This is a genomic window from Peribacillus sp. YIM B13477, assembly GCF_042787955.1.
Classification (GTDB): Bacteria; Bacillota; Bacilli; order Bacillales; family DSM-1321; genus Peribacillus; species Peribacillus frigoritolerans.
Genome location: NZ_JBHZPD010000003.1, coordinates 1 through 56,067 on the forward strand (window position 1 = coordinate 1; position 56,067 = coordinate 56,067).

At 41.8% G+C, this 56,067-nt stretch carries 64 protein-coding genes, 1 pseudogene and 4 riboswitches (1 of these 69 only partly in view); of the genes and pseudogenes, 27 read left to right on the top strand and 38 right to left on the bottom strand.

Features of this window, described 5'->3' with window-relative positions; genetic code table 11:
• Positions 1–308: 308 nt before the first annotated feature.
• The 4 genes from ACFX4H_RS11655 to ACFX4H_RS11670 all read right to left on the bottom strand — a co-directional run bounded on the left by ACFX4H_RS11655 (position 309) and on the right by ACFX4H_RS11670 (position 2,954).
• The gene (locus tag ACFX4H_RS11655) at positions 309–785 is read right to left on the bottom strand and encodes a methylated-DNA--[protein]-cysteine S-methyltransferase (RefSeq protein WP_377435323.1); all 477 of its coding nucleotides are present in this window, start codon (positions 783–785) and stop codon (positions 309–311) included.
• A gap of 29 nt (positions 786–814) precedes the next feature.
• Positions 815–1,387: a bifunctional transcriptional activator/DNA repair enzyme AdaA gene (locus ACFX4H_RS11660; RefSeq protein ID WP_063575436.1), complete on the bottom strand. Its 573-nt coding sequence runs from the start codon at positions 1,385–1,387 to the stop codon at positions 815–817.
• Entirely contained in the window at positions 1,387–2,181 is a 795-nt protein-coding gene (locus tag ACFX4H_RS11665; RefSeq protein WP_377435325.1) for an isocitrate lyase/PEP mutase family protein, read from the bottom strand. Before ACFX4H_RS11665 ends, ACFX4H_RS11660 begins: the two co-directional genes overlap by 1 nt.
• A gap of 422 nt (positions 2,182–2,603) precedes the next feature.
• A complete protein-coding gene (locus ACFX4H_RS11670; protein ID WP_034309343.1) occupies positions 2,604–2,954 on the bottom strand; it encodes a hypothetical protein in 351 nt (116 codons plus the stop codon).
• 524 nt (positions 2,955–3,478) lie between these two features.
• Here ACFX4H_RS11670 and ACFX4H_RS11675 point away from each other — a divergent pair.
• Positions 3,479–3,700 (top strand): DeoR family transcriptional regulator, encoded by a 222-nt coding sequence (locus ACFX4H_RS11675; protein WP_034309346.1) that lies wholly within the window; start codon positions 3,479–3,481, stop codon positions 3,698–3,700.
• Between the two features lie 84 nt (positions 3,701–3,784).
• On the opposite strand, the gene ACFX4H_RS11680 is transcribed toward ACFX4H_RS11675, so the two are convergent.
• Together ACFX4H_RS11680 and ACFX4H_RS11685 are read right to left on the bottom strand one after the other, a co-directional pair.
• Positions 3,785–4,507 (bottom strand): pseudouridine synthase, encoded by a 723-nt coding sequence (locus ACFX4H_RS11680; protein WP_034309348.1) that lies wholly within the window; start codon positions 4,505–4,507, stop codon positions 3,785–3,787.
• A gap of 123 nt (positions 4,508–4,630) precedes the next feature.
• The gene (locus ACFX4H_RS11685) at positions 4,631–6,232 is read right to left on the bottom strand and encodes a putative polysaccharide biosynthesis protein (RefSeq protein WP_241634956.1); all 1,602 of its coding nucleotides are present in this window, start codon (positions 6,230–6,232) and stop codon (positions 4,631–4,633) included.
• Between the two features lie 205 nt (positions 6,233–6,437).
• On the opposite strand from ACFX4H_RS11685, the gene ACFX4H_RS11690 reads away from it, so the two are divergent.
• On the top strand, positions 6,438–7,703 hold the full coding sequence (locus tag ACFX4H_RS11690) for a BaiN/RdsA family NAD(P)/FAD-dependent oxidoreductase (RefSeq protein ID WP_377435328.1): 1,266 nt from the start codon (positions 6,438–6,440) through the stop codon (positions 7,701–7,703).
• Between the two features lie 167 nt (positions 7,704–7,870).
• On the opposite strand, the gene ACFX4H_RS11695 is transcribed toward ACFX4H_RS11690, so the two are convergent.
• From ACFX4H_RS11695 to ACFX4H_RS11705, 3 genes are all read right to left on the bottom strand, one after another.
• The gene (locus ACFX4H_RS11695; RefSeq protein ID WP_053537337.1) at positions 7,871–8,125 is read right to left on the bottom strand and encodes an MGMT family protein; all 255 of its coding nucleotides are present in this window, start codon (positions 8,123–8,125) and stop codon (positions 7,871–7,873) included.
• 81 nt (positions 8,126–8,206) lie between these two features.
• Positions 8,207–8,767: an MEDS domain-containing protein gene (locus ACFX4H_RS11700; RefSeq protein WP_377435330.1), complete on the bottom strand. Its 561-nt coding sequence runs from the start codon at positions 8,765–8,767 to the stop codon at positions 8,207–8,209.
• A 229-nt stretch (positions 8,768–8,996) separates the two neighbouring features.
• Positions 8,997–9,167 (bottom strand): hypothetical protein, encoded by a 171-nt coding sequence (locus ACFX4H_RS11705; RefSeq protein ID WP_241634961.1) that lies wholly within the window; start codon positions 9,165–9,167, stop codon positions 8,997–8,999.
• Positions 9,168–9,314: 147 nt separating this feature from the next.
• On the opposite strand from ACFX4H_RS11705, the gene ACFX4H_RS11710 reads away from it, so the two are divergent.
• Complete coding sequence (locus ACFX4H_RS11710) at positions 9,315–10,244, top strand: SDR family oxidoreductase (protein ID WP_249597351.1); 930 nt, start codon at positions 9,315–9,317, stop codon at positions 10,242–10,244.
• 115 nt (positions 10,245–10,359) lie between these two features.
• On the opposite strand, the gene ACFX4H_RS11715 is transcribed toward ACFX4H_RS11710, so the two are convergent.
• The 6 genes from ACFX4H_RS11715 to ACFX4H_RS11740 all read right to left on the bottom strand — a co-directional run bounded on the left by ACFX4H_RS11715 (position 10,360) and on the right by ACFX4H_RS11740 (position 16,091).
• The gene (locus ACFX4H_RS11715) at positions 10,360–10,545 is read right to left on the bottom strand and encodes a sporulation protein Cse60 (RefSeq protein ID WP_048682016.1); all 186 of its coding nucleotides are present in this window, start codon (positions 10,543–10,545) and stop codon (positions 10,360–10,362) included.
• Positions 10,546–10,609: 64 nt separating this feature from the next.
• Positions 10,610–11,692, bottom strand: coding sequence for a tartrate dehydrogenase (locus tag ACFX4H_RS11720; RefSeq protein WP_241634965.1), 1,083 nt, complete (start codon positions 11,690–11,692; stop codon positions 10,610–10,612).
• 267 nt (positions 11,693–11,959) lie between these two features.
• Positions 11,960–12,271, bottom strand: a complete 312-nt coding sequence (locus ACFX4H_RS11725) for a rhodanese-like domain-containing protein (RefSeq protein WP_034309364.1) — start codon at positions 12,269–12,271, stop codon at positions 11,960–11,962.
• 157 nt (positions 12,272–12,428) lie between these two features.
• A complete protein-coding gene (locus tag ACFX4H_RS11730) occupies positions 12,429–13,457 on the bottom strand; it encodes an NADH:flavin oxidoreductase/NADH oxidase (protein ID WP_063592488.1) in 1,029 nt (342 codons plus the stop codon).
• Positions 13,458–13,869: 412 nt separating this feature from the next.
• Positions 13,870–14,712 carry an aldo/keto reductase gene (locus tag ACFX4H_RS11735; RefSeq protein ID WP_328138116.1) on the bottom strand — a complete coding sequence of 281 codons (843 nt, stop codon included), beginning with the start codon at positions 14,710–14,712 and terminating at the stop codon, positions 13,870–13,872.
• A 173-nt stretch (positions 14,713–14,885) separates the two neighbouring features.
• Positions 14,886–16,091 carry an MFS transporter gene (locus ACFX4H_RS11740; RefSeq protein ID WP_034309369.1) on the bottom strand — a complete coding sequence of 402 codons (1,206 nt, stop codon included), beginning with the start codon at positions 16,089–16,091 and terminating at the stop codon, positions 14,886–14,888.
• Positions 16,092–16,279: 188 nt separating this feature from the next.
• On the opposite strand from ACFX4H_RS11740, the gene ACFX4H_RS11745 reads away from it, so the two are divergent.
• The 3 genes from ACFX4H_RS11745 to ACFX4H_RS11755 all read left to right on the top strand — a co-directional run bounded on the left by ACFX4H_RS11745 (position 16,280) and on the right by ACFX4H_RS11755 (position 18,562).
• Positions 16,280–16,651, top strand: coding sequence for a winged helix-turn-helix transcriptional regulator (locus tag ACFX4H_RS11745; protein ID WP_034309370.1), 372 nt, complete (start codon positions 16,280–16,282; stop codon positions 16,649–16,651).
• Between the two features lie 423 nt (positions 16,652–17,074).
• Positions 17,075–17,380 (top strand): hypothetical protein, encoded by a 306-nt coding sequence (locus ACFX4H_RS11750; RefSeq protein WP_241634968.1) that lies wholly within the window; start codon positions 17,075–17,077, stop codon positions 17,378–17,380.
• A gap of 30 nt (positions 17,381–17,410) precedes the next feature.
• Positions 17,411–18,562, top strand: coding sequence for a CAP domain-containing protein (locus ACFX4H_RS11755; RefSeq protein WP_377435333.1), 1,152 nt, complete (start codon positions 17,411–17,413; stop codon positions 18,560–18,562).
• A 55-nt stretch (positions 18,563–18,617) separates the two neighbouring features.
• Here the strand turns inward: ACFX4H_RS11755 and ACFX4H_RS11760 are convergent, their stop codons facing one another.
• On the bottom strand, positions 18,618–19,811 hold the full coding sequence (locus tag ACFX4H_RS11760) for a nucleoside transporter C-terminal domain-containing protein (protein ID WP_053537338.1): 1,194 nt from the start codon (positions 19,809–19,811) through the stop codon (positions 18,618–18,620).
• Positions 19,812–19,987: 176 nt separating this feature from the next.
• A riboswitch (purine riboswitch) is annotated at positions 19,988–20,088 on the bottom strand.
• A gap of 214 nt (positions 20,089–20,302) precedes the next feature.
• On the opposite strand from ACFX4H_RS11760, the gene ACFX4H_RS11765 reads away from it, so the two are divergent.
• Complete coding sequence (locus ACFX4H_RS11765) at positions 20,303–21,007, top strand: DUF421 domain-containing protein (protein WP_377435335.1); 705 nt, start codon at positions 20,303–20,305, stop codon at positions 21,005–21,007.
• A 100-nt stretch (positions 21,008–21,107) separates the two neighbouring features.
• Here ACFX4H_RS11765 and ACFX4H_RS11770 read toward each other — a convergent pair whose 3' ends face one another.
• A complete protein-coding gene (locus ACFX4H_RS11770) occupies positions 21,108–21,854 on the bottom strand; it encodes an alpha/beta hydrolase (protein WP_034309382.1) in 747 nt (248 codons plus the stop codon).
• 309 nt (positions 21,855–22,163) lie between these two features.
• On the opposite strand from ACFX4H_RS11770, the gene ACFX4H_RS11775 reads away from it, so the two are divergent.
• Positions 22,164–22,484 (top strand): PadR family transcriptional regulator, encoded by a 321-nt coding sequence (locus tag ACFX4H_RS11775; protein WP_328129429.1) that lies wholly within the window; start codon positions 22,164–22,166, stop codon positions 22,482–22,484.
• Positions 22,485–22,684: 200 nt separating this feature from the next.
• Here the strand turns inward: ACFX4H_RS11775 and ACFX4H_RS11780 are convergent, their stop codons facing one another.
• Entirely contained in the window at positions 22,685–22,831 is a 147-nt protein-coding gene (locus tag ACFX4H_RS11780) for a hypothetical protein (protein WP_377435337.1), read from the bottom strand.
• A gap of 21 nt (positions 22,832–22,852) precedes the next feature.
• Positions 22,853–23,395, bottom strand: a complete 543-nt coding sequence (locus tag ACFX4H_RS11785; RefSeq protein WP_377435339.1) for a VUT family protein — start codon at positions 23,393–23,395, stop codon at positions 22,853–22,855.
• 50 nt (positions 23,396–23,445) lie between these two features.
• Positions 23,446–23,488, bottom strand: a riboswitch (PreQ1 riboswitch).
• A gap of 238 nt (positions 23,489–23,726) precedes the next feature.
• On the opposite strand from ACFX4H_RS11785, the gene ACFX4H_RS11790 reads away from it, so the two are divergent.
• From ACFX4H_RS11790 to ACFX4H_RS11805, 4 genes are all read left to right on the top strand, one after another.
• Positions 23,727–24,212 carry an SRPBCC domain-containing protein gene (locus ACFX4H_RS11790; protein ID WP_377435341.1) on the top strand — a complete coding sequence of 162 codons (486 nt, stop codon included), beginning with the start codon at positions 23,727–23,729 and terminating at the stop codon, positions 24,210–24,212.
• 29 nt (positions 24,213–24,241) lie between these two features.
• Positions 24,242–24,682, top strand: a complete 441-nt coding sequence (locus ACFX4H_RS11795; protein ID WP_328138108.1) for an SRPBCC family protein — start codon at positions 24,242–24,244, stop codon at positions 24,680–24,682.
• Between the two features lie 175 nt (positions 24,683–24,857).
• Positions 24,858–25,427, top strand: a complete 570-nt coding sequence (locus tag ACFX4H_RS11800; RefSeq protein ID WP_034309392.1) for a TetR/AcrR family transcriptional regulator — start codon at positions 24,858–24,860, stop codon at positions 25,425–25,427.
• A gap of 51 nt (positions 25,428–25,478) precedes the next feature.
• A complete protein-coding gene (locus tag ACFX4H_RS11805) occupies positions 25,479–25,826 on the top strand; it encodes a DUF4260 domain-containing protein (protein ID WP_034309394.1) in 348 nt (115 codons plus the stop codon).
• A 44-nt stretch (positions 25,827–25,870) separates the two neighbouring features.
• On the opposite strand, the gene queE is transcribed toward ACFX4H_RS11805, so the two are convergent.
• The 3 genes from queE to queC are packed head-to-tail and all read right to left on the bottom strand — an operon-like array spanning position 25,871 to position 27,727.
• Positions 25,871–26,599 (bottom strand): 7-carboxy-7-deazaguanine synthase QueE, encoded by a 729-nt coding sequence (gene queE / locus ACFX4H_RS11810; protein ID WP_063575422.1) that lies wholly within the window; start codon positions 26,597–26,599, stop codon positions 25,871–25,873.
• Positions 26,592–27,062, bottom strand: a complete 471-nt coding sequence (queD, locus tag ACFX4H_RS11815) for a 6-carboxytetrahydropterin synthase QueD (protein ID WP_063590378.1) — start codon at positions 27,060–27,062, stop codon at positions 26,592–26,594. The genes queE and queD overlap by 8 nt, the downstream gene beginning before the upstream one ends.
• The gene (queC, locus tag ACFX4H_RS11820; protein ID WP_034309401.1) at positions 27,062–27,727 is read right to left on the bottom strand and encodes a 7-cyano-7-deazaguanine synthase QueC; all 666 of its coding nucleotides are present in this window, start codon (positions 27,725–27,727) and stop codon (positions 27,062–27,064) included. Before queC ends, queD begins: the two co-directional genes overlap by 1 nt.
• 54 nt (positions 27,728–27,781) lie before the next feature.
• Positions 27,782–27,824: riboswitch (PreQ1 riboswitch) on the bottom strand.
• A 627-nt stretch (positions 27,825–28,451) separates the two neighbouring features.
• Between queC and ACFX4H_RS11825 the strand changes: the two genes are divergently transcribed.
• From ACFX4H_RS11825 to ACFX4H_RS11855, 7 genes are all read left to right on the top strand, one after another.
• Positions 28,452–28,667 (top strand): hypothetical protein, encoded by a 216-nt coding sequence (locus ACFX4H_RS11825; protein ID WP_241634984.1) that lies wholly within the window; start codon positions 28,452–28,454, stop codon positions 28,665–28,667.
• Positions 28,668–29,450: 783 nt separating this feature from the next.
• Positions 29,451–30,632 carry a poly-gamma-glutamate synthase PgsB gene (gene pgsB / locus ACFX4H_RS11830; protein ID WP_034309408.1) on the top strand — a complete coding sequence of 394 codons (1,182 nt, stop codon included), beginning with the start codon at positions 29,451–29,453 and terminating at the stop codon, positions 30,630–30,632.
• A 15-nt stretch (positions 30,633–30,647) separates the two neighbouring features.
• Positions 30,648–31,097 (top strand): poly-gamma-glutamate biosynthesis protein PgsC, encoded by a 450-nt coding sequence (gene pgsC / locus ACFX4H_RS11835; protein WP_034309410.1) that lies wholly within the window; start codon positions 30,648–30,650, stop codon positions 31,095–31,097.
• Between the two features lie 10 nt (positions 31,098–31,107).
• Positions 31,108–32,391 carry a CapA family protein gene (locus ACFX4H_RS11840; RefSeq protein ID WP_052137322.1) on the top strand — a complete coding sequence of 428 codons (1,284 nt, stop codon included), beginning with the start codon at positions 31,108–31,110 and terminating at the stop codon, positions 32,389–32,391.
• Positions 32,392–32,465: 74 nt separating this feature from the next.
• Positions 32,466–34,049: a gamma-glutamyltransferase family protein gene (locus tag ACFX4H_RS11845; protein ID WP_241634986.1), complete on the top strand. Its 1,584-nt coding sequence runs from the start codon at positions 32,466–32,468 to the stop codon at positions 34,047–34,049.
• 69 nt (positions 34,050–34,118) lie between these two features.
• The gene (locus ACFX4H_RS11850; RefSeq protein ID WP_156319646.1) at positions 34,119–34,268 is read left to right on the top strand and encodes a CapE family protein; all 150 of its coding nucleotides are present in this window, start codon (positions 34,119–34,121) and stop codon (positions 34,266–34,268) included.
• Positions 34,269–34,352: 84 nt separating this feature from the next.
• Positions 34,353–34,982 (top strand): poly-gamma-glutamate hydrolase family protein, encoded by a 630-nt coding sequence (locus ACFX4H_RS11855; protein ID WP_241634988.1) that lies wholly within the window; start codon positions 34,353–34,355, stop codon positions 34,980–34,982.
• 5 nt (positions 34,983–34,987) lie between these two features.
• Here ACFX4H_RS11855 and ACFX4H_RS11860 read toward each other — a convergent pair whose 3' ends face one another.
• Positions 34,988–36,190: a C40 family peptidase gene (locus ACFX4H_RS11860; RefSeq protein ID WP_377435345.1), complete on the bottom strand. Its 1,203-nt coding sequence runs from the start codon at positions 36,188–36,190 to the stop codon at positions 34,988–34,990.
• A 1,030-nt stretch (positions 36,191–37,220) separates the two neighbouring features.
• Here ACFX4H_RS11860 and ACFX4H_RS11865 point away from each other — a divergent pair.
• On the top strand, positions 37,221–37,343 hold the full coding sequence (locus tag ACFX4H_RS11865; RefSeq protein WP_377435347.1) for a hypothetical protein: 123 nt from the start codon (positions 37,221–37,223) through the stop codon (positions 37,341–37,343).
• 97 nt (positions 37,344–37,440) lie between these two features.
• On the opposite strand, the gene ACFX4H_RS11870 is transcribed toward ACFX4H_RS11865, so the two are convergent.
• The 5 genes from ACFX4H_RS11870 to ACFX4H_RS11890 form a co-directional block, all read right to left on the bottom strand.
• On the bottom strand, positions 37,441–37,638 hold the full coding sequence (locus ACFX4H_RS11870) for a hypothetical protein (protein ID WP_249597339.1): 198 nt from the start codon (positions 37,636–37,638) through the stop codon (positions 37,441–37,443).
• Positions 37,639–37,737: 99 nt separating this feature from the next.
• Positions 37,738–38,988, bottom strand: coding sequence for an MFS transporter (locus tag ACFX4H_RS11875; protein ID WP_377435349.1), 1,251 nt, complete (start codon positions 38,986–38,988; stop codon positions 37,738–37,740).
• Between the two features lie 630 nt (positions 38,989–39,618).
• The gene (locus ACFX4H_RS11880) at positions 39,619–40,104 is read right to left on the bottom strand and encodes an SRPBCC family protein (RefSeq protein WP_377435351.1); all 486 of its coding nucleotides are present in this window, start codon (positions 40,102–40,104) and stop codon (positions 39,619–39,621) included.
• Between the two features lie 23 nt (positions 40,105–40,127).
• Complete coding sequence (locus ACFX4H_RS11885; protein WP_249597337.1) at positions 40,128–40,640, bottom strand: GNAT family N-acetyltransferase; 513 nt, start codon at positions 40,638–40,640, stop codon at positions 40,128–40,130.
• A gap of 33 nt (positions 40,641–40,673) precedes the next feature.
• Positions 40,674–41,192, bottom strand: a complete 519-nt coding sequence (locus ACFX4H_RS11890) for a YfiT family bacillithiol transferase (protein ID WP_098937248.1) — start codon at positions 41,190–41,192, stop codon at positions 40,674–40,676.
• Between the two features lie 233 nt (positions 41,193–41,425).
• Here ACFX4H_RS11890 and ACFX4H_RS11895 point away from each other — a divergent pair, with 233 nt between their 5' ends.
• Genes ACFX4H_RS11895 through ACFX4H_RS11905 form a run of 3 tightly spaced genes read left to right on the top strand, consistent with a single transcriptional unit; the run spans position 41,426 to position 45,135 of the window.
• Positions 41,426–42,526: an endospore germination permease gene (locus ACFX4H_RS11895; protein ID WP_377435354.1), complete on the top strand. Its 1,101-nt coding sequence runs from the start codon at positions 41,426–41,428 to the stop codon at positions 42,524–42,526.
• On the top strand, positions 42,501–43,985 hold the full coding sequence (locus tag ACFX4H_RS11900; protein ID WP_377435356.1) for a spore germination protein: 1,485 nt from the start codon (positions 42,501–42,503) through the stop codon (positions 43,983–43,985). Before ACFX4H_RS11895 ends, ACFX4H_RS11900 begins: the two co-directional genes overlap by 26 nt.
• A 4-nt stretch (positions 43,986–43,989) precedes the next feature.
• Complete coding sequence (locus ACFX4H_RS11905; protein ID WP_241635003.1) at positions 43,990–45,135, top strand: Ger(x)C family spore germination protein; 1,146 nt, start codon at positions 43,990–43,992, stop codon at positions 45,133–45,135.
• Between the two features lie 77 nt (positions 45,136–45,212).
• On the opposite strand, the gene ACFX4H_RS11910 is transcribed toward ACFX4H_RS11905, so the two are convergent.
• Entirely contained in the window at positions 45,213–45,428 is a 216-nt protein-coding gene (locus ACFX4H_RS11910; RefSeq protein WP_377435358.1) for a hypothetical protein, read from the bottom strand.
• 160 nt (positions 45,429–45,588) lie between these two features.
• Between ACFX4H_RS11910 and ACFX4H_RS11915 the strand changes: the two genes are divergently transcribed.
• The gene (locus ACFX4H_RS11915) at positions 45,589–46,026 is read left to right on the top strand and encodes a GNAT family N-acetyltransferase (protein WP_377435359.1); all 438 of its coding nucleotides are present in this window, start codon (positions 45,589–45,591) and stop codon (positions 46,024–46,026) included.
• A gap of 60 nt (positions 46,027–46,086) precedes the next feature.
• Here the strand turns inward: ACFX4H_RS11915 and ACFX4H_RS11920 are convergent, their stop codons facing one another.
• The gene (locus ACFX4H_RS11920) at positions 46,087–46,371 is read right to left on the bottom strand and encodes a transition state genes transcriptional regulator AbrB (protein WP_053536026.1); all 285 of its coding nucleotides are present in this window, start codon (positions 46,369–46,371) and stop codon (positions 46,087–46,089) included.
• A gap of 501 nt (positions 46,372–46,872) precedes the next feature.
• On the opposite strand from ACFX4H_RS11920, the gene ACFX4H_RS11925 reads away from it, so the two are divergent.
• A complete protein-coding gene (locus tag ACFX4H_RS11925) occupies positions 46,873–47,844 on the top strand; it encodes a DMT family transporter (RefSeq protein WP_034309442.1) in 972 nt (323 codons plus the stop codon).
• A gap of 62 nt (positions 47,845–47,906) precedes the next feature.
• On the opposite strand, the gene ACFX4H_RS11930 is transcribed toward ACFX4H_RS11925, so the two are convergent.
• Both ACFX4H_RS11930 and ACFX4H_RS11935 read right to left on the bottom strand, forming a co-directional pair.
• Positions 47,907–48,092 (bottom strand): sensor histidine kinase, encoded by a 186-nt coding sequence (locus ACFX4H_RS11930; RefSeq protein WP_241635547.1) that lies wholly within the window; start codon positions 48,090–48,092, stop codon positions 47,907–47,909.
• Positions 48,093–48,308, bottom strand: a pseudogene (locus ACFX4H_RS11935) (response regulator transcription factor); the annotation flags it as partial.
• Between the two features lie 451 nt (positions 48,309–48,759).
• Positions 48,760–48,860, top strand: a riboswitch (guanidine-I (ykkC/yxkD leader).
• Between the two features lie 73 nt (positions 48,861–48,933).
• On the opposite strand from ACFX4H_RS11935, the gene ACFX4H_RS11940 reads away from it, so the two are divergent.
• Both ACFX4H_RS11940 and ACFX4H_RS11945 read left to right on the top strand, forming a co-directional pair.
• Positions 48,934–49,275, top strand: a complete 342-nt coding sequence (locus ACFX4H_RS11940) for a DMT family transporter (protein ID WP_377435361.1) — start codon at positions 48,934–48,936, stop codon at positions 49,273–49,275.
• Positions 49,275–49,589 (top strand): DMT family transporter, encoded by a 315-nt coding sequence (locus ACFX4H_RS11945; RefSeq protein WP_377435362.1) that lies wholly within the window; start codon positions 49,275–49,277, stop codon positions 49,587–49,589. Before ACFX4H_RS11940 ends, ACFX4H_RS11945 begins: the two co-directional genes overlap by 1 nt.
• 83 nt (positions 49,590–49,672) lie before the next feature.
• Here the strand turns inward: ACFX4H_RS11945 and ACFX4H_RS11950 are convergent, their stop codons facing one another.
• From ACFX4H_RS11950 to ACFX4H_RS11975, 6 genes are all read right to left on the bottom strand, one after another.
• Positions 49,673–50,464 (bottom strand): DUF817 domain-containing protein, encoded by a 792-nt coding sequence (locus tag ACFX4H_RS11950; protein ID WP_377435638.1) that lies wholly within the window; start codon positions 50,462–50,464, stop codon positions 49,673–49,675.
• Between the two features lie 55 nt (positions 50,465–50,519).
• Positions 50,520–50,741, bottom strand: a complete 222-nt coding sequence (locus ACFX4H_RS11955) for a helix-turn-helix domain-containing protein (protein WP_034309451.1) — start codon at positions 50,739–50,741, stop codon at positions 50,520–50,522.
• Positions 50,742–50,751: 10 nt separating this feature from the next.
• Entirely contained in the window at positions 50,752–51,234 is a 483-nt protein-coding gene (locus ACFX4H_RS11960; protein ID WP_241635011.1) for a DUF2975 domain-containing protein, read from the bottom strand.
• Positions 51,235–51,655: 421 nt separating this feature from the next.
• Positions 51,656–54,865: a DEAD/DEAH box helicase gene (locus tag ACFX4H_RS11965; RefSeq protein WP_377435364.1), complete on the bottom strand. Its 3,210-nt coding sequence runs from the start codon at positions 54,863–54,865 to the stop codon at positions 51,656–51,658.
• A 178-nt stretch (positions 54,866–55,043) separates the two neighbouring features.
• Positions 55,044–55,268, bottom strand: a complete 225-nt coding sequence (locus ACFX4H_RS11970; protein WP_048686789.1) for a YczF family membrane protein — start codon at positions 55,266–55,268, stop codon at positions 55,044–55,046.
• Positions 55,265–56,067, bottom strand: partial view of a GerAB/ArcD/ProY family transporter gene (locus tag ACFX4H_RS11975; RefSeq protein ID WP_241635017.1) — the 3' portion only. 337 nt of this gene lie beyond the right edge of the window; only the last 803 of its 1,140 coding nucleotides appear in the window; its start codon lies beyond the right edge, outside the window; the stop codon is at positions 55,265–55,267. Before ACFX4H_RS11975 ends, ACFX4H_RS11970 begins: the two co-directional genes overlap by 4 nt.

A 56,067-nucleotide genomic window follows, 5' to 3' on the forward strand; every position in this document is an offset into this window, starting at 1 on the left:
TGCCAAGCCTCCTCGACGCAAGCGTCTGTGGGGTCTCGGCTAGCCAGTTTTTCGGCAGGAGTGTCGCAAATTTCTTCAATCCAGAGAGTTTTCATCCTATAAAACAGTAAAAATACGTGAAAGATAACCAAGTTTCGTTTGAAAAATGTGGTAAAAAAACCCTTACTAAAATCATGAGAGGGATCGGGATGAGACCATTCCTAAATAAAAAACTGTGTCCTCCAACAATGGAGAGTGAAACTCAGGCTAATTTCTGGTTTTGACTCTGACCGGGCCCGGGCGATTCCCATAAAGTTGAGCCTAGTACCTCAATTAAAATTCCTTTCATGCTGAAGGAGCCATTCCTTTCTCCACAAGCCACCCGCATAACCAGTTAATTTCCCATTTGAACCTATTATTCGATGACAAGGAATCACGATGCTTAACTTATTTCTGCCGTTAGCGCTCCCTACTGCCCTAATGGCTTTTTCATTACCGATTGAAACGGCGATGTCTTTATAGGAACCCGTGTTAGCGTACAGGATTCCCGTTAATACGTTCCAAACGTTTTTTTGGAAGATGGTCCCTTCAAGTGTATAAGGAAATGTAAATTCCCTGCGTTCACCTTTGAAATACTCATCAAGCTGACTAAAGCACTCCGCCAAAACCTGAGGCGTGTGCTCTTGCATAATATTTATCTTTATATCCCTTTCAGCGAACATTATGGAACTGATGGCATCATTCGTTCCTGATATCTCGATAACTCCAATCGGTGATTCATAATCTAGTTTATATAATTCACTCATATAAGGACCTCCATTTCTGTATATGTGGCTTACACTCGATTCTTAAGATTCATGTTGCGATATTCACTTGGAGTACAATTTTTCAAACGGCGAAATACTTTATAAAAGTTTGAAGGGCTTTGGAAACCGACTTCAAGGCAAATCTCAAGATTCGTTCGACTTGTGCTTGTTAGAAGGTATGAAGCTTTATCCACTCTGATTTTTTCCAAATAGGAACGGGGAGTTTCTAATGTTTCCTTTTTGAATAGCCGCTCCAGATAATAGGAACTTACACCGACATGATTGGCAATATCCTTTAATTCCACTTTTTGATTATACTGATTGACCAAGAAAGCGATGATATCTCTTACAAGTCCCATCTTCGGGGAATCATCAACTTCCGGTTGGCATCTTTTGCAAGCACGGAAACCGGCCTTTTCGACTTCATCGATGTCATGATAGAATTTCACATTTATTTTTTTCGGCTTCCTTGACCTACATGAAGGGCGGCAGTATATTTTAGTTGTCTTTACTGCGGTAAAGAATAATCCGTCATATTTAGGGTCGCAAGCAATGATTTTCTCCCACATTTCTTCAAAAGAAAGATTTATAGCAACAGCCATTATACTCCGCATCCTTTCAGGTTTTTTTTCCCATATAAATGTGAGGTGTCACTTAGCTCTACTATTCGTGCTGTATCTCGTTCTAGCAATTCAATGGCTTTATCGAACAGGGCATTCCCGAAACTGAGGCGTTTTACGCCTAATTCTTCAAGCTCCTTACCATTCGTCAATCCAGGCAAAGATAATACATTAAGGGGAGCACCTATATTCAAAGTGATTTCTTTTATTTCATCATGGTTCGTTAATCCAGGGATGAATATTCCGCTGGCACCACTTTCCACATACGCCTTTGCCCGCTCTGCCGTTTCCGGGAAAGGATTTTCTTTTTGAAAATAAGTATCTGTTCTGGCATTGATGTAAAAACCTTCATACCCATTATAATCCAACGCTTCCCTTATTTTTAATAGCAGGCTGCAGTGTTGATATATATCTCTAAGACCTTTTTGTTTTTTTAATGAATCCTCAATATTGATCCCGGCTACACCGGCGTCTGCCGTCCTTAACACATTATCGACAATCTTGTCTGCGGTTTCACCATAGCCTGCTTCAATGTCCGCGGTGACGGGAATTTTCACATTATCCGCAATTAGTTTAATGATACCTAAATGTCTTTCAAAATCAATCAATTCGCCATCAGAATACCCCAGGGAGTTGGCAATTCCCCAGCTTGTCGTTCCAATCGCCTTGAATCCTGATTTCTCGAGAATCAAGGCCGATAATAGATCCCAGGCATTCCCCAATATTAACAGGTCCTTCGAAAAGTGTAATTCATTGAATTCCTTAATATTAGTCATTATAGATGCTCCTAAAATTCATTTGTCCCTATTCTAACAATCACCCAGCTCCAAATCGTCCTCATTCTTGCTCTTATGGTCCATTTCAAATAATGATTGTCCTGGATTCCCGTGACAAATAAAAAAAATGCCCTTTCATACCAGGGCATTTCAGTTTGTATACAAAAGGGTTCTATCTAAAGTTATTACAAAGTTGTTTGGAGCGGGTGTGCGAGACTCCTGCGGGAATAGCGAGTCCAAGGGAGACCCCACAGGCGCAAGTGCGCCGAGGGCGGACCGCCCGCGGAAAGCGAGTGCCCTACGTTCCAATCAACGTCTAAATTTGTACAAGCAAAAAAACTGAAGACAAATTCGATTTTCTTCGAGTTTGTCTTCAGTCTGAACTGCCCTTTCATTCCGGGGCATTTTCATGATCCAATTGATTAATTTACGAAAAGATATAACTTCCTATGATATTCCTCAAATGCCTGCTGGTCCTTTTCCGTGTAGTCCATCCACTTCACTTTCTTGCATCTTTCCTCTAATCTCTCATTCAGTTCATCTTCTATTTCATTCATGAAACGGATGATTTCCCCATAGGGCATATTGAAATGACGGGCTGCAAGCCTGGGCGGGGAATGCTTTACCAGCAATCTCATGAATTGATCGACCGTGTCCGCCTTCGATGCAAGATAATCTTCTTCGTTCACGATGAATTCATACACTTGTTTTTTGACGCCAGAAAGTCTGGTTACTTCGTCGCGCAATAAAAACTCCATTAATCTATCGTTCATATGGCTCTACCTCGAATTGGTTTATATTTAAATCCTCTTGGATATGTATGAAAAGTCTATACTGCCCGATACCTCATTATGACATCGTAACGGCAAGCCATCAAGCAATTCCTCCATCAACACATAAAGCGTAATAATTACGATTTATGGGCCGTTTTAAGTAAAATAACATGCATATGCTTTAAAAGTCAACGTTTGTATCGTGTGCATAGTAAGCATTCTTTATTGGCAAAATATGAGCATGAACAAATGGAACAACTCTTTATTAATTTTGTATAGGCAATGAGAATAATTTTGTTAAAATTTGATATAATAAATGTAATATTTAGTCAATTAGTATCTTTTCCTAGAATTTGCTTTTGCAAAGGGGTAGAATGAAGCTAATGACATCTTATTTTTTCTAATGTTTCCGAGGAGTTATAGGGTGGGTATAGCAAGTACATAGTGACAGCTGGAATGCTGTCCGACATATCGGTTGTTTTCATTTGTTCAAAATAACAATGAAAAGAATAAGGAGTGATTTTTTGAAACCTTCAACAAATCGCATGTTAACCCGTATTAAATCCGTTTATATGTTCATTAGCAATAACGGTACGGTTTCTACTCAAGAGCTTGTAGAAGAATTTGGCATCACTCCTCGAACTGTGCAGCGCGATTTAAATGTCTTAGCATACAATGACCTTGTTCAAAGCCCAAGCCGAGGCCTTTGGACGACAACAAGTAAAAAGGTGAAGATGTCATCGTAAAAAGAACGACCACCCGAACAAGATCGATATGTAAAATACTTTGAGGCGGACAATATTATCCGCCTCATTTTTTGTGTCCAGCTATCATTCAGCCGGTTGGCCCGCCTTTAACTGTTCAAGCTCCTCCGCCGTCAACTCACGGTATTCACCAAGTTCGAGTTCCTCATCAAGCTGTAAACTCCCCATGGAAAGACGCTTTAGGTAGACGACACGTTTGCCAACGGCCTCAAACATCCGCTTCACCTGATGGAACTTCCCTTCCATGATCGTTAGCTCGATATCCGATGTCAGGCCTGATTTTAAAATGTTCAATTCTCCTGGTTTTGTTTCGTATCCATCATCCAAGGTCACTCCGTTGCGGAATGCCTCGATATCCCGTTCCGTTACTTCGCCATCAATGACCGCAAAATATGTTTTAGGGACATGTTTCTTTGGGGAAAGCAGTTGGTGGGCAAGCTTTCCGTCATTCGTGATCAGCAATAAACCTTCTGTGTCCTTATCAAGACGGCCTACAGGAAATGGCTCGAATACCGAATCTTCCGGCTCCAAGATGTCGATGACCGTTTCTTGGTAGTTATCTTCCGTTGCCGACAATACGCCCGGCGGTTTATTCATCATTAAATAAATGAATTCCCTGTATTCAACCCGTTCACCATGAACCGTCACGTTTTCCGTATCAGGGTCCACTTGTTCCTTCGGATCCTTAATCAGCCTTTCATTAACCTTGACGGCGCCGGATTTCAGGAGCTTTTTCACTTCTTTCCTGCTGCCATAACCAATATTGGATAAAATCTTATCTATTCTCATCGTTTCCTCCTAAAGCCTTTTTCAGTAAAAAGCCTTGCCCACTTTAATGACAGGCAAGGCCAATATATTTTAATCGGGGATTCACCATTCAATACCCTTTTTTTTACACATCAAACTTCCAGCTTACAATCCTAATTTAGCTTTTAACCGATCGATCCGGGCACCGAACAAACGATGGGCAAGTTTGCTTTTCAAGGAAAGAGCCGCATAAATGAGCGCTCCAAAAATTGCACAAACGGCCACGATCAAAATCGCCTGGAAGCGCCCTTCCGATGTAAGCCATAGCGATAGTAAACTGTTCATGCCCCAGGCAGCCAGTCCCATTATTATTGAAAAAACTGTGATTAAAACAGATCTCCTGATGGTAAGGCTGTAACGATATCCAGTAAAGTAGGTAATGACATACAAATTCAGCAGCACGGCAGCCAAGTAGCCGAATGCCGTAGCGTAAACGGATCCTTCCGTTTCAAACAACTTGATCAATGGGATATTCAAGCTCAATTTGATTAAAAAGCCCACAAGCAGGCTGAGCACTGTATATTTTTGCTGATTGATCCCTTGTAATACAGCTGCCGAAACGGAGAAAAGTGCAAACAAGATGGAAACGGGCGCATATGCCTTCAGGACACTGATTCCAAGTGGATCATGGCTGTAAAAGGCACTATAGATTGGATCGGCCAGCACAGACATGCCAACGACTGCTGGAATCGTAATGAACAACAAAATTTGAAAGGCTTGGTTCAGCTGGCGGTTGAACTCATTTGAATCCTCGCTTACATATGCCTTCGTCACCGAAGGAAGAAGCGCCATCGAAAACCCGGTTGCAAGCGTCATCGGAATCAAGACAAGCTTCTGGGCATACACATTCAACACCCCTAGTGCATCCTCAGCAACATGCTGCAGCCCGATCGACGACATCGCCTTATTGAAAGACAATAAGTCAGCCAACTGAAACATTGGCATCGCGATTCCGACGAATATGAAAGGAATCGACGAAAGGAATATTTCTTTATAAATCTCCTTCAGGGAAATTTCCATCGTTCCCCTGTCTTTCTTCATCAAGCTGTCCAAATATGGTTTTTGTTTTTTCCAATACCAAAATAACACCACTAAACCGCCGACAGCCCCGACCGTCGCCGCGAAGGTAGCTATTTGGATGGCTCTCACTAACTCTCCGTCAAGGACATTCAAAACAACATACACACCTGCCAGAAGGAACACGATGCGGACAATTTGTTCGACAACCTGGGAAATGGCCGTTGGTTCCATCGCTTCATGCCCTTGAAAGAAGCCGCGGATGATGCTCATGAAAGGTACAAAAATCAAGGCGAAGCTGACTGCCCTAATGATCTCCGTGACATCCGCGGCATCTTCCGGCTTGACCCCAAAGACTCCAGTAAACAGCGGGGCCATCGTATAGAGAATCAAAAAAGCGAGAAAACCGGTGATTACCATTAATTTCAGGCTCGATTTAAATAACTTCTCACCGACTGCGTATTCCTCGAGCGCATTATACTTCGAGATGAATTTAGATACTGCAAGCGGCATGCCTGCCGTTGCAAAGCTAATGAAAATGGTATATGGAACGTACCCATATTGATAGAGGGTAGCCCCTTTATTCCCAACCATATGTTCAAATGGGATGACATAAAATAAACCAAGAACCTTGGAAATGATCGCTCCCAGCGTTAATATAAAAGCCCCTTTTAAAAACTTAGATGACATCTAATCCCTTCCTGCCTCTGTCAGTTACGTTTCACACGCTCTTTATCTTATCATATTAAAGTATTTTTTCTATAGAAAACTACATTCAAGTTTATCGTTTTCGAAGATAATACACAAACAAATAATTCCTTTTTTTCTACATTCGCAATCTGACGGGCTCTTGCTATATAATGAAGGGACTGAAAATGATAAAGTGGTGATCAATTTGAAATATGATGTAGTGGTAATTGGCGGCGGTCCTTCCGGATTGATGGCAGCAATAGCAGCCGGGGAAAAAGGTGCCCATGTATTGTTAGTGGATAAAGGCGAGAAGCTTGGAAGGAAACTTGCAATCTCGGGCGGCGGACGCTGCAACGTGACGAACAGGCTCTCAATCGATGAAATCATTCAGCATATCCCTGGAAACGGGCGATTTCTATACAGTGCTTTCTCAGAGTTCAATAATGAGGACATTATTCAATTCTTTGAAAAATTGGGCGTCGCTCTAAAAGAAGAGGACCATGGCCGGATGTTTCCTGTCAATGATAAAGCGCAAAGCGTCGTGGATGCCCTTCTGACGCGCCTGTCGAATTTAAAAGTAACGGTCTACAAGAACTCTCCAGTTGCGGAAGTTCTCTATGAACATGGAAAAACCAGCGGTGTCCGGTTAAAAGATGGCCAGACCATTGACACGGATGCAGTCGTGATTGCAGTCGGCGGGAAATCAGTTCCCCACACCGGTTCAACCGGAGACGGCTACGCATGGGCTAAAAAGGCAGGGCATACGATTACCGAATTGTTCCCGACTGAAGTTCCCGTACTTAGCCATGAAACATTCATTAAAGATCGAACACTTCAAGGGCTCGCACTTCGCGATGTTTCATTGAGTGTCCTTAACCCAAAGGGCAAGGCCCTGATTACACATAGAATGGATATGCTCTTCACCCATTTTGGCGTCTCCGGTCCAGCTGTTCTAAGATGCAGCCAATTCGTCGTGAAAGCGATGAAGAAATGGAACCTGTCGGAAGTGACCATGAAACTCGATGCCCTGCCGGACCGAAACAAGGAAGAGGTTTTTCAAGACATCATGAAGGAAATAAAAGCCGAACCGAAAAAAGCCATTAAAAACACCTTAAAAGGTTTAGTTCCTGAACGATACCTTCACTTCCTGCTTGAGCGAAGCGGCATCGACCTTCAAGAGCAAGGGGCGACGATATCAAATGAAAAAATCCGCCGCTTTGCAGAATTATGCAAGGACTTCCAATTCGGGGTGCACGGCACCCAGCCGCTAGAAAAAGCCTTCGTAACGGGCGGCGGCGTATCCGTCAAAGAAATACATCCAAAAGAAATGGCATCCAAACTAATGGACGGACTGTATTTCTGCGGTGAAATTCTGGATATACACGGATACACAGGCGGTTACAATATCACATCGGCATTAGTAACCGGCAGGCTCGCCGGCATGAATGCTGCCATGTCTGCCCGTTCATAATCCGTAAAAGAGGCTGATCCGCTTGGATCAGCCTCTTTTACTGCGATTTCGCAAGCCTATACATCGTGTTCGTTAGGCTTTGATTCTGGTGTAGGTGCTCTTGTTTTGGCCTTCACTGTACTTTTTCGACCAAACCCGCGCCCGCCACTACTAGTCCGGCTATGCGTTTAAAATATTTCTGGATGATAGCGATATGCTTCGAGGTCAATGGTATTCCGGCCCGTGAACGTGATGCCTTCACTCTCGAGCATCGCCTTCTGGTGTTCTGCAGCGCCCTCCGCTTTTATGCCGATTTCACCTTTGGCATTGATCACCCGGTGCCATGGAAGGTCATGTTTTTTACTGCTAGAATGAAGGATCCTTACGACCTGCCTTGCACCGCGCGGACTTCCGGCGAGCTGTCCAATTTGACCATATGTCATCACTTTACCGGAGGGGATTCGTTGTATGATTTGAATGACCCGTTCAGTAAAACTTTCCAAATACCTCCCCCCCCCTTTATTCTATCCGTTTGCTAAAATCGTGATTTTTTCATCGGTAATCAGGATTCCATGATGTTTGATCAAGTTTGTTTTAAGCTCGGCAGGCACTCTGCAGTCATCGTATGCACATACAGAAATCAATCCTCTTTCCTTGATCAATTTGTCGATCCCTTTTTCATATTCGCCTATCGCAAAGATGACTTGATCGTCATGGCCCCATTCAACATGGCCCCAAGTCCGGACGTGCTGATTGCGTTTAGTGTATGCATCGATATTTTCCAAGAAATAATCAACCATCGTCGAAGGATGGAAGTCTCCATGAAAACAATAAAAATCAAAATTATTCATAAGATGCACTTGCTCCAATTGCTCCTCATTTAAATGAAGCTGCAATTTCTTGTACACGAAAGGAAAGATGCGGTCGTTTTCGACGACCAGGATATGGTCTCCTTGTTGAACACCGGTAATGATGAAAGTTGCCTCATTTTCAATGTATGACTCCAATTCATTAAAACAGTATAAAATATGGCCACCATCCGACTGCTGTATATTTTCTATTAATTGTTTCATTTTATTGTCCAAAATGAATCTCTCCTTTAATACACCAGTCCGTACTATGTATTATGTATAACTTTACCCATTATCTCCGTGTTTGTAAAATTCATAGAAGAATATAATCAGTTTTTCCCAATGACATGTTAAGATCTGGAATTTAGTTGAGTCGAATTATGGCTGCCTTCAGTCCACTCTTAAAAAGACCCAGGCAGCCCAATCCGGCAGACTCCGTACTTCATGCATTTTCCCTTCACTCTTAAATCACGGGATAGTACGGCACATAGCGCGGGTTATAATAATATGGCGGTCTTGGTCCAATAATCGGCAATTCAAAGGTATTTGGGTTGGAGTCATATAACAACTCCACCTTTTCATCCGATTGTTCGACCAATAACCACTTCACTTCTTCGCTATAATAATATGGCATATAGAGGCCTCCAAAAACTTTTTTCTACCCTTCAGCATATTCGAGCCGCACGGCAACGAGCCCGTCCCGATATATGTTCTTCATGCACGGCATATGCCTGATCATCATAAAGTAATCCGACTAAATTCTTTATTAGGAGGACCCCTCATGGCAGAAGATAATAAAAAGAAATCATCCGGTAAAAGCTATCCCATGCATCCGAATTATGGGAAGATCACCCGTTATCAAGACGTACCCATAACGGTTCCGGAGCAACGTCAATTTCGCCAACCCGGTGTAGAAAAATTAATGGTGCCCAGGCCCATCATCGAAAATCCCAATTATAGGGGCTGCGGGAAATTAACAGGTAAAGTCGCATTGATAACTGGCGGAGACAGTGGGATTGGCGCTGCGGCTGCCATCGCTTTTGCTAAAGAAGGGGCAGATGTTTCCATCGCTTATTTGGATGAACATGAGGATGCCAATCGGACTAAAACGAGAATTGAAGAGCTTGGGCAACGTTGCTTACTGCTGCCTGGGGACTTAAGGGATAAGCAGCAATGCATCGATATCGTGGAAGACACCATCGAAACATTTGGAAAGCTCGATATTCTTTGTAACCACGTGGGCATTCAATTTCAGCAATTAAGCTTGCTTGATATTACGGATGAGCAATTCGATGATACCTTTAAAGTGAATATCTATTCCCACTTCTACACGACGCGTGCTGCCCTTCCCCATTTAAAAGCTGGGTCCTCCATCATTAATACATCTTCTGTCGTGACGTTTAATGGGAATAAGCAATTAATTGATTATACGGCGACTAAAGGGGCCAACATTGGTTTTACCCGTGCCTTGGCAAACAGTCTTGTCGATCAAGGCATCCGGGTGAACGCCATTGCGCCCGGAAGGTTTTGGACCCCTCTCATCCCGGCAAGTTTCTCGGCAGACGAAGTGACACAAGTCGATAATCCGATGGAGCGTCAAGGCCAGCCATTTGAACTGGCTCCCACCTTTGTCTATCTCGCCTCTGATGATTCCCGTTTTGTGACAGGACAAACACTTCATGTCAATGGCGGGGAAGCGACATCGTCTTAATTTCCACAACGAACATGCCCCCTTCCCAGGAAGTCAAGACGGAAAAAAGACTACCTTTGATTGCCTGTCAGCAAGCAATAGGTAGTCCATTATTGATTATAGGGCCAGCCGGCCTTTATTTTTTTTTATAGATGATCATCGCACTGAAACAATAGATCTGTTCCTCTTCCTCTTCACCTGTAGTGGCGACATTATATTTAATATCGACGATTTGATTATCACGAATGTCTTCCAGGAAAAAGTTCATTTCATCCTCTAAATCCTTTTCATGCTCATAATCAAATAATTTCACTTGTATCATCGGCTCTCCCCGCCCTTTTACTATAATGATAGTTATTGTGCAGGATGCCCTTTTCACTTGATTTTTATACTTGATTTGTTTGAAAAGCGGATAATATTTTAACCACTTCATCCCCGACTTCCTCTGTAGAAGCTGCCCCGCCCATATCAGGAGTCAGCACCTTTTTATCGACCAGAGCCTGTTCAATCACGTCCAACACTTTCGCACCCCAAACCTCATGTCCAAAGAAATCGAGAATCTGACTGGCGGACCATATGGCCGCAAGTGGATTGGCGATGCCTTGATGTGCTATATCCGGTGCTGAACCATGAATCGGTTCGAACATCGAAGGATAAATCCGTTCCGGGTTTAAATTGGCACCGGCCGCCAGTCCCATCCCGCCTGCAATGGCAGCACCTAAATCCGTTATGATGTCACCGAACAAATTGGAGGTGACAACGATTTGAAACCGTTCGGGCTGTTTGACAAAATACATGCTTGCCGCATCGACCAGATAGGAATTCGTTTCTACTTCCGGATACTCCTGTCCAATTTCTTCAAAAACCTGATCCCAAAAAACCATTGAATAATTCAATGCGTTCGCCTTGCTTATGCTCGTTAGCGTCCTTCCCGTCTTGCGCGCCAGTTCATAAGCATAACGGATGATCCTCTCGGTTCCCTTTCGTGAAAAGACCCCCGTCTGCAGGACGACTTCTTCCGGCTTGCCTTTAAAAAGCCAATCACCTGCACCGGAATATTCCCCTTCACTGTTTTCACGAATGACAACCATATCGATTTGGTCACGAGTCACGTCTTTTAATGGACAGGGTGCACCTTGAAGCAATTTAACGGGTCGAATATTCACATATTGGTCAAATCCCTTTCTGATCTTCAGCAGAAGTTCACGTAAGGAAATATGGTCCGGGACACCAGGATAACCGACAGCCCCCAGATACACGGCGTCAAACTTCATCAGTTGTTCCAATCCATCGTCGGGCAGCATTTTGCCGTGCTCAAGGTAATATTCACATCCCCATGGAAAATAGGTGAACTGGAAAGAAAAATCACCGGCAATGGCCGCCACTTCTTTAAGGACCTTTACACCCTCATTAATCACCTCAGGGCCAATTCCATCACCCGCAATGACCGCAATTTTATGAACATTCATTTTTCAACTCTCCTTTTTCTATATTTTCTGACTTTGGCACCCTAATTTTAACATATAACGTTTGAATCCCCGTAAGTAAGGTTCATATAGAAAAAAGAGTCCTTTCATGATGAAAGGACTCTTTGTTTTCACGCCTTCAAATATGCACGTCTTTCCGCATATTCACGATATTGTGAACAAACCATGATCTTTTTTCTTTCTTCATTCAAATAAGCCGTCACATTCTTGGATTACGCTTACAAAAGTAACAGGTCTATTTGAAGAACTTCACTTAACGATGACTTCGCCGTCCCATTCAAGCATTCCGCCAACCATGTTTGCCACTTTATATCCTTGTTCCTGAAGATAATGGCATACATTTTCACTGCGGCGTCCTGAACGGCAGATAAAGATATATTCTTTTTCTTTATCAAAATAGTCAAGGTTCGCCGGGATATCATTCATGCGAATATGTTTCGCGCCTTCGATCATTCCCTCTTGCACTTCTTCGTCTTCACGAACATCGACAAGTTCCATCGCTTCTCCTGCCTCAAGCTTAGCTTCCACTTCTTCCGTTGTAATGATTTTGATTTCTTCCATAATTAGCACCTCGAATTATCGTTTGATTTATCTTTTTCATTATAGCAAAATTTCCAGTCAAACATCACGTAATGGATTCGCGAATGCAAATCCCCTCATGCACTGAATGAAAAAACGCCGGCGAATATAATATTCGCCGGCGTTTTAAAAATCGGTATCAATGCTTGAATCCCAGTTGATATTGTTTAGGGATCTCCGTTTTTATATTCAAAGCTTTGGATGCTTCAAGTGCCCAATAAGGGTTTCGCAGCATTCCTCTGCCGACAGCGACCAAATCGGCTTCTTCATTGCCAATGATTGAATTTGCTAGAATCGGATCATCTAAACGACCTACAGCAATCACCGGAATATCCAAAGCTTTTTTGATTTCCCTGGCCAACGGAGTTTGATAGCTGGCATGGGTACCAGGTCTTCCGCCTGCTCCAATCGGGCCTTCTCCTCCAGAGCTTACATGGAACATATCGACGCCTGCTTCTTTAAAGACTTGTGAAAATGCAATGCTTTCTTCAATACCATATCCGCCTTCAACGTATTCTTTTGCAGAAATGCGCATGATTAAAGGCATGTCGGCAGGCATTTCGCTTTTCACTGCTTTAATGACTTCCACTCCGAATTTAGTCAGGTCTCTTCCATATTCGTCATCACGTTTATTCGTAAGCGGTGATGTGAATTGGTGGATTAAATACCCGTGTGCACCATGTAATTCGATTACGTCAAATCCTGCTTGAACTGCCCTTCTGGCCGATGCCCGGAATTTATCGACCATTTCCTTTACTTCTTCCGTTTCTAAAGCTCTTGGTGTTTTGTACGTTTCATCAAACGCAATGGCTGAGGGTGCCACCGGCGGTTCCGCATCCTCCGCTTTACGGCCTGCATGGGCAATTTGTATCCCGATTTTTGCACCGTATTGATGAACTTCCTTAACGATGTTGGAGAAAGCACCAATTTGATCGTCGGACCATAATCCAAGATCGCGATTAGAAATGCGCCCATCAGGCTCCACATCGGTCATTTCCACTATTATTAACCCCGTGCCTCCAACTGCCCTGCTTACATAATGTTGCTGGTGCCAGTTCGTTGGTATACCATCTTCGGCTTCGACGGAGTATTGGCACATCGGCGGCATGACGATCCTATTTTTAAGTTCAAGTTCTTTTATGCGATAAGGTGAAAATAAATCATTCATCATTCTTCATCTCCTTTTTATATAATGCATGCACATGCATTTATATCATCCCAGTAATACTGTGTCAACTAATCGGATTCCCGAAGCTTTCAGTGTAAATTCCGGTGCGAAATTCATAAAAAAAGAGAAAGACGGATATCCCGTCCCCTGACTGTGGACAAACTGGAATAAATTAAGATTGCCTACATTTTTATAAAGGGAGTGTAATATGAATGTTGATTTTCACTCCAGGCACTCGCTTTCCGCGGGCGGTCCGGGAGCCTCCTCGGCGCAAGCGCCTGCGGGGTCTCCCTTTGACCCGCTTTTCCCGCAGGAGTCTCGCACCTTACATTCCAATCAACTTTGTGTTAAAAGATAGGTCCTTTTTAGTCTATATACTCAGAAGGATATCCCGTCCCTCTCCTTCCTATAATTAAAAGTCGAAATTATCAGGATCTGGCCCAACACGGTGATTCTGATTCAATCCATCAATTTGGTTCATTTCCTCTTCAGTCAATTCGAAATCGAATACAGTTGAGTTTTCGACAATACGATGTTCTTTAGTTGATTTCGGAATCGTTACAATCCCATTTTGTAAATCCCAGCGTAAAATGACTTGTGCAACAGATTTGCCATGCTTGGTTGCAATAGCTTGTAAAACTTCATTATCAAGAAGTTCACCTTGCATCAAAGGAGACCATGCTTCAAGTTGTATTCCTTGTTCCATACAGAATGCCTGAACTTCTTTTTGAGTTAAACGCGGATGGCATTCCACTTGATTGACCATCGGCTTCACTTCTGCATCTTCCATTAAATCTTTTAGGTGGTGAATCTGGAAATTGCTCACACCGATCGCTTTCACTTTTCCTTCTTTATATAGAGTTTCCAACGCTCTCCAAGCTTCTTTATATTTTCCTTCCACTGGCCAATGGATAAGATATAAATCCAGGTACTCCAAGCCAAGTTTCTGTAAGCTTGTTTCGTAAGCTGCAATTGTCGATTCATAGCCTAAATCGGCATTCCAGACTTTTGATGTTACGAATAAGTCTTCCCTTGAGATTCCAGCTTCTTTTAAGCCCTCACGAATCCCTTGTCCGACCCCTTCTTCATTTTCATAAATGGCAGCCGTATCGATGCTGCGATAACCATGTTTAATGGCCACTTTAACTGCATTTACCAGCTCCGGTCCTTCTTCCACCTTAAATACGCCCAATCCGAACCAAGGCATTTTGACGCCGTTATGCAATGTAGTTGTATCTTGTAAGTTTTTCACCATAATACTCTACCTCCAAATGATTGTTTTTATAGATTGTAATGCGCTATTAGTATCAGTATCATTACATCCCTTCAGGGAACCTTCCATCATTCACTGAAGGGATGCAATGATACTTTTCATTGATACCCTATACGCATAGCATACTTTTTCTAAGATGCACCACTTTTTTAACCCTATGCTATTTTGTCCGTTCCCTTGGTACGGTCTTTACTTTCCAGGGCCCGGCTCCATCCTGTTAAAATCACTGCTGCAAACACCATGACTCCACCTATCCACGCTGTATGGATCAATCCGATCGAATCCGTTATCACCCCTCCTAAGTAGGCACCAATGGCGATACCCGCATTGAAGGCGGCAATATTGATGGCTGACGCCACGTCCACTGCACTCGGCACGAAACGCTCCGCTAACATGACGACATACACTTGAAGCCCCGGAACATTCATGAATGCAAACAATCCCATTAAAATGATCGTAATTAAACCAGCTACCTTGAACGGTGCCGTGAAAGTTAACACCACAAGTACAATGGCCTGAATAAGAAACATATAGAATAGGGCATTAATAGGATTGCGATTGGCGAATTTCCCGCCAAGGGTATTTCCTATCGCTATGGCCACTCCATATATTAACAAAATCAAGGCCACGGTTCCTTCTTTAAACCCTGTCACTTCCTGAAGTAATGGCGACAGGTACGTGAAGACAACGAATGTACCGCCATACCCTAACGCTGTAATGATGAATACTAGCAGCAAACGCCCATTCGTCACCAATTTGATTTGGTCACGGAAAGTGGTCCGTGCCGCTTTTCTTAAATCTGATGGGACTAGGATGCCGTTTCCGATGAAAGCGATCAAGCCGATTGCCACAATGATGATGAAAGCGAATCTCCAGCCGAATTGCTGACCGATGAATGTTCCAAAAGGAACTCCGGTCACCGTTGCCACCGTCAGACCTGTAAACATGATGGCGATGGCACTCGCCCTGCGGTTTTCAGGGACCAAATCAGCGGCAATCGTAGCGCCGATTGACATGAAGATACCATGTGCAAGCGCTGAAATGACACGTGCGATCAATAATACACCGACCGTGGTCGCAGAAGCCGCTAATGCATTTCCGATAATGAACACGACCATTATCCAAAGCAATAAAGTCTTTCGCGACATATTCGATGTCAGTGATGTCAGGATAGGTGCCCCGAACATGACCCCCAAAGCGTATAAGGACACCGTCAGTCCCGCCGTCGTCACTGTAATGTGTAAATCCTTAGAAATGAGTGGTAATAATCCCACGCTGATGAACTCAGTTGTTCCAATCGCAAAGGCACTGATCGCTAAAGCCAGCAATGCCCATGTACTTCTATTTTTATTTGAAATCATATCCTCTTCTCCTTCTTGTCATTTTGTACTATCATTGAAATTGCCTGAGCAACTTTTTTTATAAATGGTACAGTGGAATTCGGTGTGCAAATGTTATTATGAGATATAATACAAATAAAAAACAGTACGTACTTTAAAGTGATATAGGCACCTTTTAGTACCTATAAAATAAGGAGAGTATGCAAATCATGCAAAAAAAGAAATACAATATATCCGTAGAAGCGACACTTGAAGTAATGGGCGGAAAATGGAAATGCGTGATCCTCTGCCATCTGACCCACGGGAAAAAGCGGACTAGTGAATTGAAGCGCCTTATGCCGAACATCACTCAAAAAATGTTGACCCAACAGTTGAGGGAGTTGGAAAAGGACGAAGTCATCAACCGGATCGTTTACAACCAAGTCCCTCCAAAAGTGGAATATGAATTAAGTGAGTATGGACAAAGCCTGGAAAGTATCCTATCCGCACTATGTACATGGGGGGAAAACCACATAACAAGGGTGTATGGTGATAAGTTTTCCGTTCTCGAGGAAAGTGTCTTGAATGATCAGTTAAAGTAATCCCAAATGAAAAAGATTAGCGCAATGGCTAATCTTTTTTTGTTTATAAAGACTTAACTAATGGCTCTTTTCGTAAAGATTGTTGTTTTTAAAACGAAACTATTTAAGGTTGATTGGAGCGGAAGTGCGAGACTCCTGCGGGAGCAACGGGACAGGTGAGACCCCACAGGCGTTTACGCCGAGGAGGCTCCCCACCCGCCCCGCGGAAAGCGAGCATCTGGAGGGGAAATCAACCACAACTCACTACCTGGTAAATAGCAACAAAGTATGTGAAAACAGCCTAACTAATAATGAAAACTTCACCTTCGAAAGAGCTACCTGTTTTATTCCCATCTTTATTTTTGGTATAATATGTAAAACTAAATATTTAAATTTTTTATTTTGTAATCGACGAAGTATAATGGGGAAACCAGGGAGTGACATATGAAAGTCTTATTAGAATTGTTACGCATCATATTAATATTCGGGATAGCCGGAACAATCATTTCGGCCATTGTAAACGGCATATATATAAACATGGGAGTGACTCAGTATGGCTGGCTAGGCTCGATTGCGATACTGCTTTTATTATTCGTCTGGTATAGAAATAAACTTCAGTTCAGTGGCTGGTATTCGGGAAAAGGGAAGGAAAAGCTTCCAAAAATGGTCTCGCAAATACTCATTTTGTGTTCACTATTTTTGTTAGGTGTCCCACCTGTTTTAAGTATGCTGCAGATGGTCTTTCATTAATCGGGATTCTATATCCTGGATAGAGCAGGAGTGAACGATTTGCGTAAATTGTTTAATATTGTGGTCCTCATACTCCTACTCTCTGGATTATGGTATGGATATGGTAAAGATATTCAGGAATCTGGATTCAAAGCGGGGGTTAGTGCCTTTGCATCAGATGTTCGTTCATTTATATACGGGCCCGAGGTTACGACAGCCTTGGAAAAACTGAGTACTGGAGTCAGCAGCCTGATTGGCTCGCTGACGGAAACATTGGATACCGCTTCTGAAAAAGAATCTCAGGAAACGGAAAAAGTGAAAAAACCGGCACTGGAAGCACCTGCTGATGCATCCTTTTCAGTCCGTAATATCGAAATTGGCGACACGAAGGATGATGTAGAAAAAATGGCTGGTAAAGCTAAGCGGAATACGCGGAATGAATATGGCGTGGACTGGTTTGCCTATCACGAAAATTATCAAAACTTCTTCATGGTTGCCTACGATAACAACAATAAAGTTGTTGGTTTATATACGAACCAAGATTTGATTTCCTCAAAGGAAGGCATTAAACGCGGTACACCCAAAAAAACCGTGACGGGGAAAATGGCGGAGCCAGTAACAAAACTGCTTAAAGGAAACGTCTATTACCAGATTCGAAGTGACGGCGGCGAATACGATATGTTCGAAATGGAAAATAGCTATGTGACCATTTTTTATGACAAACATGAGAAAAATACAGTCACGGCAATCCAAATCATCGACGCCAAACTCGAAAAGCAAAAGAGCGGCTATTTTGCAGAAGCCGGCCCCGGATTAAAGAAGGGCTTTGAATATCAATTATTCGATTTGACCAATGCATCACGGGTCAATCATGATCTCTCCGTGCTAACATGGGATAAACGAGTGAAGGTCACTGCCCAGGATCATAGTGCAGATATGGCCGTGAATCAATACTTCAACCATACAAACCTTGAAGGGGAATCCCCTTTTGACCGGATGGAAGATGACAAAATCAAGTTCCGAATGGCGGGGGAAAACCTGGCTGCCGGTCAGAATAGCAGTATCTTTGCCCATGAAGGCCTAATGAATTCCATTGGACACAGGGAAAACAAATTACAGAAAGATTTTGAATCCCTCGGTGTCGGAGTTGCCTTCGATGAAGAAAATAAACCATATTATACAGAGAACTATTTGACGAAATAAGAAAAAGCTGTGCATGGAAAATCCTGCACAGCTTTTTTCAGATGCCCGTTTTAAATCACCAAACGAATAATCCAACGACCATGGCACTTAACAGGGAAACAGCCATCCCGCTAACCAACAGCTTCCAAACATTCCTTCCGATAATGTTCGATTTCTCATCATTGAGGATGGAATTGAATGTTCCGTAGATCATGCCCACTGTACTGAAGTTGGCAAATGACGTCAAATAAGTGACAGCCACGGCTACTGTATGCGGAGGCAGTGTACTGACTTTATCCTTTAAATCGAGCAAGGCAACGAACTCATTCGTGGCAAGCTTGATTCCCATCAATTGAGCGACATACATGGCATCATGTCCAGTTAATCCTAGCAGGAATGCAAATGGACTAAAAATGACAGAGAAAATCTTTTGAATGGTCAATCCATCCACGAAGAAGCCGAAAATGCCGTTTACGCTAGCCGTCAACGCCACATAGCCGATAACCATTGCCATGATGACGAAGACCATTTTGGCCCCAACCAACATACTGTTGGAAATGGTGGAAAAGAAATCTTTACGTTCCTCTTTAGAAGGTACATAAACGACATCTTCTTCTTTACTGACATCGACGGGATTCAGCATATTAGCTATCAGCAAGGCATTTAAGCAGTTCAAAGGTATCGCTACAAAAACATAGGTTGCCGGTACCATGGACAGGTAGGCTCCAATGATTGAACCGCTGATGCTGCTCATGCTCATGATTCCAAATGTCAAAAGACGCTGATCCTTAATCGCACTGAGTTGAAGGCGGAGTACGGCAAGTGCCTCCGTATTTCCAAGGAACATCATTTGAATCGAAAAGAAACTCTCAAGTTTCGGCAAACCGGATACTTTTGAAATGAGCCATCCCACTTTATCAATGATCCACGTAAGTATACCGAAATACGATAAAACATCAAAAAACGTGATAATGAAGATAATCGGCATCAATGCGCTGAAAAAGAAGTCCACTTGTTCATTTGCCATAAGCGAAGGAAAGACAAAAGAAATCCCTTCATTCGCACATTCAATCAACCAGGTAAAGAATGAAGCGATCAGATTGATGACCCACGCCCCTATTTTTGTCGATAACATGAACCATGTGATAAGCAATTCAAGAACCAGCAAGGTAAGAATGGCTTTCCACTTAACGTTCCTTTTATTAGGTGAACAAAGGTAAACGATGCCCATTACAACTAAAACACCTAATATATTCAATAAGAAAAGCATGTTTTCATCCCCTTTAGCTATATCATTTCCCATTCGTTTTTTTTATATAAAAAGCCCTCACCTTTTTACACCTTCAGCCGCAGCAAGAAAGTGTGAAAAAGTAAGAGCTTTCATCGAAGCATGTTTTTTAGGATCAAGCTTTTTTCAAGCGAACCAACATTAACCTGTTCATCTCTTCTATTTTCATACTTCCTTGTAGTCCGGCATTACGGCTGCCAGGTAGAAACTATCAGACCATTGTCACTGATATTATACAAGGATATTTTTTAAATAAATTTCTCAGGAAAGATATCATTTTAAATCAGTTTATTTTTAATTACAATACGTTTTAAAGTTGTTATATTAATATAAATTTTTCGAAAACAGTCAATAAAGTCTCCGAAGGGCCAATGTTGGGTAATACTTATGAAGGAGCCGGCTAAAACTATAATCGGCCCCCTCTAAAGAGGCCCATTACTTCTCCTTTATTGGAAATTAGGACGTGAATTTTTGTGGATTTTTTTAATAGCCAGGAAACTCTTACTGCAATCCAGTGGATCTTAAGAGCCATTATTTCCTACTTTTTTTTGCTTCTATCGGTTAAATTGATGGGGCAACGGTCCATTTCGCAATTAAGATTACTTGATTTCATAATGGCTTTAATTATTGGAAACATTCTTGCCCACCCTTTATCTGATGAACACTTAGGTTTGAAGGGCTCCATGATAACAACCAGTGTATTGATCATTTTATATATAATGAGTGTGTTTGCGGGACTTAAGTGGGGAAAACTCCGAAGGTTTTTTGACTCAGATCCCTTTCCGCTTATCGAAAATGGACAGATCATTTACAAAAGTTTAACAAGGGCCAGAATCTCCATCGATATTTTATTATCGGAATTAAGAAAAGAAAAAGTCGAAGATATTCAAAAAGTATCCCTCGCGCTATGGGAACCGGGCGGTACCATTTCATTGTTTTTAGATCCCCAATATGAAGCAGTAACCCCAGCAGATATGCACCTGTCAACAAATGCCTTCACTTTTCCTAAAACGATTATTAAAGAGGGAAAGATTGATTCTAAAGAATTGAACCGGGGCGGTAAAGACGAAGCATGGCTGAAAAACAGAATCAAAATAACATATAATGCCGACGTGAACGATATCTTATTGGCAACTCTTGATAATAACGATACCTTAAAGGTCTTTTTCTACAAATAGATTTGCAGCCAAAATAAAATCCCCTTTAAGTTACGTGTAAAGCCTACTTACGACTGTAGGCTTTACACGTTCAACTTAAAGGAGATCAAATATATCCTTATTACTCCGACCAATTCAGTGTATTCAAGAACTTATACACATCTTCATACACCTGTTCACGTTCCTTGCCCAATGTGATAATATGGCCAGACTTTTCATACCAAATCAAGTGTTTATGCTGTGTATCGACTTCATTGAAAATCGCTGTAGCACTCTCCGTATAGTCGGGATCATCCAAACGCCCTTGCAGAACAAGAGTTGGAGATGTGATTAAATCTAAATTTTCACCTGTCTCATTTATAATGTTCAACACATCTTTTAGTTGAGGCATTGGCTCTTCTTCAAGCAACTTCACTTCTGCAGCAATTTGGTCTGCATCTTTGCCCTCAAACTTCTTATACGCCTGTGCATAATTGAGCAAGCGGTTCTTTTGTCGATCGATACTTTTTCCTTGCGTCGGAGCGCACATTGAAACTACCCCTTTTACAGGCAATTCAATTCCCACTTTTAATGAGAACACTCCCCCTAAAGAAATTCCTACAACTGCAATTTCCTCATAGCCTTCTTCTTTTAGGAAATTATAGCCATTAACTACATCTCCCCACCATTCCTTTGGACCAGTTTTAGCAAGTTCCTCGGCTGATACTCCGTGCCCACTATAAAGAGGTCCGTGGCAAGTATAGTCGAGATCATTTAAGTACTTCCCTAATTTCTTCATATCTCCTGTACTTCCGGTAAACCCGTGAAGCAGAAGAACTGCTCTCTTTCCACCTATATATGTGAATGACTCAGGTGCTTTCACTTTCATCTATCTAGGACCTTCTTTCTTTGCTCTTGTTGATAAATAGAATCTAAATGATTTTCGAAAAAAAATCAATTAATACCCCTTGAGTAGTGATTCTTCTATCCTATTCCGTATTTTCATTAAAACAATTAAATCATATATATAGTATCCTTACCACACTCTTCACAACTCATCCGTTCCGAAGCACATTTTACTATGATTAAATTTATTTAGCAATCGTCATTTAACCATTTTTTTTAAGAAAAGTAAAATGCACCTTGTGATACGATGTACAACGTATTACACTTTAAAATGAAAAGGAGGAGATTTTATATGGATAAAGAATTAATGAAGGGAAGCATTGACCTCCTTTTGCTTTCACTTCTATCGCAAAAAAAGCTTTACGGCTATGAAATAACGAAAATCCTGAAGCAAATGAGCAAGGGCAACTATGAAATAAGTGAAGGCACCCTCTACCCTGCCCTTAAACGATTAGAAAAAAAAGAATTCATAAATGGACATTGGAAAGAGTCCGAATCAGGCCGCAGGAAATATTATCATGTCACCGAAAATGGACAAACCGAACTTGAGCGGAAACGCGAATGCTTTTTCTTCCTGGAAAAATTAGTTCGAAAAAGCTCAGAGCAATTCTAAACCAAATAAAAAGCAATCTGTACTTAATGAAACGGCCCAGAAGCTTTTTTTGCTGTTTTACTCGCTAATTCATGCAGCACTCGTGATTTCGCACGTTTACTCGTGAGTTTCGCACTTTTACTCGTGAGTTTCCCACTTTTACTCGTGAATTCGCACTGTTTACTCGTGAGTCACTTCAATCACGCAAAAAAAGGACCAAATCAGGTCCTTTTTTTGTCTATTCCTTTATGCTTGCGATAATTGGTGCAGGAGAGCTTCATGCATTCCCCTTGTACATGCGGGCCATATTTTTCACGAAAGGCTTCGAGGCAATAGCATTTTTCTTCTTCTTTTTTGGTTCCATCCATCGAGTGCATCCCTCCTAGCATTTAACTGGAGACTACACGTTTCTCCAGTTCTACGTTGATTCGTCCCAACAATATGGCACCAATGGACTGAATGATCGTTTTAACGATGATTTGGCCGATGACCGCAGCGGGTACTGCTTCCCATGGCAATATATCGGCAACCAGAGGACTTAGGCCAATCACGACAAATATCACCGAATCGAAAAATCCTCCAACGATCCCACTGTAAAACACCCTCCAACTCATCGGGAGCTTTAAACGGGTATAAATTTCCGTATCCGCTGTTTCTGCGACCACGAAGGATAATGTGGAAGCAAACACAATCAGTAACGTATCTCCTAATAAAAATGATACACATGCAGATAAAATAAGTGCAGTGACGATGCATATATAGGTCTTCGCGCGGCCGAATTTATTCTGGACCAGATCTCGGAAGATGAAGGTTCCCCCGATGAGCAATGTCCCCATCGGGATGATGAACATGCCAAAATGTAATGGCGCAAAAGCTGCTGTAACCACATTCGCCGTGATGATGGATACTAAATACAATAAAATTCTTAACATTTCTTAATTCTCCTTATACAGAAAAAACAGCACCCTAAGAAAGAGCCCTGTTCTCCTTAGTTTTTTTGAGAGGGTAGCTAGAACCTCTTCCGCCCGGGCGGATTATCATTTTCCTTATTCATCGTAGCTTGAAAGCGGTTGGAAATCAAGAAGTTTCCATACCGTCGATTTTAGTATGTATTCGCTGATACCGATTGATTTAGCCATTTATTTCAATGGCCCTGTTTCCCCCTTTGCCGATTTCTGTCGCTTAAAACTGCTTGACCGGCTGTATATAAAAGCCGAAAATCAAAGATAGAGTCATGTACCTTATTTGGCGAGGAGAAAAAGAATGATGAAAAAAACTACGTTTGTCTATCCTATTTATATCGCAACCACACCAGAGAAACTTTGGGAAGCCTTGACGAGTGGTGAAGTCACGGAGAAATACCACTTCGGATTACAAGTAAAGTCTGACTGGCAAGAAGGGTCCGCCGTTAAATATTTGCTGGATGATGGGCGGATTACCGATCATGGGCATGTACTTAAATGCGAGCCGTTGCACCTGCTCTCGTTTACATGGATCATGGCAGGAGACGAAACACCTCGCGAGCAGCCTACACGGGTCACTTTTGAATTACAGAAGATGGACGATTCGACTGTGAAGTTAATTCTTAGGCTCGAGGAGCTATTGGAGACGGATTTCATATATGATGACAATACCTTTGAAGGCTTGAATAATGGATGGCCAGCCCTTTTAAGTAACCTGAAGAGCTTGCTTGAAACTGGACGGACCCTGCCGCCCATATCAGTAGACTGGGATAATGGAAAACAATAAAAACAAATCGAAAGAGAGTTGAGTTAGTAATGGATACTCAAATAATCACGAAATTCAAGATCGCCAAGCCAACGAATGAAGTGTTTGAAGCCATAGTGAATCCTGAAAAAATCGGGAATTTCTGGTTCTCATCGAGTTCGGAAAGATGGGAAAAAGGCCGGACACCTACATTGAGATACAATGAATACGATGCAGAAGTGGTCATTCATGTATTGGAAGTAGAGGAAAATAGGAAGATCGTGTTTGCATGGGGCGGAAATGATCAAGAAACGATTGTTGCCATTACACTAAAAGAGTTGGATAAAACGAGTACGATCATTGAAGTGAACGAATCAGGATTGAGTGAAGACGACCCTGAAATAATAAACAAAATGATCGGACAAAAAGAAGGTTGGGTATATACATTAACCTGTTTAAAGGGTTATTTAGAAAATGGCGTTACTACTTTGAGAGCATCATTAGTTTTTTAATAAATTGCATAAACCCTCAATAAACTGGGGGGTTATGCTTTGCAACACTGGTGAAACAAATGGCATAATCCCACTTAAAAACAGTACTTTATAGTTCGACCTAATAATTGACATTTGAAAATCCGTGAGCTATCATCCTAATTAACCAGTGGTCAATTAATAAGGAGGTGACAAGATGTCGCCAAGGAAATCGGCAGGTCAAGAATTATCCAGGGACATGGTGTTGAATGAAGCTAGAAACCTTTTTGCAGCGTTAGGGTATTCGAATGTCTCGATGAGGCAATTGGCTAAATCATTGGATTGTAGCCATGGAGCCATTTATTATCATTTTAAAAACAAGGCGGAAATATTTTATAGTTTGGTGAAAACGGATTTTTCCGTTTTGAATTCTTCAATCGATGATATCATCCTGTCGGAAAATGACCCTTCCGTAAAAATGGAAAAGATTTTATTGTGCTTCTTGGAGTTCGGTTTAACCCAACAGAATCATTATTCCATCATGTTTTTATCGAAGGAAAAGGAAATTCAGCAGTTACTTCAATTCGATTCTAATAAAACATACGAAAAGCTAATCCAGTCCTTGACGGATCTAACGGACAACAAACTGAATCCTGCATCCATTTGGTCGATTTTTCTTTCTCTTCACGGATTCATAACTTTTTACATTAATTCTGAACTATCTTATCAAGATGTAAAAGGTTTAGCCTATTTTCATGTAAAAAATATCACCAAGAACATCATATAATTTTTTCGGAAATTATTGACCAATGGTCAATTAAACTTTGGAGGTTATGAAATGGTGAAGAAATTCCTTCATATTGAAGGACTTATGGTCCTTTTAGCGGTGATTTACATCTATTCGTTATATGAATTCAGCTGGTGGATTTTCCTTTTGTTGATTTTGTCCCCTGATGTTTCCATGCTGGCCTATCTGATCAATGACCGGATTGGAGCAAAGGTTTATAACGCATTCCATACTTATATCGTGTCCATCCTCATGATTTTGTTAGCCATATTCCTAAAGTCGGATGCATGGGTGATGATTGGTTTAATTTGGACCGCACATATTGGAATGGATCGCTTATTTGGATATGGCCTTAAATACACATCATCCTTCAAAGCTACACACATGCAAAGGTTGTAATAAGCTTAAAAGGCAGTGTGATTAAACATCACACTGCCTTTACTTTACACACCCCGCTTGTTACCCCATATATAGGTATGCAGCTGGGGCAGGACTTTCACATCATTCAATTCATCATCCGCTATCACTTTATCAATTAACTCTTCGTACTTCTTCAATAGGCCGCTGATCAATTGACGATCATCCGCCGTCCTGCTGTCGTCATTGCCGACCTGCAGATAAAAGGGAATATCCGGGTAACGCCCATGTACATGTTTAGCATATTGATAATCTTCCTCGTTAAAGACGACGATCTTCAATGAAACATGGTTTTCTGGGTTTCGATTGGCAAGATTCGAGATGATTTGGTCAAGCACGGTAAAGTCCGTGTCCATTCCAGAGCTCGGCGGCTTAGGTGAGATAGTCAGTTCATCAATATCGAGAAACCAATCCTGCCATCGGCTCCCTTGTGTTTCGACCCCTATTTTCATTTTATTTTCATGTAAGATCGCTATCAAGCCGTTTAGGTTTTTCAACAGGGCCGGGTTCCCCCCAGATATCGTCACGAAGGAAAAACCGGAACCCCCAATTCGCTTCAGCTCATCCCATATTTCATCGGCAGTCATCTGAACGGTATCTTCCTTACCTGTGCCATCCCAAGTAAAAGCGGAATCACACCAGGAACATGAATAATCGCAGCCGGCCGTCCGAACGAACATGGTTTTTTGACCAATGACCATTCCCTCTCCTTGGATGGTCGGCCCGAAGATTTCCATTACCGGGAGTTTACTCACTTTCCATCCACTCCCGTCTGGCTTCGGCATAGCTTGTCGGCGTTTCGTACAGTCGAACAAATTCGACTCTAGCACCCTCATATTCTTTTAATGAAAGGGCTTCGGCCATTTTTTCATAAATCCAGACAACCATATTTTCAGCTGTTGTATTCATGAGCGGCAGGGTTTCATTCAAATAACGATGATCCAGGTGGATTTCGATGTCATTTTTCCATATATCCTTGATGTCACCAAAATCTATCATCAACCCGCGTGAATCCGTATACCCGCTCAATCCGAAAATGACTTTATACGTGTGGCCATGAAGGTTCTTGCATTTCCCTTCATAGTCATGCAGATGGTGCGCCGCGTCAAAGGTGAATTCCTTACTTACGAGAACCCTCTTGTTTGTATACTTCAATTGGCTGCGCTGAATATCTTCATCTATTTTTTGGAGTTTATCCACTATCTTAAAACCGTACATCATGAAAGCACCTTCCGTCTGCTTACATAGTCATCCAGCCCTTTTTTCCGCAGATTACATGCCGGACAATCTCCACAGCCATCGGAGATGATTCCGTTATAGCAAGTCAGGGTCTTTTCGCGGACAAAGTCGAACGCGCCAAGCTGGTCAGCAAGCTCCCATGTTTCCTCTTTATTAAGCCACATTAGCGGCGTATCAATCACGAATGACTGGTCCATCGATAAGTTCAAGGTCACATTCAAAGATTTAATGAATACATCGCGGCAGTCAGGATATCCGCTGAAATCCGTTTCACAGACTCCTGTGACAATATGTTTAGCGCCAATCTGACTCGCCAGCACTCCGGCAAACGAAAGGAACAGCAAATTCCTCCCTGGCACGAACGTCGACGGCAGCTCCCCTTCTTCTCCGTCCGCCACTGCAATATCACTTCTTGTCAATGCATTCGGGGCCAGTTGGTTCAGCAGCGACATGTCAAGGATATGGTGGTTCACTCCCAATTCCTTGGCAATGTTTTGAGCGCATTCGATTTCCAAGCTATGCCGCTGATTATAATCGAACGTCACCGCTTCCACTTCCTCAAATCTCTCCAATGCCCAAAACAGGCACGTCGTACTGTCCTGTCCTCCGCTAAAAACAACCACTGCCTTTTCTTTCTTCTTCATTCTATAAAACTCCTTTTTACGGAAAAAAACAGCACCCTAAGAATAGAGCACTGTTTCTCCTTAGTTTTTTTGAGAGGGTAGCTAGAACCTCTTCCGCCTTAACGCGGAATATTATATTTTTCCAAGTCAATAGTAACTTGAAAATGATAAGAAATCAAGATGTTTATATAAAGTGAACATTAGACCTGATGGCAAATTTGGTTAACTTTTCATTACTTAAAAATCACATTAAAAATCCGATAAAAAAGAGTGAATAAAATATCGGATAAAGGGGTCAAATAATTTGAAAAGCATTAAAGCCCGTATGCGGGAAATTGCTTTTTTTCCTCCCACATAAGGGAAGTTTCATTTTCATAAATTCGGGGAATATATAACTATACACAATAATGAACCATTAAAAAGCAAATCTATCAAAAGCGGCTGGAAGTGAATATTTTCCTTTGTTTTCAGAATATTTAGTGTATAATGAATATAAGGAATATTTTAACTCAAATAATCATTGCTTCCAATACCCGCTTTAAATCCCGACATTCCCTTTCAATACCATGCACGGTCACTTACTCAGCAAGGATCCATTACATGCTTTTTCTCGAATCAAACCATTCACAACTTTATTCACACAAAAACATAATTTCCACTCCAAAATTGCAAAAAAAGGTTAAAATTCACCAACGATATGTTACTATTAAACTAAGACCTTTTAACCCCATAAGGAGGAATTCATATGAAACGTTTTTTCAAATTCATCGCAGATTTTAACGAAAGAAAAGCATTGCAACGGGAAACCAAAGAATTCTTTCGCAAAGAATACGAAAATTATATGAAGATGAATCCTGACAATCAACGTAAAAAAAGGAGATTAGCTCCTAGATTTTATGTGATTGATGGCGGTAAAAAGGACTCCACCCTTGAGATTTCTGACAGAAAGAAATCAAGTTAACCTGATTCCTTCATAATTCAGCTACCCATGCTGTAACTCAAGACCCACAAAAGGTAAATCTATCCATGATTAACGGAGGTCCGTGACCATTCCATTCATTTACAATATATAAGCCGAAAGCCCAGATATGCTTCTGGGCTTTTTTTATTTTTCATTCTTGTATAAACACTATATCTATAGAAGAAACTAGGTATTTTTTAAAAGAAATGGGTTAACTTTAGTTCATTTCATTTTTTAGGTAAAAGGTCAATTATAGACCCATGGGTATTCCCGAAGAAAATACTAAAAAAAAGAGATGTGTTCTTTTACTCATCTTTGTCCATATTCAAAAGAGTTCAACTAATTGAGTCGTTAGATGCAATATTTCACATTGAATGACAAATCCATAAAAATTATAACGTTTATGTCAAACAATGGGTATAAACAATTAACAAACTGTAATAAACCTCACTTTTTTAAAAAAATATTATTCAAATTTAGCCATTATGAATTAGGTTCAAATGCTCATAAAACCATTTTGATTCTGACTGAAATGGGGCTTTATTAAACTTTCCATAATTTAGTGTAAATGAAACCTCGATTCCCTCGATTACCAGCCATATCTTTGTACTCATAAAATAATTCATCCCATTAGATACTATTACACCCTAATATACATATATTTGAAAAAGCTGATGATAACTATATTACGATAGAATAATTGGCTCTTGCCTATTAAGTTTAAAATCATGTAGTGTGTATTCAGTAATTCAAATATTTGAAAAAAAGAGAGGTTAAAAAAAAATGGCACCAATATTTATTTGTGCGATCTTTTTGCTTGGCTATGGCATTTTTGAACAAAAACGCCATCAGAAGCGTCTCGACTCCATCCCGGTACGTGTGAATGTGAATGGGATTCGAGGGAAATCGACTGTAACGCGTCTAATTACAGGTGTGATCCAGGAAGCAAAATACAAAACAGTAGGTAAAACAACCGGAACATCAGCAAGAATGATCTATTGGTTTACCGACAAGGAAAAACCGATTGTACGCCGCCCGGAAGGACCCAACATAGGAGAACAACGGCGTGTAGTTAAAGAAGTTGCCGACTTAGGCACGGAAGCACTGGTTTGTGAGTGCATGGCCGTACAGCCTGACTATCAACTAATCTTCCAAAACAAAATGATCCAGGCAAACATCGGGGTCATCGTGAATGTATTGGAAGACCATATGGATGTCATGGGACCGACTATGGATGAGGTTGCTGAAGCCTTCACTGCTACCATTCCCCATAATGGTCACTTAATAACCATCGAAAGTGAATATTTGGACTTTTTCAAACAAATCGCCAAAGAACGCAACACAAAAGTGATTGTTGCAGATAATTCAAGAATTTCCGAGGATTTCTTACGCGAATTCGACTATATGGTATTTCCGGATAACGCATCACTAGCCTTGGCCGTTGCGGAAGCTTTGGGAATTGATGAAAAAACGGCTTTCCGCGGCATGCTGAATGCACATCCAGATCCAGGGGCCATGCGGATCACCAAATTCGGAGATCGCATCCAGCCAACTTTCTTTGTCAATGGCTTTGCTGCAAACGACGCGGCATCGACGCTGAACATATGGGAACGTGTCAATACGTTCGGATACAGCACAGAACCTCCTATCGTCATCATGAACTGCCGTGCAGACCGTGTGGACCGTACCGAGCAGTTTGCTAGAGATGTATTGCCGTACATAAAATCCGAAATCGTCATTGCCATTGGTGAAACTACATCACCAATCACGAAGGTATTCGAGCAAGGTAAATTGGATACTAAAGAATATTGGGATTTAGAAAACTGGTCAACTGAAGAAATCGTGGCCCGTCTGCGCCCATTGATGAAAAATCGCATCGTCTACGGTGTCGGGAATATTCACGGTGCAGCGGAACCATTAATTGAAGCATTCATGAAATCTAAAACAAAGCAAAAAGCAAGTTAAGTAGGAGGAACCTTAATGTTTGGATCGGATTTATATGTAGCCCTAGTACTGGGAGTAACGCTTAGCCTTATATTTTCAGAAAAGACGGGTGTCGTACCCGCAGGACTTATCGTGCCAGGTTATTTGGCATTAGTATTTGATCAATGGGAAATCATGCTGACCATTTTGATCATTAGTGTCGTAACTTATTTAATCGTCACCCACGGCCTTTCAAGATGGGTGATTTTATATGGAAGAAGAAAATTCGCCGCCATGATGGTGACCGGGATTTGCTTGAAACTCCTATTGGACTTAGTCTACCCCGTCATGCCCTTTGAAATATTCGAGTTTCGGGGAATCGGTATAATCGTACCTGGATTGATAGCGAATACCATACAAAGACAAGGAATGCCATTGACACTTGGCAGCACGCTTTTATTATCCGGCATAACATTCGGTTTAATGAACGTGTACTACCTATTCTGAGGTGCAAAAAATGAAACGGACTTTAAATGCAAAAGAAAAAACACTTATCTTTATTAAACGCACGAAGAAAAAGAATCTTAAATACACTGGAATCATACTACCTATATTACTAATCGCTTTAGTCATTACCACTTGGATGGGACGGGCTGAGGAAGTGAAAACAGTCGCAACAAAATCCGATCAACCATTGACGATGACAATGGTCGGTGATGTGATGATGGGACGTTATGTTGAAGAAGTGACGGAAAAGCACGGGTATGAATACCTCTTCCGGTATATGAAACCCTATTTTGCCAATTCGGATTATGTCAGTGGGAATTATGAACATACCGCTTTAAAAGAAGAAGTATCTAACTACAAGGGAGCCGATACGCCCATCCGGTTAAACTCCAATACTAGCGGTGTGGAAGCCGTTAAAGATGCTGGCTTCTCTGTGGTGTCATTGGCAAATAACCATATGATGGACTATGAAGAACAAGGACTCCTTGACACGATTGATGAATTCAAAAGTGCGGATATGCACTATGTCGGTGTTGGATCTAACACCGCGGAAGCAAAAAACAGCATCGACTATGCGGATGTTAATGGCGTTCGTGTCGCAACACTTGGCTTCACAGATGTTTACGGTAAGGATGCCGTATCAAAAAGTGATAAAGCCGGACTATTGAACTCCAACCCTGATTTATTATTTGAAATGATCGGCAAAGCAAGTGATGCCAAGCAAGGCAACGCAGACTTGGTTGTGGTGAATATGCACTGGGGACAAGAGTATTCAACATCAACAACCGATCGACAAAAAGACTTGGCTAAAGCTATCATCGATGCGGGCGCTGACATCATCATCGGTCATCACCCCCACGTGCTTCAATCGTTCGATGTTTATAAAGATGGAATCATTTTCTATAGTCTAGGAAATTTCATATTCGATCAAGGCTGGACACGCACAAAGGATTCAGCCATGGTTCAATACCATTTAGCGAATGACGGAAAAGCTACAATCGATGTCGTACCGCTGCAAATTGAAGAAGCAACACCAAGGCCAGCTACCTCTTCCATTGACAAATCACGTGTTTACCGACAGTTGACGAAGGAAACGAGTGAAAAAGTCCAATGGTCTAAAAAAGAGGATCGCATCGAGATTTCCTTGGATCACAAGAAGGTAATCGATCATAAGGCACAGCGTGAACAAGAGGAAAAGGCAGCAATGGAAAAGAAAGCTGCACTGGAGAAAAAAGCAGCACAAGAGAAAAAGGCCGTACAAGCTAAACAACCTGGAATACAACCCATTCAGTAAGGAATGCTTTATCACTACTATTTGAAGAATGAAGACACACAACTTAGAATCTCAACGAAAAGGGGGAACAACCGATGATTAACCGTATGACGGGAAAAGTGCTCATATCCCTAAGCTTGCTCATATATATTGCTGGATGTTCGAAGACACCCCCTATTTCTGACACGAATGATCCGATAAAGAGTAAAACGGAACAATCATATGGGGTCAGTTCTTCAAATCCAATCGCAATAGATGTCGGGATGGATATATTGGAAAACGGCGGAACGGCGGCTGATGCCGCCATTGCGGTATCGTATGTATTAGGTGTAGTCGAACCTTATGGATCTGGCGTGGGCGGCGGCGGCGGTATGCTGATTGCCCCGGAATCCGGCGAACCCGAATTTATCGATTATCGTGAATCCTCTCCAGAAGACCCAAGTTCAAGACATGATACAGGGATTCCTGGCTTAGTGGCCGGCATGCAGGTCATCAGTGATAAGTATGGGAGTGTACCAATGGCAGACCTTCTTCAGCCGGCTATAGATTTGGCTGAAGAAGGATTTGAAGTCAACGAATCGTTATCATCACGCTTAGAAGCGGCTCAGCCAAGGATATCTTCCGATGCGACTTCACTTTTTTATCCTGATGGTGATGCCATTGAACCAGGCAAAACCCTCGTCCAAGAAAGACTTGCTGAAACACTGAAGGAGATCCAGCATGAAGGTCCTGATGGTTTTTATAAAGGCGAAATTGCGCGGGATATTAAAAGGGAATCAGATATCGACTTGATGGATTTAAAGCGCTATGAGGTGAAAGAACGGAAACCGGTCCAAGGAACATTTGCCGGTTATGATGTTTTTACCGCACCTCCGCCCTTTTCAGGAATTACCGTTCTTGAAATGTTAAAGCTAGCCGAGGAAATGAACCTAGGTGATTCTTCAAGCAAATCAGCTTATATGAAAGTCTTGGCGGGCATTACGGATACTGCTTATCAAGATCGGACCGTCAATGTTGGAGATGGAATAAGTCACTCCAAGGCGGAAAAATTGCTCTCCCCCATTCACTTGGATAGTCTTAAAAATAAGATCAAAAGTGAGAAATGGGAAGATAAAGAATCGAATGGTTCCGAAGAACATGAAAGTACGACACACTTTGTGGTAATGGACAAAAACGGCACTGTCGTTTCCACAACGAATACGCTCAGTAACTTTTTCGGATCTGGGGATTATACAAATGGATTTTTCCTTAACGATCAACTGAAAAATTTCAGGTCCGGCTTGAACTCACAAAAGGCATATAAACGGTCAAGAACTTTCACCGCTCCGACCATTCTCAAGAAACCTGGGCGGGAATCGATCGGGATCGGCTCACCAGGCGGTGATAGGATTCCGCAAGTATTGATGCAGGTTCTTTATTCTTATACAGAAAATGAAGGCTCGTTGCAGGATATCGTCGATCGTAATCGGTTCGTCTTTGATGGAAAGAAGATTTATACAGAATCCAGGCTTTCGGATGAAACTGTATCCGACTTGGAAGATTCCGGATACGAAGTCATTCAGAAGATTTCGCCCATGTATTATGGCGGGGTTCAAGGACTCGTTAAAAACGAGAAAAATGGACAAATATCCGGAGCTGGAGATAAAAGAAGAAACGGAAGCTGGAAAGCTCAGCAATAAACAAGCAATCCAGCCCCTCCTTTTCTAAATATCATATAAATTTTAGCGTTGTATAAGGGGATTTTGAATATGAATATCGTAAAAAAAATAACAAGCTGGGTAATACCTGTCCTTCTTGTAGCAGCCCTGCTTGTGACAATGAATACGTTTAAACGGACAGAAACGTTAACACCCGACGAGCAAAAGAAAATAGAACTATATACGACAGTCGAAAAATGAAAAAGCTGGGGCATCCCCGCTTTTTTTATTTTTGCAGTCAATGGGTATGGAAGATTAGATACACTACAGATACGGAGGATTACCATGATTGAAAATAGCTATACCGATTTTTTTGAACTGCAGGAAAATGAACAAGAATACCTTGATTACCGCATCATCCTTCATCACAGGAATCCTGATATTGCAGTTCTAGCCATCCATGGCGGAAATATCGAACCAGGTACGAGTGAAGTTGCAGCCGCACTTGGAGAGAGACTTTGTGCAAGCACCTACCTATTCGAAGGCCTAAAGCCAAGGGGCAACCAGGTCCTCCATATACCATCCCGCTTATTCAATGAACCGAGCGGCGTTTCAATGGCAGCGAACGCTCAGACCACCCTTTCGATCCATGGCCACTACGACGTACATAATGGGCTGGTTTACATTGGCGGAAGGAACGAACCATATAAGAACCTTATTCAGCAATGCCTCAACGAAGCTGGATTTCAAACTGATCATGCACCGCAGCACCTTTCAGGCATGAATGGAAACAACATCACCAACACATCCAAAACTGGCGCAGGCGTACAATTGGAACTTTCCACAAAGCTCAGAAAAAGCTTTTTCAAAGGTGATGACTTTACCAGTAAGAACAGGGTCAATCACTGTAATCTTCTTAAACGGTTCGTTACTGCCATTGAAAAAGCCACTCTTGAATATAAACAGGTTGAATGACCTTCTTAGTCGATGAGGCTTTCGGCTTGACCGAAGCTTTCGAATTTCTCGGCAAAATAACCTGACGAAAGGTTGGAGATATGAACGCCGGTGTTTTCCGTTGAATTGAGAAAACGGCCATCACCAAGATAAATTCCTACATGGGTCACACCCACCCTTGTTCCCGTGTCCCTAAAAAATACTAAATCCCCGGCCTTCGGATTATCGATTTTGGGCACCAATGAGAAGTAATCCTCTGCGGAATCTCGTTTTACAGAAAGGCCCTGCTCCTTCATGACCCAATAAATGAAGCCGCTGCAATCCATTCCGGTCATTGGATCTTCTCCCCCGAAAACATAGGTGAATCCGCGTAAAGTGTATGCATACTTGATGACATCATATGCTTTATCATATGCAGCCTCCTGGTTTACATAAAACGGAAATAGCGGGTTGCTGTATAGTTGAAGGTACTGCCCCTGCATCAACTCATCGGTATTTAAAGCGTTGCGGCTTTTGATCGCACTCATGGAAATGCTGTAATGCTCCGATATACTATTAAGCGTTTCTCCCATTTGGACGATATGCTCTCCTTTAGGAGTATATGTTTTGTACGCCACTTGGTATTTTGCAAAGTAATCTTCTGTGGCGGATCTAACCTGAACCGTTTCTGCACCATATCCAGAATTGACAAATTGGTTTTCGCCGACATAAATACCCGCAGTCACGACTTTTAAGCTGTCTTTTTCCAGAAAGAATATTATATCCCCAGTTTTCGGAGTGGCTGTATCCATCCCTTGCTTATAGAAACCATCTACTGTCAAACGGTCGACCGGCACATTTTGCCGGGAAAGCACCCAATGGATCAATCCGCTTGAATCGAACCCCTTTTCAGGCGTCTCCTCTCCAGCTGTCTTTTTAAACCCTATGAAAGATCTCGCATATTTCGCAATTTTTTTTCCTCTCTCCGACCATTGATAGATGGAAGGGGTATACGCCGTTTGAATGATCGTCAACTTTTGGCCCGCAAATAACTTATCATCCGGTAAACCATTCGTCTTCATCAATTGCTCAGCCGATATATCATATGTCTTGGCAATCGATTCCACCGTTTCGCCAGAGATTACAGTATGCACAGGATCTGCAGCCTCGGCCTTTAAACCAGGTAAGAAAGTGAAACTAACCATGAATACCAATGTCAGTATTATACAGCTTATTTTTCCATTAAACATTTTAACCTTCCTTTATACGCTGAAATATTTTTATATTTATGATGTTCAAGTAAATCCCACCATATGAACCTTCTATCCTATCATCCACCCAATCAGATGAGTCTTAATGTCTACAGTAATTATATTATCGGTAAAATAAACGAAACTTTCAGCCTACTTTTCCTAAAAACAAACAGTCGGATTCAATTAAACACCATAAAAGCAAACCTTTATTCCTATACCTCATCGATAAAAGTTGGAAATCGAAGAATTCCTAGAGGATTTTGTTTATCTTGGCAGTATGGGTAAAGGTAGATTAGAGAAATCCCGGTCATGATAAAGTCGTTTATATACGGCTTGCCCTATTTATGATGAGGATGACGATATAGGAGTGAACACTTTGATAAAAATGGAAGATATAGTTTTGGAGGGGAAATGTATTTGAGGTTTTGCATGATAACAAACGGAAATTGATAACGAAGGCGATGGGTTTTTGATCAGGAACCCAAATCCATTGGTATCACCCATCATCTAGCAGAAGTAACGAGAGGGAAAGCTAAATGACTTTTCCCTCTCGTTACTATGAATCTATAGCATATAAATTTGTGCAAGCTTTTAATACCCGTGCCGACTTGTCCGATTCCTATATATTATTCCCCTTTGTAAAAAAAGCATGGATACTTGACCCGATCCTCTAAATTGTACTTTTATACTTCCAATGATTATGTCCACCATAAAGAGATGTACCAGCGATTCACCTTTTTAGAATGATGTAATGGCAATCTAACAAAAAAGGAAACCACTGTAATGGCCTCCCTTTTTACAACATTTGTTATTCCCTACTTCTCTATCTGGAATTCCCCTAGCGTCTGCTCCAAATCATTTATTAACTGTGTAAGCTGCTGTGTATATTGAGCAAGTTCATTGGAAGAAGCAGCTTGTTCCTCCATCCATGATGCAATTTCTTCTGATGAAGCTGTCGTTTGCTGTAATACGGCGGTGATTTCTTCTATCCCTTTAATAACCGTTCCTTTTTGTTGAGCTCATGCCGGTGACTGCAGAAAACGCCACTTCTAATTTATGGCTAGACGAGACACCGCAGACGCTTGCGTCGAGGAGGCTTGGCAGGCAGTCGGCGGAAAGGGAAAGGGAGCGGATTTCTGAAATCAACTGAAACATTTTTTAAATAAAAAACTAGACCGACATTAGAATATCTCGGTCTAGTGAATTCGAAGCTGATTCTTTTCATGAAGGAAAGGTGATAACTCATTTTACTTTTTACCCGCCTTGGTGAATTGCTGACCAATTGCACCTATTATTAAAATGATGATCGAAATGAGACTGTAGTCCTTAAAAAAGGTCGTAAATGGAATTTCCAGAAATAAGAACGCCATCGTAATCAATCGTCCTATAAGCAGAATTATTCCGATAACTACCATCCAATTAAATAATTTTCCTAAAAAACCCATCTTTTCCTCCTTTATGACTTTCATGCATCATCTTTCTACAAGAATAAATATCCGGCATGTGGAAAAACCCTTCAGCCTGACATGTCGTTCCTTGCCCCATTACTCGGGGGCATCTTTGGAGATAGGTTTACCGGCTTCGATCAACACTTTGCTGCCCAGTAGGAAAAAACCTTGAATGAACAGCAATATACCCGTTCCTATAAGGAGCCATTCTATTTTAATGATGTCGGATATCGGTCCGAATACAAGCATTCCCAGGGGCATCATGGAAGTCGAGATCATTCCTAAAACACCAAATACCCTCCCAAGAAGATCACCCTCGATCTTCTCCTGTAACAAGACCATGGACGGCGTATTAAAAATGGGCATCGCCAATCCCACTACCCCCATGATGATCAAGTAAATCCAAAAAACGGGGATGATTCCAAGAGCGAAAGTACAGGCACCAATTATAAGGCTTGCAAGAGTCATCGTATGGATCTTGTTTTTAAAGCCTCCCCAGGAAGCCATGAAAATACCGCCTAGCATCATACCGATGGCAAAGGTGATTTCTATCGCAGTCAACCGCCATACATCATTCCCGAAAGAGCGTGTGACCTGAAGCGGTGTTAGGAATGCAACTGGTGCGGCAAGCACGAAGAAAAATGCGAAAAACATAAAGAACTTCTTAAGAAAGTCGTGATTCCTGATAAAACTGAAGCCTTCTTGCAAATCGGTGAAATAGCTGGTTGTTTGCTTTTGTAATGCCTTCGCATGTGCTGGAATTTTCAAAAAGGCCAGCAATGTGAAGATGGCAATTGCAGCTGTAATTACATCAATGAAGAAAATGGTTTCGATTGAAGCCATCGTAAGCAGCGCGCCGCTCACCATGGGGGAAACGAGCATCACTAGCGCTTGAATGCTTCCATTTGTCCCGTTCACCTTCGTAAGCTTATCCTCTGGAACAAGTTGCGGGAGAATGGCCCCTACTGCCGGAGTCTGGATCCCAGTTCCGATCGCACGGACAGCGGACATGACGAAAAGCAGCCAAAGCTCATCGTAGCCGATTAAAAACAAGATGGCCAATACGAGCGTCGAAATGGCAATCAAAGAATCCGAAAGAATGATCAGTATCTTCCGATTATAGCGGTCTGCCCATACCCCCGCGATCGGGGAGAGTATGAAGGTGGGCACGAAACCACAAACGATGGATATCGTCATCATGACACCCGACTGTGTATTCAACGTGATATACCACATGATGGCATACTGGACCAAGGACGAACCAAAGAGGGATATCGTCTGACTGCCTAGAAAAAGAGTGATATTCTTTTTCCAATTGTCCTTTTCTTGATCATTTAATGATTTCATCTCTTAAACACCTCATTCTATTTTCAATATTTTTTTCTTAATGCCCTAAAAAAAACACAGGCTATTTGCCTGTGTTTAGAGTAAATGGATCAGAACCTATCTAAAGAAACCTGAGAGGATGAGTATTTTAACGATAAAAAATCAATCTCCCACTGGCCTTCGGTTTGGTCAATACAATGGAGAATCTTACACTTATCCAAAATGACGCTTGGATAGGTAAAGTAATTCTCCCCATATAATTCTTCCATTTTAAAGTCAACTGAAATCGTGAAAAACCTTTGATCACAAAGGTTGCCCCGGCTTCAGCTGGACACAAAAAAAAGAGTTGAAATCGTCTCTTTTTTCTTAAATGCGTAAAATGAAGGTTTCCTTAAAAATAGACAGACCATTCCCATTTACCCTGCGGACGGCAGAGCTCTTGAACGTATTCAATTAACGGTTCAAAGATTGGAAACGCAGTCTGATAAATGTCACAAGGAAAACCTCCATTTCTCAAAAGTTAAAGTCATCTTAACATGGAGGCAACTGGAATATCAATAAAAAACTTCCTTCTGGCAGAAGCATCACCTCCGCTTTGGCCGAAATTCACCGTTCGTTTCCTTATGTACCCTGCTGCATGTCACACATCCATTATCCATCCATTCGTTTGACGGCGGCCGTATATTCCTTATGCCATTTTTCCCATTCATCCATTGGGAAGTCCTGATGGTGTCCATCAAGTAAATCACTAAACATATCAAGGCAAATATGCCAGCCTGCCAGATCTTTTGATGTATGATCATTAACTGGCGTGATGGATTCTTTCAATACCAATGAACATCTATCCTTTTCAGGGGATACCTCGAAACGAACCCAGCCGTCCCCCCATTCAAAATCTAAAACGGCAGATTCCCGGAAGTCCCTGATCTTCATATCGAAAGATTTCCCTGACCCATCATTGAAATTGAATTTTATCGTCCCATCTTTTCGGAGGTCCTTCATTTCCAGGTTGGACATCCACTTTTCCACCTTATCATTCTCCGTTAAAGCACCCCATACCTTTTCAACCGGATGATTGAGCAGGCGATCGAATCTTGCGATAATCCCATTACCTTCTTTTTCGATTACAGCTTGCACTTGGATTCCCCCCATTCAATTCGTTACTCGAGATTATTTTTATAATAAAAAATGGTCGGTTGGAATTCACCATTTGCAGATTTCGCATAATCAGGAATCCTGCCTGCCTGAATATATCCCAATGAGGTATACAGGAGATTTGAAGGATCTCCTTCCCTCGTATCAAGGACCAGTAATGTCCGCCCTTCCTGCTTGGCCTTCTGCTCAGCCTCTAGCATGAGTGAACGTCCTATGCCATTTCTTCTATAACCAGTATGTGTCATTAATTTTGCAATTTCCGCTCGATGGCCGCCATTTTGCTTTGAACATAAATGTAACTGTACACTCCCGACAATCTTACCCTGTAACTTAGCGACCAACAGAATCACATCACGATTCATGGCACTACCCCAGTAATCAACGGCCTCAGACTGTTTCATGGGTGGTAAAAAACCGATGGACGCACCATCATCCACCACCTGCACCAAAAGGTCGGAAAGTTCATTAAGATGGTATCCAATTGATGTTAATTGTTCGATTTTCACATCGGCATTCAAAGTAATCACAACCTTTTAGAAGATATAATATATTCACCATCCCTGGCGCTTTGATAAAGAAGTAATATGAGCCAGGTGATGTCGTCCGTGCCAAGCATAAATGCCTATATTTTCACCGACAGTCACCTTTCCTGAATCAGGATGGATGAATGTCCGGCTCAGGTCATCAGCATGAAGGTCCGATAAAAGTTTACACATTCGGATATGTATACTTTCGAGCAGTGATAGAGATACTTCAATCGGCAAATCATAATCAGGCAGCTCAGCCCATTGCCCCTCCTCGTACGGTTTAATGACAGGACTTTCTTCCGTAAGGGCCAATTTGAAGCGAATATACGCATTCATATGACTATCGGCAACATGATGCACCACCTGGCGGACCGTCCATCCTCCAGGCCGATAAGCCGTATCAAGCTGTTCATCATCCATGTTACCTACCGCTTCACGCAGCATCCGAGGCAAAGCTTCAATTTCTTTGAGCCACCCCTCGGCTATACCACAAGTAATTTCCCCGTCAAACTGAAACTTCCCGACCGGGTATCTTAAATCCATCTTCATTCCACCTTGATGTTCAATAAAAACAGCATCTATATATATTCTTTATCGATTAAGACAAATCCTTTTTCCGGCATACTTTGCTTTGCTCTACTCTCATCACTAAATATCAGGGAATTTATTCCACAACATTAGCACGAATACTATTTCCATATTTAGCAACCATAAACAAATGAATGGCATGTGCATCAATCCAAGCTTTCAACAATGGAAATGGGGATGGGATCATCTTGAAGAAAATCAGTTCGATACAAACCCTGAGCATCTTCTTTTTATCAATCGGCCTTCTTAATCACGTTATTTTGATCCCTTTCCTCCTATCCACCGGCGGAAGGGATGCTTGGTTTTTTTCTATCCTTACTATTGGATTGATCCCGATTTGGGCCTATATATTATCGAGAATAATCAAGAATATGGATAATCAATCCTTGACGGATTGGCTTGAAAATAGATTTGGAAAACACATTAAAAATATCGCTTTATTCTTTATCGTGATTTATCTGATCAGTCTTGTTTTGGCCACTACAAAGGAAACGATTGATTGGATCACGACAAGCTTTCTTTTTGAAACCCCAAGTTTAGCGATTATCATTCCGTTTACGCTGCTATGCATTTTTCTTGCCCATTCTGGTATGCGCTCCATCGCGATTTGCTCTTCTGTATTATTGCCAATAGTCGTCATTCTTGGCATTTTCGTTGCGACCGGAAATATACCGACAAAAGACTATAGCCACCTCCTTCCCCTTTTCGAGAATGGATATTTTCATGGCATAAAAACCCTTCAGTATTCTGGTTATGGCCTTGCCGAACTGATTTTAATCGCTTTTTTTCAAGAGAAACTTTCGGATAAGCTCAAGATAAAGGTATTAGTATTCTTATGCCTTGAACTAGTGTTTTTACTTCTTGGCCCATTAACAGCAGCACTCGCTGAATTCGGGCCGAGCTTAGCCGAAGTCATGAGGTACCCCGCCTATGAACAATGGCGTTTGCTGACAATTGGTAAATATATTGAACATACAGACTTCTTTTCCATTTACCAATGGCTTGCTGGTGCCTATATCCGTGTTTCAATGGCGTTATTCTTAATAATGGAAGTCTTTAAAGGAAAAACTAATAATGTGAAGCTTGGAATTCTTTTCGCTGTAGGTTTTCTGATGGTCGTCATCTCCATCGTACCATTCAGTAATTTCAAGTTCTTGCATGTAAGCCAGACATTCTACTATCCTGGCGCTTTTTATTTCCTGTTACTGTTGTCCGCCTTTTTGTTTATCGGCACTTTCATCAGATCTAAGGAGGGGAAACGACATGCGAATGAAACGATCCAAAAATGAGCCACCCCTCTTAGAATTAAGGGAGGAAACATTTCGGGAGTTATTCAGTTCAAGCTCAGATATCAAGTTTGAAATGATTTATATCGGAGAAACCGAAAGACCCATTCCTGTCCTTATTTTTTACTGCTCGGGTATGGCCGACATAAGTTTACTGAACGAAGGAATTTTGGAAAAGTTAAACAAAATGATGGAATTGGATGAGAGCATCGATGCCGAAGAATCAATCAACAAGCTAAAACCCTTGATAGACCTCAGGAAAGTAACCATCGATAGTGAATTCAATAACGTCCAGCAGCTGATTTTCTCCGGGCATGCCTTATTATTCATACCCTCAGTCCAAGAGTTATTTTCAATCGAATTGTCCAACGTGCCGAACCGGCAGCCCGAGGAGTCTTCCTTCGAGGTCTCGGTAAGAGGTCCAAGAGATGGGTTTGTCGAGGACATTTCCATCAATACGGCTTTAATCAGAAAGCGGCTAAAAACAAAATCGCTTGCCTATGAAGAGTTTATCGTTGGCAGGCGCAGTCAAACTAAAGTAGGACTGATGTACATGGATGACATCATCAATAAAGAACTCATTAAAAATGTAAGAACGGAAATTAACTCCCTTAATTTAGATATATTGGTGAGCAGCCAACAATTGGAGGAATTGATCACTAACAGTAAATATAGTATATTCCCACTCACCCATTATACGAGTCGCCCTGATTTTGTAGTCGAAGCACTCAATCAAGGAAGATTCATTCTAATCGTGGACGGCATGCCAACGGTAATCGTGGCCCCTTCTACCTTACTATTGCAAATAAAAACCGCAGAAGATTCGAATCTTCCTTATCTATTTGTAAGCCTTGAGCGACTTCTTCGCTTTATGGGGCTTGGCATTACCGTTTTATTGCCGGGGTTTTGGATCTCCATTTCCGCTTTCAATATTGAACAGGTGCCGTTCCCGTTACTAGCCACCATAACCCTCTCAAGGCTGGGGCTTCCCTTATCTGCCACGATGGAATTCATTCTCATGCTCATTTTATTTGAATTATTCCGTGAATCCGGGGTCAGGTTACCGAAAGCGGTTGGGCAGACAGTTGCGGTTGTAGGAGGCCTAATTGTCGGTGATGCAGCGATAAGGGCAGGACTGACATCACAAACCATGCTTGTCGTCACTGCCGTAACCTCTGTCGCATCTTATACACTTGTAAACCAGTCTTTAACAGGTGCCGTTACCGTTCTGCGAATGTTTGTGCTGTTACTAAGCTGCATTTATGGAATCTACGGCATGATAATCGGTTTACTCACCATTGTCACTTTATTATCCAGACTGGATTCCTTCGGGGTTTCATATATTGGCGGAATGAACCCGCCAAGAATCAAAAAAATCCTGGATTCATTCCTAAAGTCGCCATGGAATTCCATGAGCAAACGATCCTTGGCCGCTAATGATAAAACCAGAAAGGGGCAGTAAGGCCATGTTCCGCATCTGTAAAATTTGGTTGACCCTACATTTACTCCTATTTCTTTCAGGCTGTTGGGATGAAAAAACGATCCAGGACTTTCATTATATAACGGCCATCGGGATAGATTTCAAAGATGGGGAATACATAGTCTATACGCAACTTGTAGACTTCGCTGCGGTAGCTAAAACGGAGGCAAAGCCGACGCAAGCTCCTCCCGTATATGTAGGGAAACAAAAAGGACGGTCCATTTCAATCGCCATTAATCAACTAATGCGCAATACTCAACAGTCTCTCTATATAGGGCATGTATCCACATTTGTAATCAGTGAAAATGTTTTAAATCGGCAAAGCACAGAAATAGTGGATTATATATACAGAAACCAATTACTCAGATACTCAGCTAATATCTTTGCCACAAAAAGTTCCATGGAACAGCTTTTCTCCATTAATGGCTTTTTTAATTTGTCACCTTTATACTCGACATTATATTTTCCGGATGATGTATACCGGATTAGATCATTCATCCAACCCATTACGGTCCAAAGGTATTACTCTGACCAGCGCGAAAAAGCATCTACCACCATATTACCCTCCATTTCCTGGAACGATAAAGTTTGGAAGGAAAAAGATAAAAAGCGAAAAAGCCTCTATATGGATGGAGCATTTGTCATTTACTATAAAGTGTCCCAGCCCTGGTTCTCTGAAAAAGAATTGAGCGGTGTCCGCTGGCTCACTAAAAGGACCAACAAAACTCCAGTGAACATCACAATGAATAAGCAAGACATCTATGCCTCTTTCTCTCATCCGGATCATAAAGTGAAACCTGTTCTCAAGGATGGCAAGTACAAATTCGATATTGAAATTGACGTTTCCGGCAAAATACTGGGGCTTGATACCCAAATCGATATCGACAAAATAAAACGGAAATTCGAAAGCCAAATAAAAAAGGAAATCCTATCAACATTTAAAACAGGGCTCCAAAAGAACGCGGACCCTTTAAACCTAGGCAAAACCCTTTATATCAAAGAGTTAAAATACTGGCAAAAGAATCATTTAAAAGAGCCTAAGGATTATTTAGATAAGGATTCAATTCATGATATAAACGTAAAGGTACATATCCTTAACACAGGTGGCTTAGAAGCTAAACCACTAGAGTAATGAAGATTTGAGGATTCGGTTTGGAATTTATAATACCCAATATTATTGGATAATGTTGAATTCACGAGTAAATCGGCTTAATTCACGAGTATTTGTTCCAATTTCACGAGTATTTGCTCCAATCTCACGAGTAAATCAACTAAACTCGCGAGTAAACGCTGATATCTCATGAGATTACTGCTGTATTCTATGGATAATGCTCCTTTCACGAGTAAATCACCCAATTTCACGAGTATTTGCTCCAAACTCACGAGTAAATCGACTAAACTCACGAGTAAACGCTGATATCTCATAAGTTTGCTGCTCACCTTGGGTTTATAGCCGAAAAAATCAGGATGGTGCCTATTTGAGCTCCATCCTGATTTAGGGGTTTGGAAAATGCGGTCCGGAATTTGGCGGATAGCATGGTTAAATGGTAAATTTAGAGTATTCTAACATTTTGGGAGGCCATTTATGAGCATACAGAAGGCAACATTACATGAGCTGGAATCACTGACGGAACTTTTTGATTTATACAGGGTGTTTTATGAGCAAACCTCTGATCCTGGTCGTGCAAGGGAGTTTTTAAGGGAAAGGCTGACAAAAGGGGAGTCTGTGATTTTTATGGCGTTTGATGAAGGAAGTCCAATTGGTTTTGTACAATTGTATCCTTCTTTTTCGTCTGTGAGTATGATGCGGTCATGGATATTGAATGATTTATTCGTGAAGGAGTCCGCCCGTAAAAAGGGATTTGGCGAGGTGTTATTGAACGCGGCCATCGGTTTTGCACGTGAAACAGGTGCTAAAGGGGTTTCACTGGAGACTGGCCAGGATAATGTGAAAGCACAGAGACTTTATGAAAAGATTGGTTTCGCCCGTGAATCGAACCATTTTTATTATTTCAGCATTTAATTAAAAAAAGTGTAGGGAAAACCTTCCCTACACTTGGATGCTATTTATCTAGTATATTAATTATTTAGCAGTTTCCATGCTGGCTTGAATTTCTTTAATTAGAAGTTCGGCACCTTCTGGGCTAAGTATTAATTTACCGTCAGCAAGTTTCATATTGTCATCGGAAACTTCACCTGTTACCTGACAAGTCATGTTTGGTTTATATTTTTGAAGGATGATGCGCTCTTGTTCTACATAAATCTCCAGAGCGTCTTTCTCATTAATTCCTAAAGTTCGGCGCAGTTCAATTGGAATGACTACCCGCCCTAATTCGTCAACTTTACGTACAATACCTGTAGATTTCATTTAATTTACCCCACTAACTTTCTTGCGAATGTTGCATTTATATATTTCGTCACCATTCGACATTATTTGCACTTCTATTAAGATACCACTACCTACCATATTCGTCAATTCTCGTATCTTCATATACTATCTGCCTCTATATGATTTTTATATAAAATATTAGCAATTCCTTCATAACACGCGTCACGACAACGTTTACCGCTTCTTCCTTTGGTATATATTTCTAATTTAAATCCGAAAATGGAAACGCCTTCATTTAATTCCAAAAAGCTTTCTTTTCATTTCATGTCGAATCACGAAGAATGAATTTCACTAGCTTAAAAGAATCCTGTTGATTTTCTTTTGCTTTTGAAGGAAAATTTAAATTGATCGCTTATAATATTCCGAAAATTCATTCCGCTTTTGAAACAGTGGATATATCTGAATTTTTTTCAGAAAGCCGAAACGATTGCCATCCTTCCAGAGTCTTACTGACTCATAAAACAGATTGAGGTGAGTCAATTGCGTCCGATTATATTAGGTATTTGTTCTGCTTTCTTTTTTGCATTTACGTTTGTTTTGAATCAGGCCATGGAGCTGTCTGGCGGAAGTTGGATTTGGAGTGCTTCGCTGCGTTATTTCTTTATGGTGCCCTTTCTGTTGTGTATCGTATGGAGCAGAAAAAACCTGCGTCCCCTTTTACAAGTGATGAGAGAAAAGCCAGGTCCTTGGCTGCTTTGGAGTTTTGTCGGATTTGGGTTATTTTATGCTCCTTTATGCTTTGCGTCCGCCTACTCACCTGGCTGGCTGATCGCCGGAACTTGGCAAATCACGATCATTTCGGGTGCGCTGCTTGCGCCGCTGTTTTTTGAAAATGTCCAAACGAAAGATGGGATCGAAAGGCAAAGAGGAAGGGTTTCTGTGAAAGGCCTCCTCATGTCCATGATCATTCTGCTTGGGATCATCCTGATGCAGCTGGAACATACCAAACACATTTCAATGGCCGATCTTTGGCTGGGAGTGATTCCAATCGTCATCGCTTCGTTTGCATACCCTTTGGGAAATCGCAAAATGATGGAAGTATCCGAGGGGCGTCTGGATGCTTATCAGCGGGTTTTGGGAATGACTTTGGCGAGTCTTCCATTCTGGTTTTTGCTTTCCTTGTACGGTTTCTTTACAGTAGGTGCGCCGACGAAGATGCAGAGTTTCCAATCCCTTTTGGTGGCACTATTTTCTGGAGTCATCGCCACGGTCCTTTTTTTCATGGCGACCGATTTGGTACGCGGAAATATGCAGAAATTAGCTTCAGTTGAAGCAACACAATCGATGGAGGTCCTTTTTGCCCTGGCTGGCGAATTACTATTCCTATCTTTACCGATTCCTTCTCCGTTATCGTGGTTCGGCATCTTTATCGTCATCATGGGAATGATCCTGCATAGCTATGTATCACATAAAAAAGAAGGTCCATCCCCGAAACGGACAGTGAATGCCTAAATAGCAAGCCAAAAAAGCCCCGGATAATTTTCGGGGCTTTTTTGTGCGAAAACAGAAGCGGACTATGTTCTTTTTTTCCATTGACAGGTCATGATGAATTGATGATTTTTCAGAGTGGCAAAAAGCTCACCATTCATTTTTTTCATTAAACTTTGCGCAATGGATAACCCTAGTCCCGTTCCTTTTTTATTTCTTGCAGTATCACCTGTATAAAACCTATCAAAGATATGAGCATCTATTCTTGCCATTACTTCTTCAATATCAAATGGCTTCGTAATGAAATCATCTGCCCCAGCGCGCAATCCATTTATTTTCGTTTGCTGTTCTCCTTTTGCAGATATAATCAAAATAGGGAAATGATGATGCTCCCTAATTTTACGAAGAACTTCCTCCCCGTCCATTCCTGGCAGCATTAAATCCAACAACACCATATCCCATTTCTTTTTCTCCACGTACAATATTGCTTCCGTCCCTGAAAATGCCGGCTAAGGGACATATCCACTTTTTTTCATCATATTGCAAAGCAATCCGCTAATGCTCGCCCCCAGGTGTCTCGTACCTTATGTTGCGTTATTTAAATAAAAGGCTGTTTTCACATACTTTGTTGCTATCTTTTCGTAAAGATTGTTGTTTTTAAAATGAAACTATTTATGGTTGATTGGAGCGGAAGTGCGAGACTCCTGCGGGAGCAGCGGGACAGGTGAGACCCCACAGGCGTTTACGCCGAGGAGGCTCACCGCCCGCCCCGCGGAAAGCGAGCATCTGGAGGGGAAATCAACCACAACTCACCCAAATAAAAAAACTATAGGCAAACTGGCATATGCGGATATTAGGGAAAAATCGGCCTGGAATTTGACAAAACTTTTACCTTGAGTAAGTTCAAAAAGTATGTATAATGAAAGGTAATTGTATATGTCAAAGGTTTTCTAGGGTTCCGCAGTGCGTCTCATTGCTGGTCTGGTCCGAGAGAAAACTCACAGCATGCTGTGTCACGGAAGGATAAAAGCCTGGGAGAAACTGTTTTAACAGTTATCTCTTGGGCTTTTTTTGTTTTTTTGGTAAAGAATAAAATCGGAGGTGCGTTATTACATGAGCACAAACTGGATTAAAGTATTCATTGCAGCTTTTTTTGAAGTATTTTGGGTGATTGGCTTAAAACATGCAGATGACTTTTGGACTTGGACTGGAACGGTCATTTCGATCACCATCAGTTTTTACTTGATGATAATGGCTGGCAGGAAGCTTCCTGTCGGAACGGTATATGCCGTTTTTGTCGGTATGGGGACTGCCGGGACCGTTTTTTCCGAAATCCTTTTCTTTGGAGAATCCTTCAAGCTGAGCAAAACACTATTGATCCTCCTCTTATTATCAGGGGTGATCGGCTTGAAGCTAGTGACGGATGATAAGGAAGAGAAAGGGGATGAATCATAATGGCTTGGGTCTCTTTAATCTTAGCGGGGCTTTTTGAGATGTTTGGAGTTGCGATGATCAATAAATTGCACAAATACAGAAATTGGCAATCTTTACTGCTGTTATTCATCGGATTTGGAGCAAGTTTCCTGTTTCTTGCTTATGCCATGAAAACCTTGCCGATGGGAACGGCTTACGCTATCTGGACAGGAATCGGCGCATCAGGCGGAGCGATAATCGGAATGCTCTTATACGGGGAATCCAAAGATTGGCGCAGGGTCGTTTTTATAGCCATGGTCCTTGGCGCAGCAGTGGGATTAAAACTTGTTTCATAGGAATGACATATAAGCATAGAAAAAATCAAAGACGACACAATGTGTCGTCTATACTTATTTTTATCTAACTTGAATAATTCATCTTATAAAACTTGACCCTCATCCATCACAGCGGAATCTTTCCCCTTAACTTGTTTTAGCGTCGCTACTATAAGAAAGCTGACAATCACCAGTAAGAGCCATGAGCTTACCTTTCCTAGATGTACGAGACTCCATGCATCGGTTTGGTTAGGATATTCCCAAGCTCCAAAGAACGTTGCGATATTTTCGGCTATCCATATGAAAAATCCGATGAGCACAAAAGAAAATGCGATTGGCATACGATAACGGGTTCCACCAACTTCGTATGTGACCCATGCTCGCCAAAAGACGATGATGACAAGTCCAGATAGCCACCAACGAACATCCATCCAATAATGGTGGGTGAAAAAATTCAAATAAATCGCAAGCGCAAGGGATACAACGACAAAAAACGGCGGCCACTTGATCAGTTCAACCTTTAACCTCCTCCACGCCTGGCAAAGATAACTCGCTACACTAGCGTACATGAATCCGCTATACAGAGGCACTCCAAAAATCTTGAAATATCCTTCCTCTGGATAATTCCAGGAGCCCATATGCACCTTGAAAAGTTCAAGGGCAAGACCAATAAGGTGGAACAAGGTGATGACCTTTAGTTCATCCCGTGTTTCAAGCCCGGAACGCAGCATCCACCACTGCATCAGAAGGCAGATGATGAGCAGCCAGTCATACCGCGGCAGAAAGGGAAGCGGGATGAATTTTGTCATAGCCAAAGAGGCAAAAATAACGGCAGGAAACAAGCATGATAGGGCCTGCTCCCAACCAAAACGAACGAGTTGTTTTAGTGCCCTCATGATTGGTGCCTCCAATTTTTTATCTACATTCATGAGTAACTCCCCTTTATAAATCTTAATCTTGAGTGCCTTCATCATTTCGGTATTCTAAAATATCCCCGGGTTGACATTCTAAAGCCTTACAAATCGCATCTAAGGTAGTTAATCGAATCGCTTTTGCCTTGCCATTTTTCAATATGGAAAGATTAGCCATCGTTATTCCAACCCTCTCGGAAAGTTCTGTAACACTCATTTTCCTTTTAGCCAACATCACATCAATATTGATTATAATTGCCAAGTTAATCACCTCAGACTATTAAGTCATTTTCTGATTTTATATCGATGGCTTCTTGTAAAAGCCTTTGAAGAACAGCAGCAAAGACTGCAATCACCATTGAAGCAAAAATAACGACCATTCCGATTAATATGATACCTGGGGCGTCGTCCATTTCCGCGATGAGATAAAAGAGCGGCATGCCTGCCACATACAAGCCACTTATTGTGATTGCACAGTTTTTTATAATCTTTAAAGCTCTTACAGATAATTCCGAGAAAGCTTTGTTCTTGTCAATATAGCTTAAAAGTTTAAAGGCTTGATATAGGGCAAAGTAAAAAGGTATCGCCGATGCATACAAATCGATTAAAACGAGATATTTCAAATAAGCCATATCCGGATATAATTCTGCTGCAAAATTCGCTATCCCAGGCACCAAGAAGATGCACAAAGCAAGAACCGGAATTCCAATAAGAATAACAGCCATCTTTAAAAAGAGTGTTGTTCCTAGTTTCATAAAAAGCACCTCACTTATTTATTGTCCATTTAATTTAACATACGTTTTATCGTTTTACAATAAAACATTGTTGTTTTTTATTATATTATTATTGTTACTGAAATATCCTATTCTTTTTAAAAATGGCTGTTTCCACATACTTTATTGCTATTTACCAGGTAGTGAGTTGTGGTTGATTTCCACTCCAGATGCTCGCTTTCCACGGGGCGGGCGGTAATCCTCCTCGGCGTAAACGCCCGTGTGGTCTCACCTGTCCCGTTGCTCCCGCAGGAGTCTCGCACTTCCGCTCCAATCAACCTTAAATAATTTCGTTTAAAAACAACAATCTTTACGAAAAGTGCCTTAAAAATAAAAAAGCATTCCTCTTTACAAAGGAATGCTCCAAAACTGAACTATTTATTTATTACCTTCGGCTAAACCCTTATATCATCAGGATTTCCCTGATATCCTCTTCTGTAAGTGCAGAAGACGACTTGTCTCCAGGGTCGATGATTTCTTCAATAAGATGTCTCTTTTTCTCTTGGAGTTCATTCATTTTTTCTTCGATTGTCCCACGGGCAATAAGCTTGATGACTTGAACCTCATTTTTCTGCCCCATTCGATGGGCACGGTCCGCGGCTTGTTCTTCAACTGCCGGATTCCACCAAAGGTCATATAGTATGACTGTATCGGCACCCGTCAGATTGAGACCCGTACCGCCAGCTTTCAATGAAATGAGGAATATATCCCGTTCTCCTGCATTAAACCGATTGCACATTTCCACACGTTCCTTTGATGGGGTTTGTCCATCCAGGTAGAAAAAGGGTTGTCCTTTCATGGCCAAATCCCTGCCGATGATCGTAAGCATTTTTGTAAATTGCGAGAAAATCAGCACCCGTCTTCCAGAATGCTTCGAATCTTCGACAATTCGCATCAGCTGCTCATATTTTGCTGAACTGCCTTTATATCCGTCCACAAACAAGGCGGGGTGACAGCATATTTGCCGAAGCCGGGTCAAGCCAGCAAGGATCCTGATCCGATTTTTGCGAAGGGTATCCTTGTCCAGGTGTTTCAGCGTATCATGCCGAAGCTTGGCCAGATAGGCCCCGTACAGGTTCTTCTGATCGGGAAGCAGCTCCATCGATTCCAGCGACTCGATTTTTTCCGGTAATTCCCCTAGTACGTCCTCTTTCATTCTCCGCAGCAAGAATGGACGGATCCTGCGGGAAATCTGCTTCCTAGAGAGGTTGCTATACTCCTTTAACCCCATGAATAGTTCAGGGAATACGACGTGGAAAAGGGACCAGAGCTCTTCCAGTGAATTCTCGATGGGCGTACCAGTCAACGCGAAGCGATGTGCCGCTTTTATCTTCTTGGCCGCTCGTGCCGTTTGTGTCACCGGGTTCTTGAAGGCCTGTGCCTCATCGAAAAACACCGTATGGAAGTCCTCTTTTTCAAACGAATTGATGTCTTTCCGAAGCAATGGATAAGAAGTGATCACTACATCCACGTCCTTCATTTCTTTAAGCAGCTTCGTCCTTTCCGTCTTGTCTCCATCCACGACGACGGCTTGTATATCAGGAGCGAATTTAGTGAATTCACTCAGCCAATTGTAAGTCAATGATGATGGGCAGACAATAAGCACCGGAACCCTTTTCATACGGATGTCAGGTAGCTCGGATAAAATGAACGTGATGCTTTGCAGTGTTTTTCCCAGACCCATATCATCAGCAAGAATCCCGCCAAAACCGTATTGTGCAAGGACTTTCATCCATTTGTAGCCGTTTTTTTGATACTCGCGTAAAATCGGGTCCAGACTATTTGGCACCGTGAACTCCAAGGCGCCGGGATTCCTGATGTTATCCAAAAACTGCCGGAATGATTCTTCCATCGTGAATGTCTGGCTGTCATTAACGGAGTCAAGGAGCTGGAGCCCTTTTATGAGGGGCATGTTCAGTGTGCTTTCCAGGTCTTCATCCTGTACGGGCAGTGCATTCAGAAAACGATTGATTTCCTCGTATTCCCTTGTTTCAAGGGAAAGCAGCGATCCATTCCTTAAACGATAGTATTTCCTTTTTTCTTCGAGCGCGGCTAAGACCTCACGTATTTGTTTATCTGGGATATTATCCATTTCAAATTTGAATTCGAGCCAATTGGTACGCTCTTTTTTAATTTTCACCCTAATGCGCGGTGCAGCATTTCCACGGGAAATTCGGTTCCTTACAGCGGTAGTGGCATAGATTTGCACCAGCTTCTGGAGTTTAGGAACGATATGGTACAAGAACTGATACTCCAATTCTTCGTTATGCAAGAAATAGCCTCCGTCCGTCTTGGCAAACTGGCTATCCTCCATCAGCTTTATTATCTCCGCCTCTTTCTCAACATCCCTCATAACCTTGGATTCCTGTTTTTCCAAAGGGTTGATCACGATATTTTCATAGTGGAATTCCAGCCCGGCAAGCAGCCTGTTTTTCACTCGGTCCAAGTATAGCTTTGCAACCAGCGGTGTCTTCAAAAACAATTCGGTGATGGATCTCGCTATATGGACTTCACCGAGTCTTTTCAAGCCTGGTACCACCTTGTCCAGGAATAACTCCAGCTGGTCATGATGGATTGGAATTTGATTCATCCCCGAATCCTCCATCATTTGCTTTAACTCTGAAAGGCGTTTGAAATCCTCATTTTCGAGCTGAACCAATTTCCCCTCAAATAGGACCAATGTGTATTCATTCATGACGATCATCTCGTGCAGCCTTTCAATATTCAGCTGATAACCTTTGACCTCGCTTTCGGTAAAGTCAAACTGTAAAGGAAGCGGTCCGTTTGTTACACGAAAGCCATTGAATGTAAGGCCGCCATAGGCAAGCTTCACCATCGGCGCTGCTTCAAGGATGGGGACAAGCCTTTGAAAAGAAGACGGAGGCAAAAGTAATAAGTGATCATCCAATGTATATTCGGATTTATTCGTCAGGGCGTTCACATAGACTTTTTCATCCGATATCACTGTAATGAGCTCCTGAAGCACTAAATCATTTTCATTCTGAAAACAATGCAGCACCGGGTCATATATAAATGAAGGGGACACTTGGGCAGGCTTTCCCGCTTTAACTCGCTTCAGGAAATCCCGGACATTCGACACATTGAGAGAACCGATTTTCATTTCCAGTCCTAACATATATTGTTCCATTCCCATCCATAATGGTTTACACGTAAATTCCGCTTCAAGCATCGTTCTATTTTCAAAATGGCGCTGATGACCGCTTTTCCGAACAGACTGATTATTGAAAAGGGTCAGCAAGCCCTCTGACAACTCCTTATGGGCTGTAGCATCAAGACCGGTTGCACGTATCCCTTCAGGAACCGTTCCATCTCGCTTATGGTCGTAAACCGACAACAGGACGGCTGCAATATGCTGGCAATCCCTATGGAAGGAAGCTAGCGCAGGACAGCTGCATTTTGTCTGAAATCCGCCGACTGCATCCACTTCAATCGTGACACGGAAGTCTTCCTTGCCTCTAACCGATGCTTCACAACCATCATGATGATAGCTTTCAAATGTCACTTTATTGGCACGATGAAAAGCTTCCCCTCTTTTGAAGGAGACGGCCCCGCACATGTCTTTTATGATTTTTCGATTCAATTTGATATCCAAATTGCCGTCCTCCTCCCGGGGGTTTTGGTTGAATGATTTTACATTCCGCTGTTAAATAAGCTCATTTTATCATCATACTATGAAATCGGTTTACAAGGTTATAAAAAAGCAAAAAGACAAACTCCCCCATTCGGAGTTCATCTCTATTTCAGCAACGGGAATTGCAGCATCATTGTTGTCATTTGCCCTTGTTCTTTTTCTTTTTTTTTCGATAAAAGAAGCTGAATACAAGGAATGAAACAAGAATGATAAAAAGGATAAATTCAGCGGGGTCCTTCACCAAGAATGGATTAAAGTCATGTTTGATTGAATTATCCAGATCAAATCCCATTAGAATATCCATACCTAATGATAGGACCACTAAAGGGATCAGAAGCAAAAGCGTAATACCGAAGAATTTCATTTTTGATCAACTCCGCCTTGGAACTTATTTTGGTGCTGGCCTTTCTTTTTTTTTCGATTCTTAAAAAAGGCAATGATCAAGAGAAGCAACGGAATGATCACCTGAAATGGGAGGTGAATGTATATCGGTACGGCTCCTAGCCCTTCATGCATATGTTCCGTAAAGCTGCTTGCTATTATGATGGAACTCAGTAATATGACAAAGCCAACGGGGTAAGCAAGTCTGGAGGGCTGTTTAACATTGAAAACATTCGCCGTACCCGTTACCGCCACATAAGTAAATACACTTATCTTGATGAACCCGCCAATCATCAACAAAAACAAGAAGTACACATCGAGCCGTTCGAGAAAGCCAGCGACCTCTATGGACTGAATGAGGGAAAGAAGAGGGTATTGCGAACGTGTTGTCAGGTCCACCCCAAGTACAGCAATATTCATAGCCATTATTATCGCGAGAAAAATGCCAGCTGCCGCAATGCTGCTTATCCCAATTTTTTTCAATCGCTTAGGTTCATTCAAATAAGGAAAAATCATTAAAAAGGAAATGATTTCGCCAAATGGAAAGAATATCGTTTTAGTGAAAGCCATTTTCACCATCTCCGTCACGTTCATTTCAATAACGGGTTTTAAGTTGTTTAAATGGATCATGCCTGAAGCCACTATCAGAAGAAAGAAGGTCATTAAAAGTAAATTCTCCAAGACAAAGAATAGTTCCCCCGTCCTCGTCAATACTTCTACCCCTTTTCGGACCGTGTACACCACGACTAAAATGAATGCAGCGTTCGCGACAAATAACGGAA

Excerpts from the sequence above, each read along its gene's own strand:
- ACFX4H_RS11655 (WP_377435323.1), bottom strand. The coding sequence starts at position 785 with ATGAGTGAATTATATAAACTAGATTATGAATCACCGATTGGAGTTATC.
- ACFX4H_RS11660 (WP_063575436.1), bottom strand. The coding sequence starts at position 1,387 with ATGGCTGTTGCTATAAATCTTTCTTTTGAAGAAATGTGGGAGAAAATC.
- ACFX4H_RS11665 (WP_377435325.1), bottom strand. The coding sequence starts at position 2,181 with ATGACTAATATTAAGGAATTCAATGAATTACACTTTTCGAAGGACCTG.
- ACFX4H_RS11670 (WP_034309343.1), bottom strand. The coding sequence starts at position 2,954 with ATGAACGATAGATTAATGGAGTTTTTATTGCGCGACGAAGTAACCAGA.
- ACFX4H_RS11680 (WP_034309348.1), bottom strand. The coding sequence starts at position 4,507 with ATGAGAATAGATAAGATTTTATCCAATATTGGTTATGGCAGCAGGAAA.
- ACFX4H_RS11685 (WP_241634956.1), bottom strand. The coding sequence starts at position 6,232 with ATGTCATCTAAGTTTTTAAAAGGGGCTTTTATATTAACGCTGGGAGCG.
- ACFX4H_RS11695 (WP_053537337.1), bottom strand. The coding sequence starts at position 8,125 with ATGACATATGGTCAAATTGGACAGCTCGCCGGAAGTCCGCGCGGTGCA.
- ACFX4H_RS11705 (WP_241634961.1), bottom strand. The coding sequence starts at position 9,167 with ATGCCATATTATTATAGCGAAGAAGTGAAGTGGTTATTGGTCGAACAA.
- ACFX4H_RS11710 (WP_249597351.1), top strand. The coding sequence starts at position 9,315 with ATGGCAGAAGATAATAAAAAGAAATCATCCGGTAAAAGCTATCCCATG.
- ACFX4H_RS11715 (WP_048682016.1), bottom strand. The coding sequence starts at position 10,545 with ATGATACAAGTGAAATTATTTGATTATGAGCATGAAAAGGATTTAGAG.
- ACFX4H_RS11720 (WP_241634965.1), bottom strand. The coding sequence starts at position 11,692 with ATGAATGTTCATAAAATTGCGGTCATTGCGGGTGATGGAATTGGCCCT.
- ACFX4H_RS11725 (WP_034309364.1), bottom strand. The coding sequence starts at position 12,271 with ATGGAAGAAATCAAAATCATTACAACGGAAGAAGTGGAAGCTAAGCTT.
- ACFX4H_RS11730 (WP_063592488.1), bottom strand. The coding sequence starts at position 13,457 with ATGAATGATTTATTTTCACCTTATCGCATAAAAGAACTTGAACTTAAA.
- ACFX4H_RS11735 (WP_328138116.1), bottom strand. The coding sequence starts at position 14,712 with ATGGTGAAAAACTTACAAGATACAACTACATTGCATAACGGCGTCAAA.
- ACFX4H_RS11740 (WP_034309369.1), bottom strand. The coding sequence starts at position 16,091 with ATGATTTCAAATAAAAATAGAAGTACATGGGCATTGCTGGCTTTAGCG.
- ACFX4H_RS11745 (WP_034309370.1), top strand. The coding sequence starts at position 16,280 with ATGCAAAAAAAGAAATACAATATATCCGTAGAAGCGACACTTGAAGTA.
- ACFX4H_RS11750 (WP_241634968.1), top strand. The coding sequence starts at position 17,075 with ATGAAAGTCTTATTAGAATTGTTACGCATCATATTAATATTCGGGATA.
- ACFX4H_RS11760 (WP_053537338.1), bottom strand. The coding sequence starts at position 19,811 with ATGCTTTTCTTATTGAATATATTAGGTGTTTTAGTTGTAATGGGCATC.
- ACFX4H_RS11770 (WP_034309382.1), bottom strand. The coding sequence starts at position 21,854 with ATGAAAGTGAAAGCACCTGAGTCATTCACATATATAGGTGGAAAGAGA.
- ACFX4H_RS11775 (WP_328129429.1), top strand. The coding sequence starts at position 22,164 with ATGGATAAAGAATTAATGAAGGGAAGCATTGACCTCCTTTTGCTTTCA.
- ACFX4H_RS11780 (WP_377435337.1), bottom strand. The coding sequence starts at position 22,831 with ATGGATGGAACCAAAAAAGAAGAAGAAAAATGCTATTGCCTCGAAGCC.
- ACFX4H_RS11785 (WP_377435339.1), bottom strand. The coding sequence starts at position 23,395 with ATGTTAAGAATTTTATTGTATTTAGTATCCATCATCACGGCGAATGTG.
- ACFX4H_RS11790 (WP_377435341.1), top strand. The coding sequence starts at position 23,727 with ATGATGAAAAAAACTACGTTTGTCTATCCTATTTATATCGCAACCACA.
- ACFX4H_RS11795 (WP_328138108.1), top strand. The coding sequence starts at position 24,242 with ATGGATACTCAAATAATCACGAAATTCAAGATCGCCAAGCCAACGAAT.
- ACFX4H_RS11800 (WP_034309392.1), top strand. The coding sequence starts at position 24,858 with ATGTCGCCAAGGAAATCGGCAGGTCAAGAATTATCCAGGGACATGGTG.
- ACFX4H_RS11805 (WP_034309394.1), top strand. The coding sequence starts at position 25,479 with ATGGTGAAGAAATTCCTTCATATTGAAGGACTTATGGTCCTTTTAGCG.
- queD (WP_063590378.1), bottom strand. The coding sequence starts at position 27,062 with ATGTACGGTTTTAAGATAGTGGATAAACTCCAAAAAATAGATGAAGAT.
- queC (WP_034309401.1), bottom strand. The coding sequence starts at position 27,727 with ATGAAGAAGAAAGAAAAGGCAGTGGTTGTTTTTAGCGGAGGACAGGAC.
- ACFX4H_RS11825 (WP_241634984.1), top strand. The coding sequence starts at position 28,452 with ATGAAACGTTTTTTCAAATTCATCGCAGATTTTAACGAAAGAAAAGCA.
- pgsB (WP_034309408.1), top strand. The coding sequence starts at position 29,451 with ATGGCACCAATATTTATTTGTGCGATCTTTTTGCTTGGCTATGGCATT.
- pgsC (WP_034309410.1), top strand. The coding sequence starts at position 30,648 with ATGTTTGGATCGGATTTATATGTAGCCCTAGTACTGGGAGTAACGCTT.
- ACFX4H_RS11840 (WP_052137322.1), top strand. The coding sequence starts at position 31,108 with ATGAAACGGACTTTAAATGCAAAAGAAAAAACACTTATCTTTATTAAA.
- ACFX4H_RS11845 (WP_241634986.1), top strand. The coding sequence starts at position 32,466 with ATGATTAACCGTATGACGGGAAAAGTGCTCATATCCCTAAGCTTGCTC.
- ACFX4H_RS11850 (WP_156319646.1), top strand. The coding sequence starts at position 34,119 with ATGAATATCGTAAAAAAAATAACAAGCTGGGTAATACCTGTCCTTCTT.
- ACFX4H_RS11855 (WP_241634988.1), top strand. The coding sequence starts at position 34,353 with ATGATTGAAAATAGCTATACCGATTTTTTTGAACTGCAGGAAAATGAA.
- ACFX4H_RS11860 (WP_377435345.1), bottom strand. The coding sequence starts at position 36,190 with ATGTTTAATGGAAAAATAAGCTGTATAATACTGACATTGGTATTCATG.
- ACFX4H_RS11870 (WP_249597339.1), bottom strand. The coding sequence starts at position 37,638 with ATGGGTTTTTTAGGAAAATTATTTAATTGGATGGTAGTTATCGGAATA.
- ACFX4H_RS11875 (WP_377435349.1), bottom strand. The coding sequence starts at position 38,988 with ATGAAATCATTAAATGATCAAGAAAAGGACAATTGGAAAAAGAATATC.
- ACFX4H_RS11890 (WP_098937248.1), bottom strand. The coding sequence starts at position 41,192 with ATGGATTTAAGATACCCGGTCGGGAAGTTTCAGTTTGACGGGGAAATT.
- ACFX4H_RS11900 (WP_377435356.1), top strand. The coding sequence starts at position 42,501 with ATGCGAATGAAACGATCCAAAAATGAGCCACCCCTCTTAGAATTAAGG.
- ACFX4H_RS11905 (WP_241635003.1), top strand. The coding sequence starts at position 43,990 with ATGTTCCGCATCTGTAAAATTTGGTTGACCCTACATTTACTCCTATTT.
- ACFX4H_RS11910 (WP_377435358.1), bottom strand. The coding sequence starts at position 45,428 with ATGAGATATCAGCGTTTACTCGTGAGTTTAGTCGATTTACTCGTGAGT.
- ACFX4H_RS11915 (WP_377435359.1), top strand. The coding sequence starts at position 45,589 with ATGAGCATACAGAAGGCAACATTACATGAGCTGGAATCACTGACGGAA.
- ACFX4H_RS11920 (WP_053536026.1), bottom strand. The coding sequence starts at position 46,371 with ATGAAATCTACAGGTATTGTACGTAAAGTTGACGAATTAGGGCGGGTA.
- ACFX4H_RS11930 (WP_241635547.1), bottom strand. The coding sequence starts at position 48,092 with ATGGCAAGAATAGATGCTCATATCTTTGATAGGTTTTATACAGGTGAT.
- ACFX4H_RS11940 (WP_377435361.1), top strand. The coding sequence starts at position 48,934 with ATGAGCACAAACTGGATTAAAGTATTCATTGCAGCTTTTTTTGAAGTA.
- ACFX4H_RS11945 (WP_377435362.1), top strand. The coding sequence starts at position 49,275 with ATGGCTTGGGTCTCTTTAATCTTAGCGGGGCTTTTTGAGATGTTTGGA.
- ACFX4H_RS11950 (WP_377435638.1), bottom strand. The coding sequence starts at position 50,464 with ATGAGGGCACTAAAACAACTCGTTCGTTTTGGTTGGGAGCAGGCCCTA.
- ACFX4H_RS11960 (WP_241635011.1), bottom strand. The coding sequence starts at position 51,234 with ATGAAACTAGGAACAACACTCTTTTTAAAGATGGCTGTTATTCTTATT.
- ACFX4H_RS11970 (WP_048686789.1), bottom strand. The coding sequence starts at position 55,268 with ATGAAATTCTTCGGTATTACGCTTTTGCTTCTGATCCCTTTAGTGGTC.